The organism is Pseudoxanthomonas spadix, from assembly GCF_003703395.1.
Lineage (GTDB): Bacteria > Pseudomonadota > Gammaproteobacteria > Xanthomonadales > Xanthomonadaceae > Pseudoxanthomonas_A > Pseudoxanthomonas_A spadix.
Window position 1 is genome coordinate 1 of record NZ_RDQN01000008.1, and the last position, 55,063, is coordinate 55,063.

Below are 55,063 nucleotides of genomic sequence, written 5' to 3' on the forward strand. Positions count from 1 at the left end.
GTACCTCGCGCATCACAACACCAAACCCAAGCCGTTCATCTGGACCAGAAGCGCCCGCGACATCCTGCAGAAGGTGATCCGCGCCAATCAGCGCTTAAGTTCCAAACAGAATGGAACACTACACTAGCGGCTGTCCGCGCGACCCTGCAACAGCAACGCCCTGAGCACCGGCGCCTTCCAAGCCATGGTTCAAGCCATGGTTCAAGCCAAGACCCAACGCTTCACCGGCGTCAGACCGCTCATCGGACGCGAAAGACCATCGCCGCCGGCTACAAGTCAACCTGACGCCGTTAGTTCGTTGTTAGTTGAATTTATGATTTATGTCATTTATCGTTGAGAAAGAGTCAGACGACGCCATAGATGTCTGGACAACTATTGGATGACAGGATGTCGCAGCCTTTATTCAGGCAAGAGGTTTTGGAAGCCCAGCGAGGAAGTTGGCTGGGCGCGGTGTTACTCGCCCAACCTCTCAAGCTCTGGGTGCTGACCGTGTTTGCCGCGGTTGCTGCGACGGTCGTTGTGCTGTTCTTCGTGTTGGGGACCTACACCCATCGTTCCACCGTCGCTGGACAATTGGTGCCAACCACTGGGCTGGCAGTAGTTGCTGCGCCGGCGAGCGGTGTGGTCAGTAGTGTCCCGGTGATCGAGGGGAACCAGGTCAAAGCTGGGGAGCGATTGGCTATCGTAGTGGTGCCCCGTGCTACCCCTCTGGGTGGCGATACCCAAGTAGAACTTGGCAAACGGCTGGAGCAACGCCAGGCGGGGATCGAAGGAGCTGGTAAGGCGCAGCAGGCGCAGCTTCTGGCGCAAGAGGCTGGGTTACGCGCCCAATTGCTCACCGCCCAAAATGAACTGTCCCAGATCAAGCACCAAGTGAGTACCCGTCAGAATCAGGTCAAGATCGCCAATGAGACCTTGGACCGACTCACTTCTTTACAAGATGATAAGTACGTCAGCCTGCTGCAGATCAGTCAGCAGAAAACCAGCATGCTGGAATACACCAGCCAGGTCCAAACACTCCAACAACAAGCTGCGGCGGCACGCCGCAACATCGCTCAATTGCAGCAATCCCTCGCTGAACTTCCTAGTCAAAGGATCGCCGCAGAAGCCAATCTTCAGCGCGATTTAGGTCAGATATCTCAAGAACGGGTGGAGACCGAGGTCCAGGGCACCTTGGCTGTTAGCGCACCTGTATCAGGTGTCATCACCACTCAAATGATCAAGCCAGGTCAGGCGGTCCAGACAGGCAATACGTTGATGAGCATCCTGCCAGGCAATGGCATCTTGGAAGCTGATCTGCTTGTCCCGAGCCGCGCCATTGGGTTCATCCAACCAGGCGATAAGGTGCAATTGCGGTATCAGGCGTATCCCTACCAGAAATTCGGACATCAAGAGGGCCGGGTTTCCAAGATCAGCCGGAGCGCACTGAGCTCAGGGGAGCTGGGCGCCCTGATTGGGAAAGCGGATCAGGGAGAGCCCTACTACCGCGTGACGGTGACACTGGCCAAGCAAGACGTGATCGCTTATGGGAAGAGCGAAAAGCTCAAGCCGGGCATGCTGCTGGACGCGGACATCATGGGAGAAAAGAGGCGGCTGATCGAATGGATCTTCGAGCCGATTTACGCGCTTAAGTACAAGGGTTGAGGAAACTAGAAATGAGGGCACGACCAATCGTCCAATCCGAAGCATCCGAGTGCGGCCTGGCGTCGTTGGCGATGGTGGCTGATGCTCACGGCATGCGGATTGGCTTGGCAGAGATGCGTCGGCGCTTCCCTCTATCGCTCAAGGGCGCCAAGCTCAGTCATCTGATCCATATCGCCCAACAGCTGGGGTTCGCGACACGCCCCCTGCGCCTGGACATGGATCATCTGGGGCAACTGAAGCTGCCTTGCGTGGTTCATTGGGACTTGAACCACTTCGTGGTCCTGATCAAGGTTGGCCGATCGAAGATCACCCTGCTGGATCCTGCGTTTGGCGAAAAGATCTTTTCGCCATCAGAGTTCTCGGAGCACTTCACGGGCATTGCGCTGGAGTTGACGCCAACGGCTGAGTTCAAGCCGCAACGAGCGCCTTCACGCATTACGGTCCGTCAACTGACTGGACCGATGCGGGGGCTAGGGTCAATACTGTTCAGATACGCAACACCGGCGTAGGCTGATGCCGCTGGTGAAGCAGTTCGCCGCGATGGCGCACATGGAAGTTGCTCATCTTGCGTTTGACGCCACGCGGGTTGAAGCGCCCGCGACTGCTGACACAGCGCCCGCTCGCGATTTCGCTGAGCAGCGCGTCACGCCACGCAGCCAACCGCTCAGGGGGGAACGGCCGCAGCTTGCGGCATCTTGCGCTTGATCACGCGCACCGCGTGGATGAAGCTCAAGCGATCGGGGTCGAGTCCGCGCGGCCATGCGGCCTGGGTCATCAATTGCCGGATCGCGAAGTGCGCCAGCAGCAACCCCCACAGCTCCTGCAGTACCAGATCCGGGGTCTTGCTGCGCAGCACCGTGCTGTTGGCCCGCAGGTGCGTCTTGAACTCATCGAACACCCCCTCGATCTCCCAGCGCTCGTGGTACAGCGCGGCCAACTCCAGCGCCGGCGCCGCATCGGGCGCGAGGATGTTGGTCACCAGCCGGTAGCTGTCCTGGGGCGGCGTGGCCGAGTCCTGCAGGGTGTAGTCGATGACGCGCACGATCTGGCCCGCACTGCGATGCCTGTCGGCGCTGTCGAAGACGCGGCTCAGGTACGAGCCGTCGGCCAGCAACTGCTCGACCGGCAGCTTGAGGTTGGACTTGACCCGCCAGGCCAGCCTGGCACCACTGGCGCAGGCGATCTGCCAGAGCTTGAAGCTGTAGAAGTTGCGGTCGGCCAGCACCAGCATGTCCGCCGTGAGCTTGGCCGGCAGCAGCTTGGCGGCCATGGCCTGCTCGCTGTGGTTGTAGGGCGCCACCTCGGCGGCCACCACGGCGTGCGTGCCGCACTCCACCAGACCCAGCAGGCGCGCCTGCGGGAAGGCGCTCTGGCCGCGTGAGGCACCGGGGTAGCCGAAGTACCGGGCGTTGGCCGCCTCGTCGGCCACGTCCATGCAACTGCCGTCCAGCGCCATGACACGCAGCCCCCGATACCACGCGCCCGGCGCCCCGGGCACAGCCAGCGGGCGCAGCACGCGCTCGGCCAGTTGACGCATGACCTCGGGCCCCAGGCGGGTGCGCGCCTGGGAGATCGCCGATTTGCTGGCCTGCACCGCTCCAGCCTCGCTCCCGCCGAGCCACTGCAGGCCTTCGCACACCACCCGCAGCACTTCCTCCAGCGGGGCTTCGCGCCACAGGGCGAGCGCCATCACGTAGTACACGACCGCCGGCGCTGGCAGCAGTCGCTCGCGCTGGCTCGCCCGTCCGGTATCGGCCAGCACTTCCTCGATCAGCGTCCTGGGGCAGACGCTGGCCAGCACGCCTGCGCTGATCAGATGCGCGACGTCCGCCCTCGCCGGGAGGGTCTTGCGGGTTCTCGCCATTGTCCATGTCCACCGAAGCTTCGATGGACATGGATTGTCAATGATCTCTTTCTATCTGAACAGTATTGGGGCTAGGGTGGGTGCTCACGCAGATCTTCTTGCTATCCGTGGCGTTGCAGGTTTTTGTGGTGCTCGCACCGTTCTTCCTGCAGTGGACGGTGGATGAAGTCTTGGTATCGGCCGACAAGGACCTGCTGACTATCCTTGGGCTGGGCTTTGGTTTGGCGCTCCTGCTGCAGGTCAGCATCGGGCTGTTGCGCGGATGGTCGGTCGTGCATCTGTCATCCCAGTTGGGGGTGCAGTGGATGGGCAACGTGTTTGCGCATCTGATCAAGCTTCCGCTGGACTTCTTCGAGAAACGTCACCTCGGCGACATCACCTCGCGGCTGGGTTCAGTCCAGACGATCCAAAGGACTCTGACGACCAGTTTTGTCGAGGCCATCATCGATGGAATGATGGCTATCGTCACGGTTGGGCTGATGTTCTATTACAGCTGGAAGCTGGCGTTGGTGTCGGTCCTGGCCATGGCTATTTACCTGGGGATTCGTGCCATTGCATATCGCCCGGTCCGGGTACGCAGCGAGCAGCAGTTGATTGCCTCGGCCAAGCAGCAAAGTCACCTACTTGAGTCGCTGCGCGGGATGCAGAGCGTCAAGGTGGCAGGGGAAGAGTCGAAACGACGCGGTACCTACGACAACCTGATGGTCGATACGGTCAATCAGGAGGTGCGTCTGGCGCGGATGACGCTGGGATTCAGCGTGACAAGCCAGGCCGTGTTCGGAGTCGAACGGATCGCCGTGGTCTGGATCGGTGCGCTGTTGACGTTGGACAACGTGTTCTCTGTCGGCATGCTGATCGCCTACCTTGCTTACCGCGACCAGTTCTCGCAGCGGATCGGAAGTCTGATTGATAAATGGGTCGAGTTCCGGATGCTCAGGCTGCATGGGGAGCGCCTAGCTGATATCGCGCTGACGCCACCCGAAGCACATTTTGACAAGGTCGAAGCGCTGCCCCCGGCGGAGCCTCGGATCGAAGTAAAGGGGCTGTCGTTCCGGTATGGAGAGGCCGAGCCCTGGATAGTCAAGGATTGCAGTTTCGTGGTGGAGCCAGGTGAGTCGGTGGCCATCATCGGTGCTTCTGGATGCGGCAAGACCACGCTTGTCAAGTTGATGTTGGGGCTACTGCTCCCTGCAGAAGGGACCATAACTGTCGGCGGACTAGATCTACAGAAGGTGGGACCACGCAACGTGCGATCAGTCGTCGGCGCAGTGATGCAGGACGATCAGCTCTTCGCTGGCAGCATCGCCGACAACATCAGCTTTTTCGACACAGCCCATGATCAGGTTCGTATTGAGGGCGCTGCGCGGCTGGCCGCCATCCATGAAGAGATTGCTGCCATGCCGATGGGCTATCACAGCCTGATAGGCGATATGGGCAGCTCGCTCTCGGGGGGACAGAAGCAGCGGATCATCTTGGCGCGGGCGCTCTACCGCGAACCCAAGCTACTGTTCCTGGATGAGGCTACGAGCCATCTGGATGTCGTTCGGGAGCGTTTGGTCAATGACGCCGTCAAGCAGTTGAAACTGACCAAGATCATTGTCGCCCATCGGCCAGAGACGATTGTCAGTGCGGATCGCACGTTGGTTATGGAGCGAGGTCGAATAATCCATGAAATAAAGCGTAACAGCTTGACAGAAAATGAATTCGAATGGGCGGATTAAGCCGAGATTTTCTAGATAAGAATATAGGGAAGTATAATACACTAAGGACCATGAAAAATTCAAACATTTGATGCTTGAAAAATTAACTCGGTAAAAATAATTTTAGCTATAAATTAAACTTTCAGAAGTCCATTCTGGAGCCTCGCGCAAGGCGTGCGCAAAAGGAGTTAGAAAATGCAGGAACTGTGCTTTAACGAAGTGGAAATGGTTGATGGCGGCATGAATGCCGTCGACGCATTCTTGCTGGGCGCTGGCGCTGGCGGTTTTGCTGGTGGATTTGTCGGCGCGTTGCCTGGTGCCGCTGCCGGAGCTCTAATTGGCGGTGCAATTGGTGTTGGTCTCTACTATCTCTAATTCAAAAAAGGAATTTTTTATGTACGAGCTTGAAAATAATGAAATAGATATGGTTGATGGTGCTAATGCAAATGCTGTTAATGGCTTTGCCGCCGGAGTAACAGCTGGCGCCGCAATTGGCTTTCTTGTAGGAGGTCCTGTTGGGGCTCTGGCGGGCGCAATCAGCGGAGGCTTGCACGGCGCGATCCTCGGGCAGGCCTGGTAAAATCCATTAGCTACCGGAAATCCCAAGAAACTTATCGCTTGGGATTTCTTAATAAATCTGAGGTTTATATGTACAAATTAGGAAGGCTTCAGTACGGATTGTCTTTGACAACATTATCTATTTTAATAGCTACAGCAAGACCAAGTGGTTGGTGGAAAGTATATGCAGCACTGGCAATACTAATGACAGTTTGGTTTTTATTTTCTATATTATCCAAGAATACTAACTGGAAGAGTTAAGAACGACGCCCCCCGCCATGAGCAGCAGGGGGCAGGACGCCAGGGCCGAGGACTGCGTCAACGCGGTCGGCGTGGACGTCAACACCGTCTCGGCCGCGCTGGTCACGCGCGTGTCGGGGTTGTCTTTGACCGTGGCCGAGAACATCGTGATCTACCGCGACCAGCACGGCCATTGAACTTGGCCGGGTTGTGCGTGGTGCCAAAACCTCAGGGACGGAGGCAATTAAGCCGCCTGCGGCTCCCGCCCTTGCCCAGCGCACGTTCCACCATCGCCTGGAAGCGCGGGTTTCCCATGGAACGCTCCTGTATGAGGTGCTTCCGCACCTCGTCTTCGTCTTTCGGGAGCTGGCCTTGGCGCTTAATTACCTCCGTCCCTGAGGTTCGAGGTTCGAGGTTCGGGGAGTTGTGAAAGAAGCCCTGGCCAAAGCCGGGGCTTCGCCGTTTCAGGTGGTTACGGTGCGCGCTTGCTCAGCAAATCCGCCATCCGGGTTTGCCAGCCTGGGCCGCTTGCCTTCCAGCGTTCCAGTGTCTCGGGCGGCAGCCGCAGGGTGGTCAACGCCTTCGATGGCCGCTTCCCTGGGCCGCGTGTGCGCTTTGGTTTGAGCATCTCTGCAGCGAGTTCAGTCGGGAAAACTTCCCGCAGCACTTCTGCGGCGGGCCGCGCCCTAGCGAAGGTCTCGTTCGTCCATTCGGGGTTGTCGGTGTCGATCATCTCGGGATCAGGGCGTTTGCTCATAGCGGCGAACCTCTCGTTTGTTGGCCTTGCGTAGGCTGATGACCCGGATGCCGCCGGCGATGGGGGCGAACACCAGCATGTACAGGCGGTCGGCCAGCAGGCCCAGCGCCTGGAAGCGGCGCTCCGGGTAGTTCTGGCGCGTGTCTTCCACGATGCGCGCCGTGCTGAAATCGAACTGCGAAGCCTGATCGAACGAGATGCCGCGTTCGGCGATGTTCCGTTCGTTCTTTGCTGGGTCGAATTCAATTTCCATATGCAAATTGTAGTAACGAAAAGTGCGGGTGTCCAGGCAAAAGGGGACGCAGGCAAAAGGGGACGGAGGCAATTAAACCGCCTATGGCCCCGCCCTTGGCCGGCCACGTGCACGGCAAGCGGCCGGACGTCCCAGCGCACGTTCCACCATCGCCTGGAAGCGCGGATCTCCCAGGGCACGCTCCTGCATGAGGTGTTGCCGCACCGCGTCTTCGTCTTCCTGGGTCTGGCCCCGGCGTAGCCAGGCGCCGTAAGCCTGAGCACGTGCGGCAGCATCCGCGCCCAGGCGCAGGTAGACCTCGTGCTGCGTGATCAGCGGATCCGCCGCGCGACCCAAGTGGGTGAGGACACTTGACCATCGATACTCCTCTGGAAGCGCCACCATGCGGGCGCGCGTCGGGTTGCGCTCGATGTAGCGCAGCACGGTCAGCGCGTAGTGGTCGGTCTGGACAAGACAGGACTTGAAGCGCCCCTGCCACAACGTCCCACTGCGGCGGTGTCGGGTGTTGAAGGCCTGCACGTAGGACTGCCCGCTCAACCGCATGGCCGCCGAGACCGCACCGCTACGGTCGGCCGAGACAAACAGATGCACGTGATTGTCCATCATCACGAAGGCATGGACCCGCATACCAAAGCGCTCACATGCCTGGCGCAGCAGATGGTGATAGTGATGCCGATCTTCGTCGTCCAGGAAGATCGCGCAGCGGTTCACGCCGCGCTGGACGACGTGCATCGGGATGCCTGGAAGCTCCAGGCGCGGCTGACGCGGCACGGGCTTACCCCCACGATGAGAAAGATCCAAGCCTGCTCGTCGCAGACCGCGCATGCGATCAGACATTGCCGCAACAGCCCGTAGGATTTGCGGCTTACTGTAATTACCTCCGTCCCTTTTGCTGTAATTACCTCCGTCCCTTTTGCTGCAACGCTGCAGTCCTCCGCTCGCCCAACCCCCGCTGGCCTGCGATGATGGCCGCTGCCAACGCCGCTGCCATGACATGACCGACGCCATCACCGCTCCCGCCGTGCGCACCATCGCCGTCAAGGGCGTGGTGATCGGCGAAGGCATGCCCAGGATCATCGTGCCGATCACCGCGGCGACCGCGGCCGGGGCGCTGGCCCAGGCCGGGCGCATCGGGGCCAATGCCGACACCGACCTGGTCGAGTGGCGGATCGATTACCTGGACATCGCCGGCGATGCCCAGGCACTGATCGAACTGGCTCCGCAGGTTGCGGCGGCGGTCAACGGAAAGCCGGTGCTGCTGACCTTGCGCACCCGCAGCGAAGGCGGCGCGGCCGCGATCGACGATGCCGGCTACGGCAGGCTCTACGCGGCGCTGATCCAGGCCGGCGCCGCCGACCTGTACGACGTGGAGATGTGTCGCGATCAAGCGGTGGTCAGGCAGATCGTGGCCGCCGCGCACGCCGCCGGTGCCTGGATCGTGATGTCCAATCATGACTTCCAGGCCACCCCCGACACCGCCGAGATCGTCTCGCGCCTGCGCAGGCAGCAGGCCCTGGGCGCGGACGTGCTGAAGATCGCGGTCATGCCGCACGACCCGGGCGATGTGCTCAAGCTGCTCGCCGCCACCTGGCAGCTGCGCCAGTCCAGCGACCGGCCGCTGCTGACCATGTCGATGGGTCCGCTCGGGGCGGTCTCGCGCCTGGCCGGGGCCACTTTCGGCCAGGCCCTGACCTTCGGCATGCTTGGTGCCGGCTCGGCGCCGGGCCAGATCGAAGTCGGCACGCTGCGCGCGATCCTCACCGCGCTGGGCCATGGCGGCAGCGCGACGCCGTAGGCGAGGCGGTCGTTGCAGCGGCGCGCGCGCCCTCGCGACCGCAACCGCAAGTTTTGACGCCGTGCTTCTCGTTTCCGGCGCAGCATCCCCCAGCGCTTTGCGCCCGCGCCCAGGTGACCCTTCATTCTGTCAGGAGCAACCCAGCATGGCTTTCCTCGACCTGCCCACCCATCGCCTGCACTACCGCATCGACGGCGCCGAAGGTGCGCCCTGGCTGACCTTCTGCAATTCGCTGGGCGCGGACCTGTCGATGTGGGACGGCCAGGTGGCCGAACTGGCCGGTGACCTGCGCATCCTGCGCTACGACCGCCGCGGTCATGGCCGGTCCAGCGCTGCGCAAGGCCCGTACACGATCGACCAGCTCGGCGGCGACGTGCTCGCGTTGTGGCAGGCGCTGCAGATCGAGCGCAGCCATTTCTGCGGGCTGTCGCTGGGCGGCCTCACCGGCCAGTGGCTCGGGCTCAATGCCGCAGATCGCCTGGACAGGCTGGTGGTCTGCGCCACCGCGGCCAGGATCGGCACTGCCGAAAGCTGGGCCGAGCGCATCGCCACGGTGCGCGAAAAGGGCCTGGAGCCGCTGGTCGAAGGCACGGTGGCGCGCTGGTTCACTAAAGGTTTCAGCGACCGCCACCAAGCACAGGTCAAGGCCATCATGGACGTGTTCCTGGCAACCGCGCCGGAAGCCTACATCGGCTGCTGCAATGCGGTGGCCCAGGCCGATTTCCGCGATGCATTGCCCGGGCTCGGCGTGCCGCTGCTGGCCATTGCCGGCGACGATGACCCGACCTGCCCGCCAGCCGACCTGCAGCACATTGCCCAAACCGTTGCCGACGGCCGCTGTGCGCAGGTCCCCGGACGCCACCTGTGCAATGTCGAGTCGGCCGCCGCGTTCACCGCTGTGCTGGGGGATTTCCTGCGCGTCTGAGCCCGTGCCACGGGTCACGGGTTTCAGTCGCGCCTGTCCTGATTGCCGGCGTCGAAAAAGCGAACGGCGCCGCAAGGCGCCGTTCGCGTGCGTAACGCCTTCGCGCTTGCGCGTTACATCTTGTTGGCGACCTTCAGCTTGCTGGCGTCGACCTTCTTGACGCCCTCGATGCCCTTGGCCTCGGTCACGGCCTGATCCTTCTCGGCCTGGGTGGCGACCGTGCCGCTCAACCAGACCACGCCGTTGGTGGTCTCCACGCTGATGTCGGTGCCCGAGGTCTTGCCGCTGGCCAGCAGGTCGGCCTTGACCTTGGTGGTGATCCAGGTGTCGGTACCGGGCTGATCGGACTCGGCATCACGGTCCATGCTGCCATGCTCCATGGTGTCATCGTGCTTCATGCCCTCGGCCGCCATCGCGCTGCTGACCTTGAGCTTGCTGGCATCGACCTTCTTGACGCCTTCGATGCCCTTGGCCTCGGTCACGGCGCGCTCCTTCTGGGCCTGGGTGGCGACCGTGCCGCTCAACCAGACCACGCCGTTCTTGGTCTCGACGCTGATGTCGGTGCCCGGGGTCTTGCCGCTGGCCAGCAGGTCGGCCTTGACCTTGGTGGTGATCCAGGTGTCGGTGCCGGGCTGATCGCTGTCGGCAGTGGCGTTCTGCGAGGTCGAGCGGTCCGCGGACTGGGCCATGGCCGGCGCGGACAGGCCCAGCGTGACCAGGATGGCGAGTGTGAGTGAAGTGCGTGTGTGGTTCATCGTTGGCTCCCTGTAGCTCCCGTTTTTGGGATGGAGTCATCATCCCCGGGGGGCCGTTCAACGACCGTGACTCAGCGGACCAGGCCTCATCGCGGAAGCTGAACAAGGCGAACACGCGTCGCTCACGCATGGCGCCGCCTGTTGTTGTTTTTGCCCTCTCTGCCCCGCAAGCGGGGGCGTTTCAGGCAAGCCCCGGTTCGTCCAGGCGCAGGGTCAGGCACTTGGCCGAACCGCCGGCCTTGAGGAACTCGTCCAGCGGCGTTTCGCGCACCCGGTATCCGGCCGCTTCAAGCTGCGCGCGCAGGGCCGGGGTGGCGCGGTTGAGGATCACCACCTCGTCCAGGTTCACCGCGTTGCAGGCGAAGGCCAGGGCGTCGCGCTCGGAGACGGCGATGCGCTTGTCCTGCGGCACGCGCGCGGCGATGGCGGCCTGCGCGGCCGGGTCGAATGCGGCCGGGAAGTACAGCAGGCGGCCGCCGGAGAGCGGGCACAGGCAGGTGTCCAGGTGATAGAAGCGCGGATCGACCAGCCGCAGCGGCACCACCTCGATGCCCAGCAACGCGCCCAGCGCATCGCCGGCGCGCGCATCGCTGCGATGGCCATGGCCGAACCACAGCCGCGGCGCGGCGCGGTCCAGCAGCGCGTCGCCGGCGCCTTCGAACTCGATTCCCTCCAGTGGGCCCAGCTCGAAACGCTGGGCCGAGAACCACCGGGTGAAGTGCGATTGCTCGCCGGCGCGCTCGGCATGACGGAAGCGGCTGGGCACGGCCAGGTCGCGGTAGACCAGGCCGGCGTTGGCGGTGAACACCATGTCCGGCAGCCCGGGCACCTGTTCGATCAGTGCCACCTCGGCCGCATCGGCCACCAGCTCGCGCAGGGCGTCCCACTGGCGCGCGGCGCGATCGCGGTCGGCCAGGTCGCGGTTGCCGGTCATCCAGGGGTTGATGTCGTAGTCCACCGAAAAGTGGGCGGGCGGGCACATCAGCACGCGCGGACGGGGCGAAGTGGACATGGCGGCAGCTCCGGGGAATGGCGATATGGCATGCTAGGCCGCGCGCCAGAGAGGCGACAGCAGGCAGATCGCCATTGTTTTGCGCAAAGCTGTCAGTTCGATGACAACTGCTGGCAGATCGCCAGGTACCCCACAGCAACGCCCGGACTGCCCATGGCCGATGCACTCGACGCGCTGGATCAGGATCTCATCGCCCTGTTACGGGCTGACAGTCGCACCCCGGCGGCGCTGCTGGCCAAGCAGCTCAAGGTCTCGCGCAGCACCGTGCAGAACCGCATCGCGCGGCTGCAGCGCAGCGGCCTGCTGCTGGGCTTCACCATCAGGCTGGCCAGCGAGACCGGCCTGCACGGGGTGCGCGCCATCACCCAGATCGAAGTGCGCGGCGGGTCCAGCGACAAGGTCATCGCCGCGCTGCGCCGCCTGCCCGAAGTGGTGAGCGTCTATTCCACCAATGGCCGCTGGGACCTGGTGGCCGAGGTCCGCACCGAGGATCTGGCCGGCTTCGACCAGGCCCTGCGCCGGCTGCGCGACATCGAAGGCATCGCCTCATCGGAAACCAGCCTGCTGCTGGCCGAGCAGGGCTGAGCCTTCAGGCCAAGAGGGATCACTCAGCTGCCGTACAACTTCGCCGCCGGCTGGAACAGCACCCAGCTGGTGGCGATGTACTTGTCGCCGCCCTGCGGACGGTTGCCGCGGTGGGTGTGGGTGAAGGCGGCCGGGGCGATCAGCAGGCTGCCGGTGCGCGGGGCGATGCTGCGCCGCTGGTGGAAGAACTCGGTCTGGCCGGCCTGAAAGTCGTCGTTGAGGTACAGCGTCCACAGCAGGTGGCGGTGCAGGGTCTCGGCCTGGCCGTCCTTCGGGTACAACTCGCAGTGCCAGTACGGATAACCGCCTTCGCCGGCGCGGTAGCGCTGCAGGTTGATGCGTCCGGGCCGGAACACGGTCATCAGCAGGTGCGAGAGGGTCGCATCGTCCATCGATTCGAGGTCTTCGTAGACGATGCGTCGCGCGCTGCCGCCGGCGGGCGTGTACTGCAGCATGACCGGCGCGATCAGCGCGAACGGATAGGTCCGCAGGTACTGCTTGAGACCGTGGAAGACCGCCTGGTTGAGCATCTGCTCGACGTCGGACCAGCCTGCGCGGCCGCTGATGGCGATGTCGCTGGAGCGCTTGAGGTCGGGAAAGTGGCCGCCGCCGACCCGGCCCGGGGCCTCCTGGCCGCTGGCTTCGAAGCGCTTGATGATCGCCGCGCAGGCCGCCGGGTCGAGCGCCTCGGGGATCACGGCGATGAAGTCCTGCTGGTGCGCATGCATGGCCGCCACGATACCAGTGGCCCCGCACCATCGGCGTCAGACCGGCCTGGCCTGGCCCGGAAGCGTCAGCTTGGCACCCCGGGCGACGCCAATAGGGACGCGTCGGCGGGCTGGAAGTAGCGCTCGGCCGCCTGGACCTCGCCGCGCGAGCCCAGGAACACCGGCACGCGCTGGTGCAGCCCCTGCGGCGCGATGTCCAGGATGCGCGCGCGGCCGGTGCTGGCCAGGCCGCCGGCCTGTTCGACCAGCAGCCCCATCGGGTTGGCCTCGTACATCAGGCGCAGCTTGCCGGCCTTGGCCGGGTCCTTGTTGTCCCACGGATACATGAAGATGCCGCCGCGGGTCAGGATGCGGTGCACGTCGGCCACCATCGAGGCGATCCAGCGCATGTTGAAGTCCTTGCCGCGCGGGCCGTCCCGGCCGGCCAGCAGGTCGGCCACGTAGGTCTGCATCTGCGGTTCCCAGTGGCGCTGGTTGGACATGTTGACCGCAAATTCGGCGGTTTCCGCCGGGATCTGCATGTTGGCCTGGGTCAGCACGAACAGGCCCTGCTCGCGGTCCAGGGTGAAGGCGTGGGTGCCATGGCCGGTGGTCAGCACCAGCATGGTCTGCGGCCCGTAGATGCAGTAGCCGGCCGCCACCTGGGCATGGCCCGGCTGCAGGAAGTGTTCGTCGCGCGGGTCCTGCACGCCCTGCGGCGGGCAGCGCAGCACCGAGAAGATGGTGCCGACCGAGACGTTGACGTCGATGTTGGAGCTGCCATCGAGCGGATCGAACAGCAGCAGGAAATCGCCCTTGGGGTATTCGGCCGGAACCGGCTGGCAGTGGTCCATTTCCTCCGAGGCGCACGCGGCCAGGTGGCCGCCCCAGGCATTGGCTTCCAGCAGGATGTCGTTGCTGATCACGTCCAGCTTCTTCTGCACCTCGCCCTGGATGTTGCCGGTGCCGGCCTCGCCCAGGACCCCGCCCAGTGCACCCTTGCCCACGGCAATGGAGATGGTGGTGCAGGCGCGCACGACCACCGAGATGAGCTGGCGCAGCTCGGCGCTGATGCGCCCGTGGCGCTGTTCTTCAACCAGGTAACGGGTCAGGGTGACAGGCTGCATCGGCGACGGTGCCTCGTGACGGGGGGAGGCCCGCATTGTCGCCGCAATCGCATGACCAGGCGATGTGCGGCCCATGAAGGGGGCCAGGCACCGCTGCTGGCTTTGCCATCGCGCCAACCAGGGCGTGTGCCGGGCCATGCCGGCAAGGTCGGCACGCACGGCCATGGACCAAAGTTGCTTTGCCAAAACCGGCGCACCGGGCGTGCAATGGGCGCCTGCACGCCCTGGCGCTGGCCGCGTAGCGCATCGGCGCGTTGCCCCTGCCGCCTGCGCGCGCCGGATGAAGACCAGGCCTGGCACCTGGCTGCTCGGTGCCTTCCCACCGCCGTTGAGACGCCATGATCATTTCCGCCTCCACCGATTACCGCGCCGCCGCGCAACGCCGGCTGCCGCCGTTCCTGTTCCACTACATCGATGGCGGCGCCTACGCCGAGCACACCCTGCGCCACAACGTCTCGGACCTGGCGGACATCGCCCTGCGCCAGCGCGTGCTCACCGACATGTCGGCGCTGGACCTGCGCACGCAGCTGTTCGGTGAAACGCTGTCGATGCCGGTGGTGCTGGCGCCGGTGGGCCTGACCGGGATGTACGCCCGGCGCGGCGAGGTGCAGGCCGCGCGCGCGGCGGCCTCGCGCGGGATCCCCTTCACCCTGTCGACCGTGTCGGTGTGCCCGATCGAGGAAGTGGCTCCGGCCATCGAGAGGCCGATGTGGTTCCAGCTGTACGTGCTCAAGGATCGCGGCTTCATGCGCCATGCGCTGGAGCGCGCACAGGCCGCCGGCGTGACCACCCTGGTGTTCACCGTGGACATGCCCACGCCGGGGGCGCGCTATCGCGACGCGCACTCGGGCATGAGTGGGCCCAACGCGGCGCTGCGCCGGCTGTGGCAGACCGCGACCCATCCGCGCTGGGCCTGGGAGGTGGGCCTGCACGGCCGCCCGCACGACCTGGGCAACGTCTCGGCCTACCTGGGCAAACCGACCGGGCTGGCCGACTACATCGGCTGGCTGGGGGCGAACTTCGACCCGTCCATTTCGTGGAAGGACCTGGAGTGGATCCGCGCGTTCTGGAAGGGTCCGATGCTCATCAAGGGCATCCTGGACCCGGACGATGCGCGCGATGCGGTGCGCCTGGGCGCCGACGGGATCGTGGTCTCCAACCACGGCGGCCGCCAGCTGGACGGCGTGCTGTCCACCGCACGCGCGCTGCCGGCCATCGTCGATGCGGTCAAGGGCCAGATCAGGATTCTGGCCGACTCGGGCATCCGCAGCGGCCTGGACGTGGTGCGCATGCTCGCCCTGGGCGCCGATGCGGTGCTGCTGGGCCGGGCCTGGGTCTATGCGCTGGCCATCGCCGGCCAGGCCGGCGTGGCCCATCTGCTGGACCTGATCGAAAAGGAAATGCGGGTGGCGATGGTCCTGACCGGCTCGCGGACCATCGCCGATATCGGCCCGCACACGCTGGTGCCGCGCGGCGCAGTCTGAGCCCGGGCGTGGGAGCCGCCACGGCGGCGATCAAGCCTTCCCAGGCCCCCATCGCCGCCGTGGCGGCTCCCACGCAGCGGCGGGCGGCAGCCTCTCAGCCCTTGACCACCGCGGCGATCGCCTTGGCCACCCGCTCCAGGTTGCCCGCGTTGAGCGCGGCCACGCAGATGCGGCCGGAGGTGATGGCGTAGATGGCGTGCTCTTCGCGCAGGCGCTCCACCTGCGGCTTGGTCAGGCCCGAGTAGCTGAACATGCCCGCCTGCCGGGCGATGAAGCTGAAATCGCCGGCGCCGGCGTCGGCCAATTTCTGCACCAGGCCGGCGCGCAGCGCATGGATGCGCTCGCGCATGGCGGTCAGTTCGGTTTCCCAGTCGGCGCGCAGCTCGGCGTTGTTGAGCACGCCGGCCACCAGCGCCGCACCGTGGCTGGACGGGCTGGAGTAGATGGTGCGGATGATGCGCTTGACGTGCGACTGCACGGCCTTGGCCTGCGCGGCGGTGGCGGCCACGATCGACAGCGCGCCCACCCGCTCGCCATACAGCGAGAACGACTTGGAGTAGGAGCTGGCGACGATGAAGTCGCTGATGCCGGCATCGACCATGACCTGGATTGCGGCCGCGTCTTCACGGATGCCCCTGTCGAACCCCTGGTAGGCCATGTCGATGAACGGGAACAGCTCGCCGTCCTTCAACACCTGCGCCACCTGCTTCCACTGGGCCACGGTCAGGTCGGCCCCGGTCGGGTTGTGGCAGCACGCGTGCAGCAGCACGGTGGTCCTGGGCTTGAGCGCCTTCAGGTCGGCCAGCATGCCGGCAAAATCCACGCCGTGGGTGCCGGCATCGAAGTAGCTGTACTCGCCGACCTCGAAACCGGCGGCCTCGAACACGGCGCGGTGGTTTTCCCACGAAGGCTTGCTCAGGGCCAGGGTGGCGTGCGGCAGCAGCTTGCGCAGCAGCTCGGCGCCCACCCGCAGCGCACCGCTGCCGCCCACGGTCTGGGTGGTGGCCACGCGGCCGGCGGCCAGCAGGGCCGAATCCTTGCCGAACAGCAGTTCGCCGGTGGCCTGGGTGTAGGCGGGCAGCCCGTCGATCGGCAGGTAGCCGCGCGGCCTGGCTTCCAGGGCCAGCGCTTGTTCGACCTTGGCCACCGCCCTGAGCAGCGGGATGCGGCCGGACTCGTCGTAATAGATGCCCACGCCCAGGTTGACCTTGCCCGGGCGGGTGTCGTGGTTGTAAGCCTCGGTCAGGCCCAGGATGGGATCGCCCGGAACCTGTTCAACGGATGCAAAGGAAGACACGGCGTGACTCGATGAGGGAGATAAGGAAGGGCGCGCCCCGGGCCGCTGGCGCGCGGCGAAAGGCGGCCGGGAAAAATGGGCCGCAATCTTAACAGGCGCAGGCGCTGGAGACCCGGCGTTGGCGGGGCCTTCGGCGCTCGGCAGATGGTTGCAGGCGACAACGTTCAGCCCGCCGCCACTGGCGCGGGCCGATGCTGTTGTTGCATGGCGGCAGCCCCCAGACTGCCGCTTCCACCGTGGCCACAAGGGGAACACCGATGGACACCGCCAACCTGATCTGGGGCATGTTGTTTGGCGCCATCGGCGGCGGCTATCTGGTCTATGGCCTGCGCCAGAAGCTGCTGGTGCCGGCGCTGTGCGGATTGGCGCTGGGGCTGTTGGGCTGGTGGGTGGACGCGGCGTGGCTGACGCTGAGCATCGGGATCGTGCTGATGGCAGTGCCGTATTTTTTCCGGTTTTGATGGGGCCGGCCGGCGCTGACCCAGGCCCGGCGCACACGCGCCGCTACACCTTGCCCTGCGCCTGCAACGCCGCGAACTCCTCGTCGGTGAACAGCCGCGAGCGCACCAGGAAGCGCACCCCTTCGCCGTTTTCCAGCGAAAACATCCCGCCCCGCCCCGGCACCACGTCGATGATCAGCTGGGTGTGCTTCCAGTATTCGAACTGCGGGGCGCTGATGTAGACCGGCGCCCCGCCGATTTCGCCCAGCTGCACGTCGCGGTCGCCGACGATGAAGTCATCGGTGGGGAAGCACATCGGCGAGGAGCCGTCGCAACAGCCGCCGGATTGATGGAACAGGACCGGTCCGTGGCGTGCGCGCAGCTTCTCGATCAGCTGCAGGGCGGGCAGGGTGGCGATGACCTGACGGGTGTCCATGTGATCTCCTGGTTCGATGGATTGCACAATCGGGCTCAGCCGCCGTCGCCGCCCCAGGTCCAGCGGGCACCGGCCATCACTCCGCGGCCCGGGCCGGGTTCGTAATAGCGGCCATTGCCTTCGTTGACGATGACCGAACCGATGTACTCCTGGTCCAGCAGGTTGTCCACGCGCACAAAGCCGGTGAGTGCGCCGTGGGGGAAGTCCCAGCGGTGGCCGGCCTCCAGGTTGGCCAGGAAGTAGCCCGGCGAGGATGCGCTGCCCTGGTCGTTGACCGTGACATCGCCCACGCCTGCGCCTTCCAGGCGGGCGTTCCAGGCGCCGTGGCGCCAGCCCAGGGTGGCGCTGAGCTGGTTGCGCGCGGTACCGGGGATGCGGGTGCCGGCGGCCACCAGGGTGGCGGGGTCGGTGCAGCCGCTGCCGGTGCAGATCGGGAAGCTGTCGCGGAAGACCGCGTCCAGATAGGTGTAGGCCAGCTCCAGCGACCAGTCCTGGGCCAGTGCCAGGCCGGCGCCCAGTTCCACCCCCTGGCGACGGGCGCGGCCGACGTTGCGGTAGCTGCTGCGGCCGCCGACGTTGCGGGCCACGGCCAGTTCGTCGTCGGTGTTGGCCTGGAACAGCGCCAGCTCGGCATGTGCGCCGGACCGGGCGCGCCACTTGGCGCCCAGCTCGTCGTTGCGGCTGACCGAGGGCTTGAGATCGAAGGCCAGCCCGGCGCCGCCGTCGGCGCGGTAGCCGATTTCGTTGAAGGTCGGCGTCTCGAAGCCACGCCCGGCCGACAGGTACAGGCGCAGGTCGTCGCCGGCGGCAAACACCAGCCCGGCCACCGGCGTGGTCTGCGAATACTCCCTGGCGCCGCTGTCGTCGGGGTTGGCGCCGACGATGTACAGGTCATGCGAGTAAAAGCGCACCTGGCTGTGGCGCGCGCCCAGCAGCAGCGACCAGCGCGGCACCAATTGCCAATAGGCCTGCGCGTACTGGTCGAAGTTTTCCACCGTGTCGCGCTGGTTGCGGCGCAGCCGGCCGCGCACGCCCAGCACATCGCCGACGAAGTTCTCATGGCCGGTGCGGTGCTGACGCTGGCGCTCGAAGTTGCTGCCGGCGGTGAATTCCAGCGGCCGGCCGGCCAGTTCCCCGTCCCACGACCAGCGTCCGTCGGCGCCGCCATAGTCGCTGTCCAGGTCGATCACCGCGCCATTCTGCAGCGGGTTGCCTTGCGCGGCGATCGGAATGGACAGGTACTGCACGACCTTGCGATTGCCGCCCCAGGCGCTGACATGCAGCTTCTGGTGCGCGCCGAAGGCAAGCGTGTACAGCGCCCCCAGCTGGTTCTGCTGGACCGACTTGCGGGTGTTGTACTCGGTGGCCTGCGCCGTGGCCTGGGTGCGGTCTTCCTGCACCTGCGCCCAGGTCAGGCCCAGCGGATCCTGCGCATCGGACTGAAAGCCGTTGCCGACCAGAGCCAGGATGCCGGCGCTTCCCAGGTCGAAGGTGAACCTGGCATTGGCCGAGTTGCGGTCGGCCGCGCTGTGGTCGCGGTAACCGTCGGTCATGAAGCGCTGCACCGCCACGTTGTAGCCCGCCGGCCCGGAGCTGCCACGCACACGCGCCCCGGCGGTCCAGCTGTCATCGCGGCCATAGGTGCTCTGCACGGTCAGTTCCGGGTCCTGCGTTGGCGCGGCGCTCCACAGCTGGATCACCCCGCCGGCGGAGTTGCCGTACAGCGCCGAGAACGGCCCGCGCAGCACTTCCACCCGCGCCCCGCCGAGCAGGTTGAAGTGCGAGAGCTGGCCCTGGCCGTCGGGCATGGTCGCCGGGATGCCATCGGAATACAGGCGGATGCCGCGCACCCCGAAGGTCGCGCGCGCACCGGCGCCGCGGATGGAGATCTGCGTGTCCTGGGCGTAGTTCTGGCGGTCGCGCGCAAGCAGGCCGGGCACACCGCCCAGCTCATCGGACAGGTTGACCTGGTTGTGGCCACTTTCGCCCAGGTCCACGGTGGTGACCGAGGCCGGCACATCGAAGGCGGGCACGCGCTCGAGCCGGGTGGTCACCAGCACCCGCTCCAGGGTGAGCGGATCGGCCGAGGGCGGGACTTCATCGGCCCGGGCCGGCGCGCTGGTCAGCAGGACGGCCAGGCAGGCCGCCTGCAGCAAGGGGATACGCGGGGAATTCATGGAGGGACGGGCTTCGTCTGCGGGGGTTGCGGCTGGAGCGCCAACGCGCGTGACCAGTGCGGACGGAACAAGCGCCGGCCGCGCGCCCAGATGCTACGACTTTGCTCGCGCCGCTGATGTCAGCGCAGCCCCGCAAAGATGCACATGCATCCACTGGCGCTGCAATGCATTGCGTTGACCGGAGGTGGAATGCTGGAACAAGGCGATCCGCCGACCGAACTCCAGCGTCCATGTCCACGCTGATGCCGCCCAAGGCTTCCGAACGCGTCCGGCTGCCTTCCAGCGCCAGCCTGACGGACTTGGTGATTTGCCGGTACGCACCGAGGGTGAGCTTGGCGTTGGACTTCAGGTCGCCGGTGGCCAGGATGTCCTCACGGTTGCCGCTGATGCCGTCGTTGGCGCCAGTTTCACTTTTCCAGTGATGCCCAAGGCAGGTCGCACCCCGACGAGAAGGTGCGACCGCCGGCAACAACCCGATCAGAAGAACCCGAGCTTCTTCGGCGAGTAGCTCACCAGCAGGTTCTTGGTCTGCTGATAGTGGTCGAGCATCATCTTGTGGTTCTCGCGGCCGATGCCCGACTGCTTGTAGCCACCGAAGGCGGCATGCGCCGGATAGGCGTGGTAGCAGTTGGTCCACACCCGCCCGGCCTGGATCGCGCGGCCCATGCGGTACAGGCGCGAGGCATCGCGGCTCCACACCCCGGCGCCCAGGCCATAGAGCGTGTCGTTGGCGATGGCCACCGCCTCGGCCTCGTCCTTGAAGGTGGTCACCGAGACCACCGGGCCGAAGATCTCCTCCTGGAACACGCGCATCTTGTTGTGGCCCTTGAACACGGTCGGCTTGACGTAGAAGCCGCCGGCCAGATCGCCCTCGAGCTTGTTCTGCTCACCGCCGATCAGCACCTGGGCGCCTTCCTGCTTGCCGATGTCGATGTAGGACAGGATCTTTTCCAGCTGCTCGCCGGAGGCCTGCGCGCCGACCATGGTGTTGGGGTCCAGCGGGTTGCCCTGCTTGATCGCCGCCACCCGGGCCAGCGCCTTCTCCATGAACCTGTCGTAGATCGACTCCTGGATCAATGCACGCGAGGGGCAGGTGCAGACCTCACCCTGGTTGAAGGCGAACAGCACGAAGCCTTCCACCGCCTTGTCCAGGAAATCGTCATCCTCGGCCATCACGTCGGCGAAGAAGACGTTGGGCGACTTGCCGCCCAGCTCCAGGGTCACCGGGATCAGGTTCTGGCTGGCGTACTGCATGATCAGCCGGCCGGTGGTGGTCTCGCCGGTGAAGGCGATCTTGGCGATGCGCGGGTTGCTGGCCAGCGGCTTGCCGGCTTCCAGGCCGAAGCCGTTGACGATGTTGAGCACGCCGGCCGGGAGCAGGTCGCCGATGACTTCCATCAGCACCAGGATCGAGGCCGGGGTCTGCTCGGCCGGCTTCATCACCACGCAGTTGCCGGCAGCCAGCGCCGGGGCCAGCTTCCAGCACGCCATCAGCAGCGGGAAGTTCCACGGGATGATCTGGCCGACCACGCCCAGCGGCTCGTGGAAGTGGTAGGCCACCGTGTCCTTGTCGATCTGCGAGATGCCGCCTTCCTGGGCGCGGATCGCGCCGGCGAAGTAGCGGAAATGATCGGCGCACAGCGGCACGTCGGCGTTGAGGGTCTCGCGGATCGGCTTGCCGTTGTCCCAGGTCTCGGCGTAGGCCAGCAGCTCCAGGTTCTGTTCGATGCGGTCGGCGATCCTGAGCAGGATGTTGCTGCGCTCGGTGGCCGAGGTTTCGCCCCAGGCGGTCTTGGCGGCATGGGCGGCATCCAGCGCCGCCTCGATGTCGTCCTTGCCCGAGCGCGGGATCTGGGTGAAGACCTTGCCGGTGATCGGGGTGATGTTGTCGAAATATTCACCGCCCTTGGGCTCGACCCACTTGCCGCCAATGAAGTTGGCGTAGCGCTGCTTGAAGATGGAGCGCGGGTCGGTGGACAGCGGCTTGGTACTGGTGACGGCATTCATTGCTTGTCTCCTGGTGCGGATGTGTTGGTGCACATTTGAGTCTGCGGTACTGCGCACGGCCCGTGCCAGAAAATCCATGCTGCATCGCGTCACCTGCCGATCGCAGGCCCTCGCGCGTTTTCCGACTGAAACCTGTTGCGGCGCATCACCGCTTCCCATTGCCAAGCGCCTCACGCTGTGATGTTTATTGACACAGCACACTGTTGCGCTGTCGCAGGTTGCGACACCTGGAGGGCACATGGCACAGCAGCAAACCCTGTCGGACCGGCATCTGGGCCTGGCCCGACGCGCATTCTTCGAACACGGCGGCGCGCCGGTGGGCAAGGTGCCCGAGACCATCCTGCGCTCGTGGGTGCGCTGCCAGCGCCAGGGCCTGGCCGCCGAGCAAGCCCCGCACATCGAGCCGGTTCCGGCCGCGCGCCTGCAGGAAATGCGCGAGCGCCACGAGAAACTCTGGCGCCTGGCGCGCGCCGAACTGGAACTGCTGTCTTCGGACGCGGCCGCCACCGGCAGCATCGTCATCCTCACCGACGAGGACGGCTGGATCCTGGATGCCGAGGGCAGCGCCAGTTTCCTGGACCGCGCCGGCCGGGTGGCGCTGATGCCGGGCGCGTGCTGGAGCGAGGCGCAGGTCGGCACCAATGCCATCGGCACCGCGATCGTGGAAGGCCGCTCGGTGGTAGTCCATGGCGGCGAGCATTACCTGACCCCGCACGGGATCCTGAGCTGTTCGGCCTGCCCGATCTTCGATCCGTACGGGCTGCCGGTGGGCGTGCTGGACATTTCCGGCGATTCCAACGTGCAGCACATGCACGCGTTGGGATTGGCGCGGCTGGCGGTGGCCAACATCGAGCATCGTTACTTCGACGAGGGTATTCCCGACGCGGAGCTGCTGCGCCTGCACCGCGATCCGGCGCTGCTGGGCACCGCGCGTGAAGGGCTGCTGGCCTTCCGCAGCGGCCGCCTGGTCGCGGCCAACCAGGCCGGGCTGCAGTTGTTCGGCCTGGACCGCAGCGAGCTGGGACGCGCCCCGTACGCGGCCCTGTTCGAAGATGCACTGGGCAAGTTGCGCGACGACGGCGTGCTGCTGGACCGCCAGGGCCGGGCGCTGCATGGCCGGGTGGAGGACGGCCAGGCACGCCCCAGGCGCCCGGCCGCCCGGCCGCCGATCACCGTCTCGGCCGCGCTCACCCCGCAGCCGGCCGACGCGCCGCTGTTCGACCCGCTCCAGGAAGCCGACCTGGTCCGCGCCTGCCGGGTGCTCGATGCCGGCCTGTCGGTGCTGGTGCAGGGCCAGACCGGGACCGGCAAGGAAGTGTTCGCCCGCGAACTGCACCGACGCTGCGCGCGCGCCGGCAAGCCGTTCGTGGCGGTCAACTGCGCGGCCCTGCCCGAAGGCCTGATCGAAGCCGAACTGTTCGGCTATGAGGACGGCGCCTTCACCGGTGCGCGCAAGAACGGCAACCCGGGCCTGCTGCGCCAGGCCGATGGCGGGGTGCTGTTCCTGGACGAGATCGGCGACATGCCGCTGGCCCTGCAGCCGCGCCTGCTGCGGGTGCTGCAGGAGCGCGAGCTGTCACCGTTGGGCGGCGGCAAGCCGATCAAGCTGGATTTCGCCTTGGTCTGCGCGACCCACCGCGAGATGCAACAGGCCATGGGCGAGGGCCGCTTCCGCCCCGACCTGTACTACCGCATTGCCCACCACACCGTGCACATCGCCCCGCTCAGCGCCAATGCCGATCGTGCTGCCGTGGTGGATGCGCTGTGGCAGCGCTTGGGCCAGGGCCGCAGGCTCACCGAGCAGGCCAGGCAGCAGCTGGCCGACTACAGCTGGCCGGGCAACCTGCGCCAGCTCGGTGCCTGCCTGCGCACCCTGGTGGCGTTGAGCGAACCCGGCGCGCTGGTCGGCGTCGAACTGCTGCCGGCCTACCTGCACGACCTGCGCCCGGCAGCCAGCCGCGCGCAAACGCCGGCCAATCCCATGCTGGCCAGTCCCGCAACGTCGGCTTCACCGCTGGAGGCGCTGGCCGAGGCGGCCATGCGCCAGGCCCTGGCCGAATGCGATGGCAACGTCAGCCGCGCCGCACGTAAGCTGGGCATCAGCCGCAGCACCCTGTACCGCCGCCTGGGCCAGGACCTGCACGGCAAGCCGCATTAGCCTGACCGCTTGCGCCTGGCCGCCTGCGTGCAGTGTGCATGCCCCCTCTCCCCCGCAAGCGGGGGAGAGGGCTGGGGTGAGGGGGAGGCGCACGGCGCCGGGAACGCCACGCAGCCGATGGGCCAGCCGCCATTGGACCTGCCCCGGCCACCGTGGCCGGGCAGGCACTCCCAGCCAGCCGTCAACGCCCAGGCAGCGTCGATCGCATCCTTTGACTCAGGCCGCGCTCGCCTGCGCCGCCTGGCGGCGGAACATCGCATCGAGCAGTGCGCGCATGCGGGCCAGATCACGCATCGCAGCGGCACAGGTGGCGGCGTCGCGGGTTTCCAGCACGCGCTGGGCGGCATCGGACAGGTCGTGCAGGACCTGCGCCGCATCGATGTCCAGGAAGATCCGCAGGCAGCGCACGTGCCGCTGCAGGGACTGCTGCAGGGGCAGGTCGGCGCTGCCGGGCTGGGCGGCGATGGCGTTCAAGGTCAGGTCGAGCTGGGCGAGTTCGTCGAACAACTCATCGGTATCTGGACGCATCTGGTGATATCCCGTGGGTGGCCCCGTCGGTCAAGCGAACGGGGGTTGCGCGATCCTCGGGTCAGCCACGTGAACGGGCGGTTACGGCGGCGGTGGGGAGACCATCGCGATGCGTCCGGCCTTCAGCCTGGCACGCCGGCCGCGGTGCCATCCAGTTGCCATCTCCGGCCAGCACGGCGTGCCCGATTCAGGTCGCTGCGCGGCGCACCTGCGCATGCCGGCACTCATCCCGGGCGGCGTCGCTCGCGTTGCTGGCCCGATGTCGGCGGCCCGGGCCCCTGCCAGGCCCGGTCCTACACGTCGCCAGCGTCGGCCCAGCCCGCGCCGGTGCCGCGGTGCAGGATGCGATCGTGGTCCTGCACGCGCCCGGCCGGCAGCGCCTGGGCCTGTTGCAGCTGCGCGTAGAGCGCGGTGAAGTCCGCTGCGGTGGCCTGGATCAACGCATCGAAGCTGTCGATCACGAAGTAGGTCTTCTGGAAATCGTCGATGCGGTAGCGCGTGCGCATGACCCGCATGAGGTCGAAGCCGATCCGGTTGGGCGCGTCCGATTCGAGCGCATGAAGCGATTCGCCGCGCGAGGAGACGATGCCGCTGCCGTAGATGCGCAGCCCCTGCGGCGTATTGATCAGGCCGAACTCCACCGTGTACCAGTACAGCCGGGTCAGGTTGACCAGCGCGTCGGGGCCGATGCGGTGCGCCTTGACCCCGCCGCGGCCGTAGGCCTGCATGTAGTCGGCAAAGCGCCGGTCCATCAGCAGCGGCACGTGGCCGAACAGGTCATGGAACAGGTCCGGCTCGGCAAGGTAGTCGAGCTGCTCGGGCCGGCGGATCCACCAGGTCACCGGGAAGCGCCGGTTGGCCAGGTGCTCGAAGAAGGTCAGCTCCGGCAGCAGGCCCTCCACGCCCACCAGCTGCCAGCCGGTGGCCGCACCCAGCACCACGTTGAGGTCGTCAAAGCGCGGGATCTGCTGGGCGATCATGCCCATCGCATCCTGCGCCACCAGGAACTCCTCGCAGGCCCGGCCTTGCAGCACGCTGCGCTGGCGCTCGAACAGGCGGCCCCAGGTGGCGTGCTCCTGCGGCGTGTAGCGGTCCCACCGCTGGTCCACCACGGCGGTGGTGTAGACCGGCACGTAGCCCTTGTCGGTGAGCGGGTTCGCGGCGCGGCGCGGGGGCGTGTTCATGCGCGTTTCCAGGCAGCCAGGCAGGCCTGTCACGCTACCGGCAAGGCGGCGCAACGGGCTTGCGAAAGTTGCGCTGCGCAGCCGTGCGGGCGCAATCTTGTTGCGTCACTGCATGTTGCAACGCGAGAAATGGACGCCAATCCCCTGCTGGACCGCACGGATCTTCGCCTGCTGGCGCTGCTGCAGACCCAGGGCCGGGCCAGCAATGCCGAGCTGGCCGCGCAGATCAACCTGTCACCCTCGGCCTGCCTGCGTCGCACCCAGCGGCTGGAAGCGGCCGGGGTGATCAGCGGCTACGGTGCCCGGCTGGAGGCGCGCGCGCTGGGCCTGGGCCTACAGGCCTTCGTGCGCGTGCAGCTCGAACACCACGACCAGCCGGCCATCGACCGCTTCGCCGCGGCGGTGACCTGCTGGGACGAAGTGGTCGCTTGCCATGCGCTGGCCGGCGACATGGACTACCTGCTGCAGGTGCTGGTGCGCGACCTGGATCATTTCTCGCGGTTCCTGCTGGACAAGCTGCTTGCGTCGTCGGGTGTGGCCGACGTCAATTCCAGCTTCGTCCTGCGCACGGTCAAGGACGCCGTCGGCATTCCGCTGCCAAACCACTGAGGGAACCGATGCAGGCGCTGGTTCCCGGCGCGCCGGCGCCTGGGCTGCTGGCGACCCCGTACGGTGCCAGTCCAGCACGATCTGCCGCTCCCTGGCTGCGCGCGCAGCGTCACGACCTGCTGCCAGCCGATCCGCTGGCGCTTGCGCGGACCGGACAGTGGCTGGCAGGCCACCGGCCGCAGCTGCGGTGAAATGAAAACCGGCCCGCTTCCTCGCAGGAACGGGCCGGTCGGATCACACCTGGCGCGGGTTACTTGCCCAGCAGCGCCAGGGTGTCGTTGAAGGTCTTGCTCGGGCGCATGGCGCGGGCGCACTTGGCCAGGTCCGGGTGGTAGTAGCCGCCGATGTCCTGCGGCTTGCCCTGGGCACCGTTGAGCTCGCCGACGATGGTGGCTTCGTGCTCGGCCAAGGCCTTGGCCAGGGCGGTGAACTTGGCCTTCAGCTCGGCGTGTTCGTCCTGCGCGGCCAAGGCCTGCGCCCAGTACAGGGCCAGGTAGAAGTGGCTGCCGCGGTTGTCGATCTGCCCGACCTTGCGCGCCGGCGACTTGTCGTTGTCCAGGAACTGGCCGGTGGCCGCGTCCAGCGTCTTGGCCAGGGTCAGGGCGGCCGGATTGTCGTAGGTCTGGCCCAGGTGTTCCAGCGAGGCGGCCAGGGCCAGGAATTCGCCCAGCGAGTCCCAGCGCAGATAGCCCTCCTGGATGAACTGCTGGACGTGCTTGGGCGCGCTGCCGCCGGCGCCGGTCTCGAACAGGCCGCCGCCGGCCATCAGCGGCACCACCGAGAGCATCTTGGCGCTGGTGCCCAGCTCCAGGATCGGGAACAGGTCGGTCAGATAGTCGCGCAGCACATTGCCGGTCACCGAGATGGTGTCCTGGCCCTTGCGGATGCGTTCCAGCGAGAACTTCGTGGCTTCCTGCGGCGGCAGGATGCGGATGTCCAGGCCGCTGGTGTCGTGATCCTTCAGGTATTTTTCGACCTTGGCGATCACCTGCGCGTCGTGGGCGCGGGCCGGGTCCAGCCAGAACACCGCCGGGGTGTTGCTCAGGCGCGCGCGGGTCACCGCCAGCTTGACCCAGTCCTGGATCGGCGCGTCCTTGGCCTGGCACATCCGCCACAGGTCGCCGGCTTCCACGGCGTGCTCGAACACGGTTGCGCCCGACCCATTGGTCACCACCACCTTGCCGTCACCGGCGATCTGGAAGGTCTTGTCGTGGCTGCCGTATTCCTCGGCCTGCTGCGCCATCAGGCCCACGTTGGGCACGCTGCCCATGGTGGCCGGGTCGAACGCGCCGTGTTCGCGGCAATCGTCGATGGTGGCCTGGTACACGCCGGCGTAGCAGCGGTCCGGGATCACCGCCTTGGTGTCCTGCAGCTCGCCCTTGGCGTTCCACATCTTGCCGCTGTCGCGGATCATCGCCGGCATCGAGGCGTCGATGATCACATCGCTGGGCACGTGCAGGTTGGTGATGCCCTTGTCCGAATCGACCATCGCCAGCGCCGGGCGCGTGGCGTACTGGGCCTCCAGGTCGGCCTTGATCGCCGCGGCCTGGTCGGCGGGCAGCCTGGCGAGCACCGTGTACAGGTCGCCGATGCCGTTGTTGGGGTTGAAGCCGACCGACTTGAGCGCTTCGCCATGTTTGGCCAGCACGTCCTTGTAGAACTCACCCACCACGATGCCGAACATCACCGGATCGGAGACCTTCATCATCGTGGCCTTCAGGTGCACCGAGAACAGCACGCCCTGGGCCTTGGCATCCTCGATCTGGGCGTCGATGAAGCTGGCCAGCGCCTTCTTGCTCATCACCGCGGCATCGACGATCTCGCCGGCCTTGACCGGCACCGAGTCCTTGAGCACGGTGGTAGTGCCGTCATTGCCGACGAAGCTGATCTTCAGGGTGTCGGCCCCCGCCAAGGTGACCGACTTTTCGCTGCCGAAGAAATCGCCCGATTCCATGTGCGCCACGTGGGTCTTCGAATCGGCCGACCACTTGCCCATGCGGTGCGGATGCTTGCGCGCGTAATTCTTCACCGACAGCGGCGCGCGGCGGTCGGAGTTGCCTTCGCGCAGCACCGGGTTGACCGCGCTGCCCTTGGTCCGGTCGTAGCGCGCCTTGATGTCTTTTTCGGCCTCGGTCCTGGGTTCGTCCGGGTAGTCCGGCAGCGGATAGCCCTGGTCCTGCAGCTCCTTGATGGCGGCCTTGAGCTGCGGCATCGAGGCGGAGATGTTGGGCAGCTTGATGATGTTGGCTTCCGGCCTGGTGGCCAGTTCGCCCAGCTCGGCCAGGTCATCGGCGACCCTCTGCTCGGCGCCGAGCAGGTCCGGGAACTGGGCCAGGATGCGCCCGGCCAGCGAGATGTCCCGGGTCTCCACCACGATGCCGACCGTGTCGGTGTAGGCATCGATGATGGGCAGCAGCGACTGGGTGGCAAGGAAGGGAGCTTCGTCGGTCAGCGTGTAGATGATCTTGGGTGTGCTGGACATTGCGGGTCTGTCTCTCTTGCGGATGCGGGAATGTGCGGATAAAAGCCGGGAGCGCGCAGCACGCCGGCGCGGATCGCACCGATGCGCGTGACGGGCGTGCCGCTGGACTTGGCAGGTGCCTTGCCAAGGGGCGGCCGTGAGCGGCCAAGCACGCCATTGTCGCCGCTGGCGGGTGACAGGGCAAAGCGGCGCCGCCGTATGGCGTGGGCTGCTGTGTTGCAGCGGTTCTGCGCGAACAGTTGGTTGCCGGCGAAAACATCGCGTCCCCCGACGACCGTGGGAGCCGCTTCAGCGGCGAAAGGCTTTCCCGGTAAGGCGCCTTCGCCGCTGAAGCGGCTCCCACGACCGCAATGGCATGCCCGTGCGCAGCTCCAGGCTTGGCGACGGCTCGGAAAACCACGCGCGCCTTCTACAATGGCCCGATGAATCCGCCCAACCCCGCCATCCGCCTGAAGAACGCCTGGCGTTCCAGCCATCCCTGGATCTTCCAGAAACTGGTGGACAAGCCGCCGCAGAAGCCCAAGCCCGGCACCATCGTGGATGTGTTCGGCGTGGACAACGCCTGGGTCGGCCGCGGCTTCTACAACGGCCATTCGCGCATCGCCGTGCGCATCCTGGAAACCGACCCGGACGTGGCGGTGGACCAGGCCTGGTTCCACGACAAGATTGCCCAGGCCGTGGCGCTGCGCCGCGAGTTCCTCAAGCTGGATGAGGTGTCCGATGCCTGGCGGGTGGTCCACAGCGAGGGCGATGGCCTGTCCGGGCTGGTGGTGGACCGCTACGGTGAGCTGATCGTGGTCGAGTTCTTCGCTGCGGGCATGTTTCGCCATCGCGAATGGATATTCGAAGCCCTGCGCGCGCAGTTTCCCGGTTGCCGCTTCCATGCCTTTGCCGAGGAGCACGTGCAGAAGCAGGAAAGCTTCGATTTCCACAGTACTTCGGGCACCGAGGCGGAAATCATCACCGAGTACGGGGTGAAGTTCCGCGCCGACCCGGCCGGCGCGCACAAGACCGGTTTCTTCGCCGACCAGCGCGAGAACCGCCAGTGGCTGAGCCAGCTGGCAGCCGGCAAGACCGTGCTGGACCTGTGCTGCAACACCGGCGGCTTTGCCGTGTATGCGGCCGCGCGCGGCGCCAGCGAAGTGATCGGCGTGGACATCGACCAGGACGTGATCGCCATCGCCAAGGGCAACGCCAGGCTCAACGGCGTGCGGCCCAAGTTCGTCCAGGCCGACATTTTCCCCTACCTGCGCGATGCCGCCGCCCGTGGCGAGGCCCACGACATCGTGATCCTGGACCCGGCCAAGATGACCCGCGACCGCGAGCAGGTGATCCCGGCGCTGAAGAAATACCTGGACATGAACAAGCTGGCCCTGGGCGTGGTCAAGCCCGGCGGCCTGCTGGCCACCTTCTCCTGCACCGGCCTAGTGGCCGAACACGAATTCCTGGACATGCTGCGCCGCGCGGCCTATTTCTCCGGCCGCACCATCCAGATCCTGAAAGTCTCCGGCGCCGGCCCGGACCATCCGTTCATGGCCCACGTGCAGGAGTCACGCTACCTCAAGGCGGTGTTCTGCCGGGTGCTGGACTGAGCGCGCGCGGGCGCGTGGCGGCATGGTCAGCGATCCAGTGGACTGACCACGCCACGCGCGCCGCGGTTCAGGACGTGGGTATAGATCTGGGTGGTGGCCACGTCCTTGTGGCCGAGCAGTTCCTGCACCGTGCGGATGTCGTAGCCGGCTTCGATCAGATGGGTCGCAAAGCTGTGCCGGAAGGTATGGGCGGTCACCGGCTTGAGCAGCTGCGCGCGCGTGCGTGCAGTCTTCAGTGCCCGTGACAGCACCGCCTCGCCGAAGTGGTGCCGCCGCTGCACCCCGCTGCGCGGGTCGACAGCCAGATGGTGCGAAGGAAACACGTACTGCCAGCCCGGTTCGCGATTGGCGTTTGGGTACTTGCGTTCCAGCGCATGCGGCAGCCATGCATGGCCATGGCCTTGGGCCACATCGCGCCGATGCAGCAGCAGTGCCCGTTCCACCTCGCGCTGCAGCGGCTCGGCCAGCGACCTGGGCAGCACCGTGCGGCGATCCTTGCCGCCCTTGCCGTCGCGCACGGTGATCTCCCCGCGGGTGAAATCCACGTCCTTGATCCGCAGCCGCAGGCATTCCATCAGGCGCATGCCGGTGCCATACAACAGGCTGGCGACCAGCCAGGCACGGCCGTCCATGCAGGCCAGCAACGTGCGGGTTTCCTCGACCGACAGCACCACCGGCAGCCGCTGCGGGCGCTTGGCGCGGGTCAGGTTCTCCAGCCAGGGCAACTCATCTCCAAGCACTTCCCGGTACAGGAACAGCAGCGCGGCCAGTGCCTGGTTCTGGGTGCCAGCAGCCACCGCGTGCTCGTTGGCCAAAGCGGACAGGAAGGTTTCCACCTCGGCCGCGCCAAGCTGGCGCGGATGGCGCTTGCCATTGGCCAGGATGAACCGCCGGATCCAGCCCACGTAGGCCTGCTCGGTGCGCACGCTGCAATGCTTGGCCCGCAGACGCCGGCGAACCTGCTCCAGCAACCGCGGCTTCTGCCCGTCCGCCGCCGGCACCATTACACCCATCTCCCGTTGCCCGTAACTCATACATCCCCGCTTCCCGTCCATGGCGCGGACAGCGTGGATCCACGCGAGCGCGCCCACCATCAGCAAAGTGGCTGGTGCGGAGTAGGAAAATGCCTTGACTTGCAGGACCGGTCGCCTGAACAATCCGTGCAACACCCCGGTTTCGGGGTCGAATAGGTGTTAGGCCGCAGGCGACAGAGCACACACCTTCAATTCTAGGGAGAGCAAAATAGATGCAACGAGCACAGCAGTTCCTCTTGCTTTACTCAGGCGTTTTAACCGCGGCCTTCGTAGCCACTGTATTGTTCGCATTCGGGCCATGGAGAACCGAAAGTTTTCGGGAACTCACTGTGGAGCGGCTTAATGTCGTCGAGCCCGACGGAACTCTCCGGATGGTCATCTCCAACCACGACATGCTTCCGGGCATCATTGTTCGCGGCCAAGAGCGAGCGCTTGATCGGCCCCAGGGAGGTATGCTGTTCTACAACGACGAAGGCTCGGAGATCGGTGGCCTCATCTTTGGCGGGCATCGAAATGACAAGGGTGCAATCGTCGATTCAGGTGTCAGCCTATCATTCGACAAGTACGAGTCTAACCAGATCGTTTCTCTCTATGGAGTCGAAGACAGCGAGAATCGATTCGCGGGCTTGTCTGTCGCAGACAGCCCCAGCGGCTCTGAGGTAAATCGCAGGATTTGGCTGGGGCGTGGTGAAGACGGCATCGCGACGCTCGCTCTAATGGATGCGAAAGGCAATAAACGCCTGTTGATGCAAGTCGAAGCGGACGGTCAAGCGCAATTCAGCATCTTGGATGAAAAGGGCAACGTCATTCAAAACCTTTTACCGCCGGCCGCTAGTGAATAGCTAATCAGCGGCTGCTAACGGTTGTTCGTGCATTAGATGGTGCGAGCATCCGGGTTGCGGCCTAACAATTCGTTCAAGCCGAACTTGCTTCGTTACACCAAAGCCATGGCAGGAAAAGCTTGCCATGGCTTTGGCTCCACTACGCAAGTCGGCTTAACTCAGGCGTTAGGCTGCAGGAGAGATTCATGGGGAAGCATGATTTTTCGCAATTGTTCGCTCTGTATCCAAAGTTCATTGCGGACATGCCCGACGTGTTCTCCAGTCACGAGTTCATCATTAGACTGGTACAACAGAACCAGACCGCCTACGTTGAAGCACTAAGCTCGTACAAGGATTCAGGGGAGCCCTTCATGGTTGTTCACCAGCAGCTCTCGGCCCAACTCAAGAAGTTTCCTGATCTGGTTGAACCTCATGGGAGAGCGTCCAGCCGTGACATATTTGGCAACTCCAACAGCTGTAGCCAGTGGCGTAAGCGGGCTGCAGCCTAACAATTCATTCAAGCCGAAGCCGCTTCGCGGTTCGGCTTAATTCAGGCGTTAGGTGGTGATGCGGATGGATTCGCATGGCTTCTGCTTCGGGCAGATCGCCACGTCGGCCAGGGTCGGCGCCGGTGACGGCGTTGACCTGGCTGCGAGCGGGTCGTCCACCTCGGTCTCGGGGCGTCGGGCCTGCTGCACTCGGCATGTCATCACTTCGGTGGCATCGCGCGCCATGGCATCCCGGGCAAGCTCCAAGCTGCGGCGTTGTGGCATGCTTGGCTCAAGCGGTGACGGTGCTCCGGCATCACCACCTAACAGTTCATTCAAGCCGAACTGGCTTCGCCAGTCGGCTTAATTTAGGCGTTAGAGGGCACTGATGGCACAGTACGTAGCTGAAACGATCTGGATTCGCGGTGACCAAGACTTTCTTGGAAACCGTTACAGCCGCCGGCACACCTTACGGTTTGATGCGGGCTTTGATATAGCGGGATCTTCGTCGCCGCACGTGGTGCCTATCCCTTACTCGGATACGGCTGCTGTAGACCCGGAGGAGATGTTCGTATCCTCATTGTCCAGTTGCCACATGCTGTGGTTTCTATCTATAGCTGCAAAACGCAAATTCGTAGTGGAATCCTACAAGGACGTTGCTGTTGGCGTCATGGAGAAGAATTCGCAAGGAAGAGTGGTTATGAGCGTGGTTACACTCCGCCCTGACGTTCAATTTTCGGGTGGCAAGCTACCGACTCGCGCAGAGCTTGATCAGATGCACCACGAAGCACACGAGGAGTGCTTCATTGCTAACTCTGTCAAGAGCGAAGTCCGTTGTGAGCCCGTGTATGGTGCCCTCTAACAATTCATTCAAGCCGAACTGGCTTCGCCAGTCGGCTTAATTCCGGCGTTAGGTGGTGATGCGGATGGATTCGCATGGTTCCTGCTTCTGACGGTTTGATGCTTCGGCTAGGGTCGGCTCCGGGGGACGGCGTTGACTTCGCTGCGGGCGGATCGTCGGCCTCGGTCTTGGGCGTTGGAGCTGCTGCACTCGGCTTGTCATCACTTCGGTTGCATCGCGCGCCATGGCACTCCGGGCAAGCCAAAGGCTGCGGCGTTGTGGCATTGTTGGCTCAAGCGGTGATGGTGCTCCGGCATCACCACCTAACAGTTCATTCAAGCCGAACTGGCTTCGCCAGTCGGCTTAATTCAGGCGTTAGGCAAGGGGTCGAGGTATGGGTGCGACTGGGCATGCAACAGGAATGGCGGGCGAGTTCCATGCAATGGAAATATTGCATCGTTTAGGGCATCAGCCCGCTTTGACGTTAGGAAATGCCAAGACAATTGACATCCTGTCAAAGGCGCCATCTGGGAAGATATACGAAGTATCAGTAAAAGCGATTCGTGGTGGTGGCAAATGGGGGATTGGCAGCGAAAACTACAGTGTCTATGACAAACTGGTATTCATGCTGTTTTGGTATAAAAGCTTCGATGACATAAGCTCACATCCGGAAACATGGATTATTCCTGCCACTGAGGCGGAGAAGATCAAGCTCCCTTGGCATGCGCAGCATGGTTTGTATCTATACAAGAAACACATTCATTTGCTGGATCCATATAAAGATGCCTGGCAGCATCTTGCCTAACAACTCATTCAAGCCGAACCCGCTTCGCGGGTCGGCTTAATTCAGGCGTTAGGCACCATGGAAATATTCCTGTTCTTTCTGGGAGCACTCGTCGGCTTCCTTGTTTCCCGTCACTACTATCAGCGCTCGAAAGATGACAGCGACTCTGCGGAAGCGAGGAGAGAAGCCAAAGACAACTGGCGCCGCTCCAGCAACTATTTCGAGCACATGCTCACGGCAAGCACGTGGAAGCAGAGTTACCTCAATGACACGGTCACTTGGACCTGCCCTAAAGACGTCACGCTTAAGATTGTTGTCCCAGACTCCACGGACGACTTCGTTGAGCCGTGGACCGAGCGCTACCCAGACAAACGTGGGCGTCGCACAGAGGTGCAGCTCAAGGTCAATGACTCAACAATTGCGGAGCTGTCTTTCATCAACCTTGATGGCGGACGTATTCTGGTCCCTATGCCTCGTAGGGTTGTGACTGACGGCGTCCAAACCTTCTTCTGGGAGCGGGACTCTATTGAGTTCAAAGTCGGACAAGTCGTCGGGCACTACTACATTCACAACTCTATTGAGGGCATTGCACAGATCTCGGATATTTCAATACTGAGAGGACCGGCTGGTGCCTAACAATTCATTCAAGCCGAACCCGCTTCGCGGGTCGGCTTAAATCAGGCGTTAGGTGGTGATGCGGATGGATTCGCATGGTTCCTGCTTCGGGCCGTTCGCCGCGTCGGCCAGGGTCGGCTCCGGGGGCCGCGCTGACCTCGCTGCGGGCGGATCGTCCGGCTCGGTCTCGGGGCGTTGGGCCTGCCGCACTTGGTTTGTCATTACTTCGGTGGCATTGCGCGCCATGGCGTTCCGGGCAAGCCCAAGGCTGCGGCGTTGTGGCACTCTTGGCTCAAGCGGTGAGGGTGCTCCGGCATCACCACCTAACAGTTCATTCAAGCCGAACTGGCTTCGCCAGTCGGCTTAATTCAGGCGTTAGGTGGTGATGCGGATGGATTCGCATGGTTCCTGCTTCGGACGGTTTGATGCGTCGGCCAGGGTCGGCTCCGGTGACGGCATTGACCTCGCTGCGAGCGGATCGTCCGCCTTGGCCTCGGGGCGTTGGGCCTGCTGCATTTGGTTTGTCATTACTTCGGTTGCATTGCGCGCCACGGCATCCCGGGCAAGCCCAAGGCTGCGGCGTTGTGGCATTGTTGGCTCAAGCGGTGATGGTGCTCCGGCATCACCACCTAACAGTTCATTCAAGCCGAACTGGCTTCGCCAGTCGGCTTAATTCAGGCGTTAGGTGGTGATGCGGATGGATTCGCATGGTTCCTGCTTCGGGCAGGTCGCCGCGTCGGCCGGGGTCGGCTCCGGTGACGGCATTGACCTCGCTGCGAGCGGATCGTCCGCCTTGGCCTCGGGGCGTTGGGCCTGCTGCATTTGGTTTGTCATTACTTCGGTTGCATTGCGCGCCACGGCATCCCGGGCAAGCCCAAGGCTGCGGCGTTGTGGCATTGTTGGCTCAAGCGGTGAGGGTGCTCCGGCATCACCACCTAACAGTTCATTCAAGCCGAACTGGCTTCGCCAGTCGGCTTAATTCAGGCGTTAGGTGGTGATGCGGATGGATTCGCATGGTTCCTGCTTCGGGCCGTTTGATACGTCGGCCAGGGTCGGCTCCGGTGACCGCGCTGACCTCGCTGCGAGCGGATCGTCCGCTTCGGCCTCGGGGCGTTGGGCCTGCCGCACTCGGCTTGTCATCACTTCGGTTGCACTGCGCGCCATGGCGTTCCGGGCAAGCCCAAGCCTGCGGTGTTGTGGCACTCTTGGCTCAAGCGGTGATGGTGCTCCGGCATCACCACCTAACAGTTCATTCAAGCCGAACTGGCTTCGCCAGTCGGCTTAATTCAGGCGTTAGGTGGTGATGCGGATGGACTCGCACAGTTCCTGCTTCGGGCAGTTCGCCGTGTCGGCCAGAGTCGGCTTCGGTGACGGCGTTGATTTCGCTGCGAGCGGATCGTCCGCGTCGGTCTCGGGGCGTTGGGGCTGCTGCATTTGGTTTGTCATTACTTCGGTTGCATTGCGCGCCGCGGCGTCCGGGCAGGCCCAAGACTGCGGCGTTGTGGCATCCTTGGCTCAAGCGGTGACGGTGCTCCGGCATCACCACCTAACAGTTCATTCAAGCCGAAGTCGCTTCGCGGCTCGGCTTAACTCAGGCGTTAGGTGGTGATGCGGATGGATTCGCATGGTTCCTGCTTCGGAGAGTTCGCCGCGTCGGGCTGGGTCGGCTCCGGTGACGTCGTTGACGTCGCTGCGAGCGGATCTTCTGCCTCGGCCTCGGTGCGTTGGGGCTGCTGCACTCGGCTTGTCATCACTTCGGTTGCATCGCGCGCCATGGCGTTCCGGGCAAGCCCAAGGCTGCGGCGTTGTGGCACTGTTGGCTCAAGCGGTGACGGTGCTCCGGCATCACCACCTAACAGTTCATTCAAGCCGAACTGGCTTCGCCAGTCGGCTTAATTCAGGCGTTAGGCCTTTCTTGGGGAGTCCAATGGATCGTCGCAAATTCTTGAAAAGCACAGGCGTGTCGTTACTGGCAACATCTCTCCCTGCACCAATTCTAGCTGCGTCGCTTGATGAGTCACTGGAGTCCGCTCTTTCCCGCATTGCCGATCAATCCATCAAAGAAATGGTCACGCCTGGAATCCAAATTTCCGTATGGCAGAACGGTATTCCCGCAACGGAAGCAGTACGTGGATTAAGCAACCTTGAGACGGCCACTACTGTTACGCCATCCACGATCTTTCGCGCGGGCTCTATAACAAAACAATTCACAGCAGCTCTAATTGCCAAGCTTCAGGACGAAGGCCGACTTTCGATAAACGACGGTCTAGAAGAACATCTTGTCTTCTTCAAGGGGAAGGAAACACCGACCCTGCTTGAGCTTATTCATCAAACGGCGGGAGTTCATGAAGAGAATGAAGATTGCTTCTCCCAATCACCCACCACACAATTAGAGCTTGCCAAGAATATTGCGGATCAGAAGCCCCTCTTTGACTTCCACCCCGGAGCCGCGTGGCTCTATAGCAACGCGAACTACATTTTGCTCGGTGCCGTCGTAGAGTCGGTCACAAAGCAATCGTTACCCAAAACCGCGCGTGAACTTATATTTGAACCATTAGGGCTAAAGCATACCGAATTTGACGATCACTCCGAAGTCGTTAAAAACCGAGCCTCCGGCTACATGGGGACTGGAAGTAGCGAAACACCATTTGTAAACGCTGACTTTATTCCTGTTGAACAGACCGGTGGCGCCGGTGCAATCAGAACAAACGCAGATGATCTATGTCGGTGGCATCACTCTCTCTTCTACGGAACTTTTTTGTCCGCTGGGGCACGCAAAGCTCTCCTCGAGCCGGCCAAGCTCAGAGATGGTCGCCCTATAACAAAGGGCAGATTCGATCCAAACGACAACAACATGGGGGAAACTAGTTATGGCTATGGACTCATGTTGGATCGCTCAACAAGGAATCACGGAGTTATTGCTATGCACAATGGTTTCGTGAGCGGATTTTCTGCGTATCTAGCCACTCATGTGCCATCCAAGCTTACTGTGGCTTGCATGTGCAATACGGATCCAAGCCAAAAACTACCATTTCGGCTACTGCGAAAAGCAGTTTTCTCTAGCTACTTATGAGAAAGGCCTAACAATTCATTCAAGCCGAACCCGCTTCGCGGGTCGGCTTAATTCAGGCGTTAGATTGCCATGACGGTTTCGATCCGCCCGTTCCAAGAAGCCGACTGGCCCAGCCTTTGGCCAATCTTGCAGGGCACATTCGCCAAAGGTGATACCTACACCTTCGCGCCCGACTCCACAGAGGCGGAGATCCTCGCTGTGTGGACCAAGATTCCGAAGGCAACCTATGTCGCCTGCGACGACACTGGGCACATCCTCGGCTCGTATTACATCAAGGCCAATCAGCCTGGCCATGGAAACCACGTCAGCAACTGCGGCTACGTAGTCTCGGAGCTCGCCCGCGGCAAGGGCGTCGCTTCGCTCATGTGTGAGCACTCACAGGCTGTCGCGGTTCAGCTTGGCTTTCTCGCCATGCAGTTCAATTTCGTTGTCTCCGCTAACGCCGGCGCCGTGCGTTTGTGGCAGAAACTGGGCTTTGATATTGTCGGCACACTGCCGCGAGCGTTCCGCCACCCCGAGCTGGGGCTGGTAGACGCGTTCGTGATGTACAAGTGGCTGGCAATCTAACAATTCGTCCAAGCCGACGCCGCTTCGCGGCGCGGCTTAACTCAGGCGTTAGGTGGTGATGCGGATGGATTCGTATGGTTCCTGCTTCGGACCGTTCGCCGCGTCGGCCGGGGTCGGCTCCGGTGACGGCGTTGACCTCGCTGCGAGCGGATCGTCCGCGTCGGTCTCGGGGCGTTGGGGCTGCTGCACTCGGCTTGTCATCACTTCGGTGGCATTGCGCGCCACTGCATCCCGGGCAGGCCCAAGGCTGCGGCGTTGTGGCACTCTTGGCTCAAGCGGTGACGGTGCTCCGGCATCACCACCTAACAGTTCATTCAAGCCGAACTGGCTTCGCCAGTCGGCTTAATTCAGGCGTTAGGTGCTGAGGGATAGTCCATGGAGTCTTGGGGGCCAGCAATTAGTGGAGTCATCGGCGGCACGTTAGCGACACTACTTTGCAGTGCCTGGGCAAAGTGGGTTCCTACCGTCTGCAACCGCAAGAGTGCTGAAACCCTCCTGCGCCAAAACCGCACGGCAATCTTCTTGGCCAATTCAATGTTCTTTGCCGGGCTTGCAATCGCGATTACGGTATATGTGTTGGGCTACTTCCCTAGCAACGACTGGCGTGGATTCGGCCTTGGCGCTGGCTTCGCATTCACAGCCCCTTTGGTTGTGTTGCCAATTTCCGCCATCTTGGCTAGGCGCGACCCACGTGAGACGCTTGTCGCCTTCGCAATATCACAAAAAACTCCTATGCTTGCCCTGTACTTACTTCTAGTAGCTGGTGCTGTTCTGTTTATCACGTCCGTGGCTAGCGTGCTCAGCACCTAACAATTCATTCAAGCCGAACCCGCTTTGCGGGTCGGCTTAATTCAGGCGTTAGGTGGTGATGCGGATGGATTCGCATGGTTCCTGCTTCGGGCAGCTCGCCACGTCGGTCAGGGTCGGCTCCGGTGACGGCATTGACCGCGCTGCGAGCGGATCGTCCGCGTCGGTCTCGGGGCGTTGGGGCTGCTGCACTCGGCTTGTCATCACTTCGGTTGCATCGCGCGCCACGGCATCCCGGGCAAGCCCAAGGCTGCGGCGTTGTGGCACTCTTGGCCCAAGCGGTGGAGGTGCTCCGGCATCACCACCTAACAGTTCATTCAAGCCGAACTGGCTTCGCCAGTCGGCTTAATTTAGGCGTTAGGTGGTGATGCGGATGGATTCGTATGGTTCCTGCTTCGGACAGTTCGCCGCGTCGGCCAGGGTCGGCTCCGGTGACGGCGCTGACCTTGCTGCGAGCGGATCGTCGGGCTCGGTCTCGGGGCGTTGGGCCTGCCGCACTTGGTTTGTCATCACTTCGGTTGCATCGCGCGCCACGGCATCCCGCGCAAGCCCACGGCTGCGGCGTTGTGGGATCCTTGGCTCAAGCAGTGACGGAGCTGCGGCACCCGCACGGTATGCTTGTCGCATGAAAGTCAGTGAAATCCTGCGACTATTGCAAGATGATGGTTGGTTCCTCGCAGCAACCCGCGGGAGCCATCGCCAGTACAAGCACCCGTCCAAGCCCGGCCGGGTCACCGTTCCGGGCAAGCCCGCTGATGATTTGGCCCCCGGCACGCTCAGCAGTATCCTCAAGCAAGCCGGCCTCAAGAGGTAAGTCCCATGCGCTACGCAATCGTCATTGAGCAAGCTGCGGCTAATTACTCTGCCTATGTTCCCGATCTTCCTGGCTGTGTCGCCACTGGCAGCACCATCGAAGAAGTCGAAGAGCAAATCCGTGAAGCTATCGCCTTTCATCTGGCGGGGCTTCGCGAGGATGGGTCGCCGGTGCCTCCTCCACGCAGTCACGTTGAGTACGTGGACATTGCCGCCTAACAATTCGCTCAAGCCGACGCCGCTTTGCGGCTCGGCTGAACTCAGGGTTTAGGCCTTGAGAAGAAGGGTATTGCGGCGTGAAGAATTTTTTAGTGCTCGTAATCATCGGTGCCATCGCCTGGTACGGCTACGGCAAGTACAAGGCTATGAGCGCTCGGGAGGCAGCCGCTCACTATCCTGCAGCGGCTACCCACGCATCGCCTTCCGCTGCATCAGAGACAAAACAGTTCAGCTGTGATGGTCGCACGCACTGTTCACAGATGCGCTCTTGTGCGGAGGCCACGTATTTTGTGCAGCACTGCCCTAACACCGAGATGGACGGAAATAGTGACGGCGTGCCTTGCGAGCGGCAGTGGTGCCAGTGAGCGGCGCAATGCCTAGTTCATCCAAGCCGAGCCCGCTTCGGGGGTCGGCTTACAGTAATTCAGGCGTTAGACGTAAGAGGGAAGCAGCAATGTACTTGAAGGACTCAAAGCTCTGGGTTGCCGTCGCGGCGGCATTGGCGGGGTATCTCAACGTCCGGCTCGTCGAGACGTTCTGGGTATTCTGGCTGCCCATCAATCCGATCGCGGACATGCTCTTTGGGCACCGACCTGTGTCGCCCTATTACGGGTGGGTGCTCTATCCCACCGACGCGCTCGCGTCTGTGCTGGTCAGCCTGCCGCTCGGTGTGTTCATAGCTTGGCTGGGCACTCGGCACTATCGCTGGGCAGTTGCGTTCGCCACGCTGCCCTATCTGAGTTCAGTTTATTGGTTCGGCCTTCTCGAGATCGTCCCGGCCGCACGCCTTGAGGCTGCGGCCATTGCCGTCATCTCTGTCGTCGTGACTCCGCTGGCCTGTTGGAGCGGGCGTTTGTTGCTCAATCGCTTCACGCCCAACACCTCGTCCAAGCCGAATCCGCGTCACCAGTCGCCTTAATTCAGGCCTTTGGCGACAAGCGGCGACACATGCAGGCTTGATATCTTGGCGATGGTCTGGAAGCTTGCCCAGCCTTCATCAGCACCCACCCGCCGGGCCGGGTGCTGGATTCGCTGGTTGCTCCGCATCTTCCGTTTCTTTCCCACCGAGCTGTGCTGGCTTGCAGCGTTGGTGGCCTACTACTGGAAAAACGCTGCGGCGCGTCCATCCTGCAACATGCATTAACCTTTGTCGCGCTGGCGTTCTGGTTCATTTTCATCGCCGGTTGGATTGTCAAAAACGGTACGTTGCAAAAATGGTTGAGCGGGTAGGTGCAAGCACGCAGTTGAGACACCGCTGTGATGCTGCCTGAATTCATTCAATCCGAATTGGGTTCGCCAGTCGGCTTACAGTAACTCAGACGTTGGGGGCCACATCATGCATCCGGTGATCCACTTCCAGTCACGGCTCTTCGATGTGTCTGTTGAGCCTGAGAATCCCAATAACCCGGTCGCGGGCACTTCATTATTGGAGTGGCTTCGCGTACGCGTTCCGGCTGACGTTGCCATGTCTGCACCCCAATCCGAGGATTGGGGCTGGTATTGCGACGTCACTTGGCGGGGCCGTCATTACATGATCGGTGCGAGCGCAAGCCAGAGCACAGACGGGAATCACGAGTGGGTCTTGCAGGTCGTCAAGTTCAGATCATTCAAAGAGCGGCTCCTTGGCAAAGCCAGGATGTTGCCTGATGATCCATGCTTCGCTTACCTCAATGGCCTCATCCTGCAAGAGCCGGCGTTCACTGACGTATCGGTCGCACGTTGACACGTAGGGGGCCCTAACAATTCAGGCCGCCGCCCCTTCGCGGGTGGGCTTAATCCAGGTGCCAGTCCTCTGTCTGGTCTGCTCGGCTTGTGGAGTTCCAGAACACTGAAAAGCATCACGAAAGGTCAGGGGCGTATTGCGAGTCTCGCGGCGCTTCCTTGGCACCTGATGACGGTCCTGTTGCAGGCTGCAGGGCCCTCCACGGGTTTGCGGCCGCTCAGAGTTCGATCACGTCGAACTTCACCTCGGGGTTGACCTCGGCGTCGTAGTCCACATCGTCGCGTTCGAAGCCGAACAGCCTGAGGAACTCGTGCTTGTAGTTGGCGTAGTCGGTCAGCGCAAACAGGTTCTCGGTGGTGACCTGGGGCCAGATCGCCTTGGCCGCGGCCTGCACCTCGGGCTTGAGCTCCCAGTCGTCCAGGCGCAGGCGGTTTTCCTCGTCGACCTGTGCCGGGGCACCGTCGCTGCGGTACATGCGCGCGCGGAACAGGCGGTTGAGCTGTTCGATGGCGTCCTCGTGCAGGCCCTGCTGCTTCATCACCTTGAAGATGATGGAGATGTACAGCGGCATCACCGGGATCGCCGAACTGGCCTGGGTGACCACCGACTTGAGCACCGCGACGTTGGCGCTGCCGCCGTTGGCCGAGAGCCTGGCGTTGAGCCGCCGGGCGGTGGCGTCCAGGTCGGCCTTGGCCTTGCCCAGCGCGCCGTGCCAGTAGATCGGCCAGGTGATCTCGGTGCCGATGTAGCTGAAGGCCACCGTCCTGGCCGCCGGTGCCAGCACGCCGGCTTCGCCCAGCGCGTTGATCCACAGCTCCCAGTCCTGGCCCCCCATCACGGCCACCGTGTCCTGGATCTCCTGCTCGCTGGCCGGCTCGATCGAGGCGTGGATGATCGTGTCCTTGTTGGTGTCGATGGCGGTGGACTGGTAGGTGCTGCCGATCGGCTTGAGTGCCGATCGCTTGAGCTCGCCGGTGGCCGGCAGCCTGCGTACCGGGGAGGCCAGCGAATACACCACCAGGTCCACCTGGCCGCCCATTTCGGCCTTGATCAGTTCGATCACCTTGGCCCGCGTCTGGTCGGAGAAGGCATCGGCGTTGATCGAGCGGCTGTACAGGCCCTGGGCCTTGGCGAACTTGTCGAAGGCCGCCGCGTTGTACCAGCCGGCGGTGCCGGGCTTGCTCGGGCTGCCGGGCTTTTCGAAGAACACGCCCAGGGTGTCGGCGCCGAAGCCGAATGCGGCGGTGATGCGTGCAGCCAGGCCGTAGCCGCTGGAGGCGCCGATCACCAGCACCTTCTTCGGGCCATCGCTGCGCACGCCCTGCGCGCGCGTGGCGGCGATCTGGTCGCGCACGTTGAGTTCGCAACCGAGCGGATGGGCGGTGGTGCAGATGAAGCCGCGGACCTTGGGATGGATGATCAAGACGAATGCCTCAGCTGGAATGTCGTGCGCGCGGCATCTTAATCCCCGGGGCGTCAGACGGCCACGTGCGCGGGCGTATGGGTTGGGTGTGTGCGGGCAGGAAACAACCCGCTTCCATGCGGGTGTGCGAGCGCATGGAGCAAGGCGGGAGCCGCTTCAGCGCCGATGTGGCCTTGCCGGGGAACCGCTTCGCCGCTGAAGCGGCTCCCACGCAGGCGCTTGTGCCTGCCCCGGTGCTGGCCAGTGGCCAGCGGCTGACAAGACCCCGTCGCGATGATCTGCTAGTTTCGCCGGTCCCGCCTGCTCTTGTGATGTGCGATGTCCCAGCCGCGCCGTGTCCTGTGCTGTCTCCTCCTCGCCGTATCGCTGGGCAGTTGCGCCAGCCAGGCGCCCAGGCCGGCCCTGGCCGATGGCGCCACCGCGCGGGTGGCGATCCTGGAAACCACCGATGTGCATTCCAGCATCCTCAGCTACGACTACTACAAGCAAAAGGAGGACCCCTCGCTGGGCTACGAGCGGGTGGCCACGCTGATCGGCCAGGCGCGCGGCGAGTTTCCCAACAGCCTGCTGTTCGACAGCGGCGACACCATCCAGGGCACGGTACTGGCCGATTTTCAGGCCAAGGTGCAGCCGCTTGCCTGCGATGAGGAACTGGGCATCTACCAGGCCTTCGACGCAATGGGCTACGACGGCGGCACCGCCGGCAACCACGAGTTCAACTACGGCCTGGGCTACCTGTCGCAGGTCAGCGGCACGCCGATGAACGTCGAGGGCGGCACCACGCACAAGTGCAAGGGCCCGAACTATCCGCTGGTGCTGTCCAACGTGTTCAGCGCCCGCGATGGCCAGCCGATCTTCAAGCCCTGGACCATCGTCACCAAGACCATCACCGTGACCGCGGCCGACGGCAGGACGCAGACCGTGCCGCTGCGGGTGGGCATCATCGGCTTCACCCCGCCGCCGATCATGGCCTGGGACAAGCAGAACCTGGAAGGCAAGGTCACCGTCACCGGCGTGGTCGAAGCCGCCCGGCGCTACCTGCCGCAGCTGCAGGCCCAGCATCCGGATCTGGTGGTCGGCATCCTGCATGGCGGGCTCAATGCCGCGCCGTACACGCCGGACATGGAAAACGGTGGCTGGCACCTGGCCGGGGTGGACGGTATCGACGTGCTGCTGCTGGGCCACTCGCATGCCCAGTTCCCCGGCCCGCGCTACAAGGATCTGCCCGACACCGACGCCACGCGCGGTTTCGTGCGCGGCAAGCCGGCGGTGATGGGCGGCTTCTTCGGCAAGGACCTGGGCGTGATCGATCTGGTGCTGGTGCGCAGGGACGGCCGCTGGGTGATCGACCCGGCCACCAGCCACAGCGAAGTGCGCCCGATCTGCAAGGCCAAGGGCGACTGCGTGCCGGCCGATCCGGCGATCGCCCCGCTGGTGGCCCGCGCCCACGCCGCCGCGCAGGCCTATGTCAACACGCCGATCGGCACCAGCCAGGTGCGCTTCACCAGCTACTTCACCGACCAGGGCAACAGCAGCGCGCTGGCGGTGGTCAACGCGGCCCAGCGCGACTACGTGCGGCGCGAACTGCCGCGCCTGCATCCGGAGCTGGCCGAGGTGCCGGTGCTGTCGGCCGCCGCGCCGTTCCGCAGCGGCTTTGGCGGACCGGACGACTACACCGACGTGCCGGCCGGCACCCTGACCCTGCGCAGTGCGGCCGACCTGTACTTCTTCCCCAACACGCTGGCGGCGGTGAAGGTGGACGGGGCCGGGGTCAAGGCCTGGCTGGAAAGATCGGCCGGGCGCTACAACCGGATCGACCCGGCCAAGGCCGGCGCGCAGGCGCTGATCAATCCGCGCCATGAGAGCTACAACGCCGACCAGCTGCAGGGCGGCATCGCCTACGTGGTCGATGTCACCAAGCCGGTTGGTGCGCGTATCACCACGCTCACCTGGCAGGGCAGGCCGGTCAGGCCCGAGCAACCCTTCATCGTGGTGAGCAACAACTACCGCGCCAGCGGCGGCGGCAACTTCCCCGGCCTGGATGGCCGCAACGTGGTGCTGGCCGCGCCCGAGGGCAGCCGCGAGATCCTGGCCGCCTGGCTCAAGGACAAGGGCACGGTGACCGCTGCGGACATCGAGCCGACCTCATGGCGCTTCGCCCCGATCAAGGCCGCCGGCCCGCTGACCTTTGCCTGCCCGCCGGGCAAGCTGGACGTGGCCAGGGCGCAGAAGCTGCCGCCGATCCGCGAACTGCAGGACAACGGCGACGGCACCGCGCAGTGCGTGATCGATCTGTCGGGGAAGTGAGCCATCGGCGCGCCAGGTGAAGTCGCGCGTGCGTGGTTGCTGTCGGATACGCGTCTGCTCGAAGCCGTCATTCCCGCGCAGAGCCTGCCTGCAGTTGATCACGCCGGCGGCGACGATTTCCCCAGCACCGCATTGCGCCGCCCATACGCCACATACGCCACCAGCCCGACCGCGTTCCAGAGCGCAAAGTAGAGCTGGGTGCGGCTGGGCAGGCTGAAGAACAGATACAGGCAGCCGGCGATCGCCAGCGGGCCGACGAACCACGCCAGCGGCGTGCGGAAGCTGCGGGGGCGGTCGGGCTCGCGCCGGCGCAGGACCAGCATGCAGGCGGCCACGGCGGTGAAGGCGGCCAGGGTGCCGGCGTTGGCCAGCGCGGCGATCTCGTCCAGGCGCGCCACGCCGGCCAGCGCGGCCACCAGCACGGCGGTGAACGCCGTGGTGGCAATCGGCGTGCCGGTGCGTGCGCTGACCCTGGACAGGCCGCGCGGCAGCAGGCCATCGCGCGACATCACAAAGAAGATCCGGCTCTGTCCGTACAGGAAGGCCAGCAGCACCGTCGGCAGCGCGATCACCGCGGCCGCGCCGATCACCCTGGCCGCACCTGGCGCACCGAGCTGGCGCAGGATCATCGCCAGCGGTTCGGCGCTGTGGCCGAACACGGTGTAGGACATCGCCCCCACCGCAGCCAGCGCCACCAGCACGTAGATCAGGGTGCAGCCCACCATCGCGCCGATGATGCCGATGGCCAGGTCGCGCTCGGGGTTTTTGGTTTCCTCGGCGGCGGTGGAGATCGCATCGAAGCCGTAGAAGGCGAAGAAGATGATCGCCGCGGCGGCCATCACCCCGTGTTCGACACCGTCGGCGCCGACCGACTTGGCAAACCCGTACGGCATGAACGGCTGCATGTGGCTGGCATCGAAGTGCGGCAGCGCGATCGCCACGAAGATGCCCAGCGCGATGATCTTGACCACCACCAGGATCGCGTTGAGGGTCGCGCTTTCCCTGGTGCCGGCCATCAGCAGCCCGGCCACGGCGAAAGTGATCAACACCGCCGGCAGGTTGAGCAGGCCGCCGGCATGCGGGCCGGCGCTCAGCGCCAGCGGCAGGTCGACGCCAAGGCCTTTCAAAAAGCCCACCGCATAGCCCGACCAGCCCACCGCGACGGTGCTCACCACCAGCGAGTACTCCAGGATCAGGCTCCAGCCCACCACCCAGGCGATGGTCTCGCCCAGCACGGTGTAGCTGTAGGTGTAGGCGCTGCCGGCGGCGGGCATCATCGTGGCCATCTCGGCATAGGCCAGCGCCGCACACGCACAGACGATGCCGGCGGCCAGGAACGAAATCAGCACCGCCGGCCCGGCCAGGTTGGCGCCCACCCCGATCAGGGTGTAGATGCCGGTGCCGACGATCGCGCCGATGCCCAGCGCGATCAGGTGCGGCCAGCCCAGCGTGGGCACCAGCTGGCGCCCGGCCTCGTGCACGGTGACGGTGTTGATGTCCTTGCGGCGCAGCCAGCTCGACATGCGGGGTGCCTGATGCGATGAACAGGCCGCAAGTGTGGCCGATGCCAGGCCTGCGTTGCACGCCGGGGTGCGGCGCCGGCGCGACCTGGCCCGCGCGTGTCCGGGCGGGCGCCGTGCGCGGACAGGCCGTGGTCGGCGCCTGCCGGCCCTGGCCGCCCGGTTCGTCCCCGGTGTGCCCGGCGCAGTACGATGCGCGTTCGCATCGCAGGAACGCCCATGAAGTCCAAGCCCTCGCTCAAGGCCGACACCGACGACGACCAGCAGCGCCTGGCGGTGCTGATCGATGCGGACAACGCGCAGCCGTCGGTGATCGAAGGCCTGCTGGCCGAGGTGGCCAAGTATGGCGTGGCCAGCGTCAAGCGCATCTATGGCGACTTCACCAGCACCCGCATGACCCAGTGGAAGGCCGCGCTGCTCAAGCATTCGATCGCGCCGGTGCAGCAGTTCGCCTATACCAGCGGCAAGAACGCCACCGACAGCTCGCTGATCATCGATGCGATGGACCTGCTGTACACCGGTCGCTTCGACGGCTTCTGCCTGGTCTCCAGCGACAGCGATTTCACCCGCCTGGCGCAACGGCTGCGCGAGGAAGGGCTGGTGGTCTATGGCTTCGGTGAGGGCAAGACGCCCGATCCCTTCGTCCAGGCCTGCGACAAGTTCATCTACAACGACGTGCTGCGCGCAGACGCGGCCAGCGCCCCGGTCGAGACACCCAAGCCGGCCGTGCCGACCAGGCGCTCTGGCAGGAAACCGGCGGCCAACGCCCCGGCCACAGCCGCCGCGCCGGCCACGCCCGAGCCGCCGGCGGCCAAGGGCAACACCCCGCCGCTGGCCCTGCTGCGCCAGGCGATCGAGGAAGCCTCCGACGAGGAAGGCTGGGCCCCGCTGGGTGCGGTCGGCAGCTATCTCACCAAGATTCGCCCGGATTTCGACCCACGCCTGTACGGCCATCGCAAGCTCAGCGACCTGTTCCGCAAGCAGCCCAGGCACTTTGCCTTGCAGGAGCGGCCCGGCGGTGGCAGCGGCGGCGCACGCCTGTTCGTGCGTGCGCTGCCGTGACCTGAGCGCGCGGGTGACAACGCGGCCCGCTCACGCCACACATGCATGCGCTACCCACTAGACTCACGGACCGCCGCCTACGGTGGCGGCGTGCCGATCCGTCGCACGCTTTCATGAGCTTAAGGAGTACTTTCATGTCCAAACTGATTCCCCAGGGCACTCTGGTCGTGGTCGCCGATGGCGGCTCGGCACGCGTGTTCACCAACGTCGGCACCGATTACAAGCTTGCCTTGAAGCAGGAGGCATGGCTGGAAGGCCAGAACCTGGACGACGAAGGCCCGTCCGGGTCCATGCCCAGGGATTCGAGCCAGGCACAGCTGGATGAGGCGACCTTTGCCAAGCAGCTGGCCGGTGCGCTCAATGCCGGCGCCCTGAACAACCGCTACAGCCACCTGGTGCTGGTGGCCGACCCCAGGACCCTGGGCCACGTGCGCCCGTTGCTGCACAAGGCCACCCTCGATCGGCTGCTGGCCGATGTGGCCAAGGACCTCACCAACATGCCGCTGGAAGACATCCAGCACGCCCTGTCCTGAGGCCATGGCCTTCACCGGCCGCTACGCGCAGCAGGAGCCCAGCCTGGCGCAGGTGGAGGCCATGGCCGGCGTCGTCGCGCTGGAGTTCGGCACGGCTTGGTGCCCGCACTGCATGTCCGCGCAGCCGGCGCTGGAGCAGGCGCTCGGCGCGCGCCAGGACATCATCCACCTGAAGGTGGAGGACGGGCGCGGCCGTGCACTGGGCCGTGCATTCGGGGTCAAGCTGTGGCCCACGGTGGTGCTGCTGAAGGATGGACGGGAAGTGGCGCGGCTGATCCGTCCGCGTTCGGCACAGGACGTGCAGCAGGCGCTGGCGCAGGTGCCCGGGCAGGCGGTCTAGCAGCGCGGCCCCAGCCTGGGCCGGCGCAGGCCCAGGCGCCCGGCCCCAGCCTTCAGCGCCTGGGTGGCGGCGTGGCCGGCTGGACGATGTCCATGGCGAATTCCCAGATCCGGTCGGCCAGCGCCATGCGCTGTCCCAGCGGCGCGGCGCCGGCACCGAACAGCGGCAGCAGCAGCAGGATGTCGCCCGGCCCCAGGTCGGGGCGACAGCGGCCTTCGGCCACCGCGCGCCTGACCAGCGGTTCGAAGATCGACAGCAGCCGCAGCACGGCCGCCTCGATCTGCGGCTGGCCGCGGCCGACGGTCTGCCAGTACTCCACCAGCGGGGCGCGCACCATCACCCGCTCCAGCACGTGGTGCAGCAGGTGCACCAAGGCATCGGGCGTGCCCTCCAGACGCGCGGCTTCGGCGGCGACGCTGTCCAGGCCGCGTTCGAGCAGCGCGATCACCAGCGACTGGCGATCGGGGAAGTTGCGGAACAGGGTGGCCCGGCCGACGCCGGCCTGGCGCGAGACCGCTTCCAGCGGCGCCTGCACGCCGTGTTCGGTGAATACCTTTTCGGCCGCCTGCAGCAACAGCATGCGGTTCTGCGTGGCATCGGCGCGGCGTCGGGGCAGGAGCGGGCGGACAGGCATCGGGGCAACGGGCGGCGTGACCGCTGCACCTTACCGGCAAACACCGCGCCGGTGTGCGTCGCAGGCCTCACAGGCCGCGCAGCGCCGACCATGTCGCCACTTGCGTGGTGGCTGGCCTGGCCGGCGGAGCGGTCACGGTGACTGCGGCTTCAGCCAATCACCCGTGCAAAGGGCGGCAGGGCGTCGATGATCTGGCGGCCGTAGCGGCGGCTGAGCAGGCGCGAGTCGAGGATGATCACCCGGCCGCTGTCGGTGGAGGTGCGGATCAGGCGGCCGGCGAACTGGGTCAGCATGCGCAGCGCATGCGGGATCGCGATCAGGTTGAAGGCGTTGTGGCCGCGGCCTTCCAGCCATTCGCTCAGGGTCGCGGTCTGTGGATCGGTCGGCACCGCGAACGGCACCTGGGTGATGACCACCGTGGTGCAGGCCTCGCCGGGCAGGTCCAGGCCTTCGCCAAAGGAATTCAGGCCAAACAGCACCGAGCCTTCGCCGGCGCCGATGCGGCGCAGGTGTTCGGCGATGATCTGCGACTTGTTGCCTTCGCCCTGGACCAGGACCCGGTTGCGCTGGGTGACCGGCAGCAGGTCGGCGACCTTTTCCATCTTCCAGCGCGAGGTGAACAGCACCATCGAGCCCTTGCCCCAGTCCAGCTCGCGCACCAGGTACCTGGCCACTTCCTGCGGATGGCCTTCGCGGTCGTCCGGCGCGGCCGGAAACCTGGGCACCACCAGCTGCGCCTGGCGGGCCAGGTCGAACGGCGAGCTCAGGCTGACGGCCTCGGCGTGCTCGGGCAGGCCGGTATCGATGGCCAGCGCGGTGAAGCCGTTGCCACCGGTCAGCGTGGCCGAGGTCATCACCACCGAATCGACCTGCTTCCACAGCAGCTGGCCCAGCACCTGCGCGGCCGACACCGGCGAGCAATGACAGACCAGCTCGCCATCGCGCTCGCGGGTCATCCAGCGCGCCATCGGCGGGACGCCCTCGGGGTCCTGGCGCTTCCAGCCGGCCCACAGCGCGTGCTGGGACTGGATCATCTCCAGGGCGATCCCCAGGTTGCGCTGCACGCGCTCCTTGCTGGCATCGTCCTGCTTGGACTTGCCGACCAGCGGGGCGGCGGCGCTCACCCAGTTGAGCAGGTTGCGGGTGTCGTCGGCCAGCGCCTCGATCGCCGGCGACCAGTCCGGCGGCAGGCGGCCGTTGGGCGCGCGCCACTGCGGCTGGCGTTCTGAAGGATCCGGCGTCCAGGCCGCATCCAGCGCCTCACGGAAGGCCTTGAGCTGGCGGCTGACGTTGGCCGCCAGTTCGATCGCCTCGTTGGGATGCAGCTGGCTGATGGTGTCCTTGTCGACCATCCGGTAGGTGGCCGCGATCAAGGTCTGCAGGCGGCTGGTGCGCCGGCTCATGTCGTCCATCGGCAGGCGCGCCGCGCCCTGGCCGATGGCCACCCCGGCCACGTGGTGGCCTTCGTCCAGGACCAGCAGCATCTGGTCGGGCGGGGCGATCAGCGGCTGGCCGTTTTCGCCCTCGCCCAGCGACAGCGTCGACAGCAACAGCGCGTGATTGGTGACCACGATCTGCGCCTCGCGCACGTGGTTGCGCGCCTTGAGCACCGGGCACTGGCCGGCGTAGGAACACCGGCGGCCCGCGCAGCCGGCGGCATTGGTGGTGATGCGCGCACGCAGGGTCGGGCTGACCGGCTCGGGCGAGGCATCCAGGTCGCCGTTCCACTGGCTGTCGGTGAACAGGGCTGCCAGGCGGTTGGCCAGGGCGGTGTCGGCCGGGGTCAGCGGACGGTCGTAGAGCGCGCCTTCATCGCCGAACATCGATTCCTGGCCGCCCACCTCGCCCTGCAGCTCGGCCACGTTGCGGGTGCACAGGTAACGGGTGCGGCCCTTGGCCAGGGCGACGCTGGCCTGGATGCCGGTGGCCTTGAGGAAAGCGGGAATGTCGCGTTCCACCAGCTGCGCCTGCAGCGCCACCGTGCCGGTGCTGATGACCAGTTTCTTGCCGGCGGCCAGCGCGATCGGCACCCCGGCGGTGAGGTAACCCAGGCTCTTGCCCACGCCGGTCGGTGCCTCGATCACGCCGACCCCGCCGCTGGTGCCCAGCGCGCGCGCCACCACGCCGATCATCTGGCTCTGCGCGCGGCGGGTGGTGAACCCGGGGGTGGCATCGCGCAGGGCGGCGTAGGCATCGCGGATGCGGGTTTTCAGGGCCTCGTCGAGGCTGCGCCCGGTGCTGGCCGTGTCGTGGTCTGCCGCTGGGCCGGTGCGGTCACTCATGGGGGGTATGTTCGCATGGGGTGTGGCGGGGGCGGAGATATGGGGTGCGAATTTTGGCTGTTCAGCGATTTTGCGACTGCCCGATACCGCTTCGCTGCTTTTTTTCCAGAAGGCAAAGGCTTTCATGCCGCTTTGCGGCGCGAGCTACTTTTGTGCTTGGCAAAAGTAGCCAAAACCGCCTGCGCCTGACGTTCGCCGATGCTGCGCATCGGTGCCCTGCGCTCCTCGCCGGAAACGGCACGGCGCGGGAACTCGCTGCGCTCAGACACCCGCGCCTCTTCGGCCGTTTCCAGCTGCGGTGCTCGGCTCCCTTTGAAGGCGCTGAAGATCAAGAGCAGAGCAACAGTAAAAACCAAAGCCGCCGAGCAAGCTCGGCGCTGGACGCGCATATTTGATCAAACGTCGAACAGGACAGACTTTCTCGCTTTTCGCTTTTCGCTTTTCGCTTTTCGCTTTTCGCTTTTCGCTTTTGCTTTGGTCTGTGCTCTCAATCCTCCGTGAGGCACGGCGAAGGGACGAGGTGAAGACCCGCAGGGCGACGTGCATGGATGCACGTCGTTTTTGGACGGGACAGGATGTCCCATCCAAAAATCCCTCGTCCCGTAGCGGACCTGCGCCAGGCGCAGGCGTGCCGCCCGGAGTGTGTTTCTTTGCCTAGCTTTCTTTGCACAAGCAAAGAAAGTAGGTCGGGCGGCGAAGCCGCACGAAAGCTTTTCTTGGGGCGTGAAACCGCCAAGGTTTAATAGGCAAGCGCCCGAAACCCTCAAGCCGCCTTCGGTTCCGGCGTTGCCTGCCGCAGCAGTGCATACACCGCATCGGTGTCCGGCCGCACCCCGTGCCACAGTTGGAAACTCTCCGCCGCCTGTTCGACCAGCATGCCCAGGCCGTCGATGATGGTGCGCAGGCCGGCGCTGCGCGCCCAGGCCAGGAAGGCGATGGCGACATCGCCGTAGTTCAGGTCGACCGCGGCGGTCATGTCATTGCACAGGGCCAAGGGCAGCATCAGCGCCGAGCCGTCATGGCGTCCGGCCGAGGTGGCGTTGATGATCAGTTCGAAGTCGCCGATGGTGGCCAGGTCTTCCCAGTAGCGGGTATGGGCGCGGGCTGGTTCGCCGAGCATGTCGGCCAGGGCGTCGGCGCGCTCGGGGTGGCGGTTGACGATGACCAGCTCGCCCACGCCGGCCTCCAGCAGCGCCGGGGCCACCCCGCGCGCGGCGCCGCCGGCGCCCAGCAGCAGGGTGCGGCGACCACGCAGGTCCAGGCCGTGGCGGTCGGTGAGGTCGCGCACCAGGCCGGCGCCATCGGTGTTGTCGCCGTACCACTGCCCCTGGTCCAGGCGCAGGGTGTTGACCGCCCCGGCCTGGCGCGCGCGGTCGCTGAGCCGGGCGCAGCGGGCGAAGGCGGCTTCCTTGTGCGGGACGGTGATGTTGGCGCCGCGACCGCCGCCGGCGACGAAGGCCTCCAGCGCCGCGCCCAGGGCCTGCGGTTCGACATCGATGGCGGTGTACTCCATCGCGATGCCGGTCTGGCGGGCAAAGGCGGCGTGGATCCTCGGCGAAGGCGAGGAGGAGACGGAGCGGCCGAACAGGGCGTAGCGACTCATGCAGGAACTCATGTGGACCAAAGTGGCTAGTGTCCCACACGCCTCGCCTCGGGCGGCCGGCACACGCTGGCGCGCGTTAGCTGATCCCGTCGGCGGCGGCCCTGGCAGTGCGCAGGAAGCCGGCCGCCAGCAGGCAGATGCCCGCCACCGCCACCACCCCCAGGCCCAGGTGGATCACGCCGAGCAGCAGCTGCGCCTGGCGCATGCCGGCGCCGCTGGACAGGCTGTGCTGGAGCAGCGTCATCTGGCCCACGCTCACCGTCAGCGCGCCCAACTGGCTGACCAGCATCAGCGCTGCGCCCCAGCGGGCCATGCCGCGGCCTGGCACCTGCGGGGCGATCAGCGCCAGCACCAGCGCGAACCCCGTGGCGCAGACCATCGGCAGGCCCAGCAGCGCCTGCAGGGCCATGGCGGTGTTCATCGGCCGTGGATCTGGCGCAGCTGCCTGGCCGCGTCCAGGGCGAAGTAGGTCAGGATGCCGTCGGCACCGGCACGCTTGAACGCGGTCAGCGCTTCCATCACGCACCTGTCCTGGTCCAGCCAGCCGTTCTGGAAGGCGGCCATGAGCATCGCGTACTCGCCGCTGACCTGGTAGGCGTAGGTCGGTACGCCGAACTCGTCCTTGACCCGGCGCACCACGTCCAGGTAAGGCATGCCCGGCTTGACCATGACCATGTCGGCACCTTCGTCCAGGTCGGCGGCCACTTCGTGCAGGGCTTCATTGGTGTTGGCCGGGTCCATCTGGTAGGTGGCCTTGTCGGCCTTGCCCAATGCGCCGGCGCTGCCGACCGCATCGCGGAACGGGCCGTAGAAGGCCGAGGCGTACTTGGCCGAATAGGCCATGATCCTGGTGTGGATGTGGGCGTCTTCTTCCAGGGCGGCGCGGATCGCGCCGATGCGGCCGTCCATCATGTCGCTGGGGGCGACGATGTCCACGCCGGCGCGCGCATGCGAGAGCGCCTGCTGGACCAGCACCTGGATGGTGACATCGTTGATGACATAGCCGGTGTCGTCGATGATCCCGTCCTGGCCGTGGCTGGTGTAGGGGTCCAGGGCCACGTCGGTCATCACCCCCAGCTGCGGGAAGCGCTGCTTGACCGCACGCACCGCGCGCTGGCACAGGCCGTCATCGTCGCAGGCGGCGGCGGCATCGAGCGACTTGGCCTGCGGGGCGGTCACCGGGAACAGCGCCAGCACCGGGATGCGCAGCTCGGCGGCCTGTTCGGCCACTTTCAGCAGCTCCTCGATCGACAGCCGT

Annotated in this window: 54 protein-coding genes and 3 pseudogenes (1 of these 57 cut by a window edge); 30 read left to right on the top strand and 27 right to left on the bottom strand. The window is 65.0% G+C overall.

The window, feature by feature from the left end; genetic code table 11:
- The first annotated feature begins 387 nt into the window (after window positions 1-387).
- Both D9R12_RS12290 and D9R12_RS12295 read left to right on the top strand, forming a co-directional pair.
- Entirely contained in the window at window positions 388-1,644 is a 1,257-nt protein-coding gene (locus D9R12_RS12290; RefSeq protein WP_122231070.1) for an HlyD family secretion protein, read from the top strand.
- A gap of 11 nt (window positions 1,645-1,655) precedes the next feature.
- Window positions 1,656-2,141 (top strand): annotated as a pseudogene (locus tag D9R12_RS12295) (cysteine peptidase family C39 domain-containing protein); the annotation flags it as partial.
- 167 nt (window positions 2,142-2,308) lie between these two features.
- On the opposite strand, the gene D9R12_RS12300 reads toward D9R12_RS12295, so the two are convergent.
- Window positions 2,309-3,508 (bottom strand): IS4 family transposase, encoded by a 1,200-nt coding sequence (locus D9R12_RS12300; protein ID WP_122230884.1) that lies wholly within the window; start codon window positions 3,506-3,508, stop codon window positions 2,309-2,311.
- 80 nt (window positions 3,509-3,588) lie between these two features.
- Between D9R12_RS12300 and D9R12_RS12305 the strand changes: the two genes are divergently transcribed.
- From D9R12_RS12305 to D9R12_RS12320, 4 genes and pseudogenes are all read left to right on the top strand, one after another.
- Window positions 3,589-5,229, top strand: a complete 1,641-nt coding sequence (locus tag D9R12_RS12305) for a peptidase domain-containing ABC transporter (protein WP_425479104.1) — start codon at window positions 3,589-3,591, stop codon at window positions 5,227-5,229.
- Between the two features lie 174 nt (window positions 5,230-5,403).
- A complete protein-coding gene (locus D9R12_RS12310; RefSeq protein ID WP_122230888.1) occupies window positions 5,404-5,583 on the top strand; it encodes a hypothetical protein in 180 nt (59 codons plus the stop codon).
- Window positions 5,584-5,602: 19 nt separating this feature from the next.
- A complete protein-coding gene (locus tag D9R12_RS12315; protein ID WP_122230890.1) occupies window positions 5,603-5,788 on the top strand; it encodes a Blp family class II bacteriocin in 186 nt (61 codons plus the stop codon).
- A 262-nt stretch (window positions 5,789-6,050) separates the two neighbouring features.
- Window positions 6,051-6,197, top strand: a pseudogene (locus D9R12_RS12320) (helix-hairpin-helix domain-containing protein); the annotation flags it as partial.
- A gap of 281 nt (window positions 6,198-6,478) precedes the next feature.
- Here the strand turns inward: D9R12_RS12320 and D9R12_RS12325 are convergent.
- From D9R12_RS12325 to D9R12_RS12335, 3 genes are all read right to left on the bottom strand, one after another.
- Window positions 6,479-6,763, bottom strand: coding sequence for a BrnA antitoxin family protein (locus D9R12_RS12325; RefSeq protein WP_014159140.1), 285 nt, complete (start codon window positions 6,761-6,763; stop codon window positions 6,479-6,481).
- A complete protein-coding gene (locus tag D9R12_RS12330) occupies window positions 6,747-7,016 on the bottom strand; it encodes a BrnT family toxin (protein ID WP_122230892.1) in 270 nt (89 codons plus the stop codon). The genes D9R12_RS12325 and D9R12_RS12330 overlap by 17 nt, the downstream gene beginning before the upstream one ends.
- 81 nt (window positions 7,017-7,097) lie before the next feature.
- Window positions 7,098-7,787: a transposase gene (locus tag D9R12_RS12335; RefSeq protein ID WP_122230894.1), complete on the bottom strand. Its 690-nt coding sequence runs from the start codon at window positions 7,785-7,787 to the stop codon at window positions 7,098-7,100.
- A 223-nt stretch (window positions 7,788-8,010) separates the two neighbouring features.
- On the opposite strand from D9R12_RS12335, the gene aroD reads away from it, so the two are divergent.
- Together aroD and pcaD are read left to right on the top strand one after the other, a co-directional pair.
- Window positions 8,011-8,811 (top strand): type I 3-dehydroquinate dehydratase, encoded by an 801-nt coding sequence (gene aroD / locus D9R12_RS12340; protein WP_122230896.1) that lies wholly within the window; start codon window positions 8,011-8,013, stop codon window positions 8,809-8,811.
- A gap of 145 nt (window positions 8,812-8,956) precedes the next feature.
- Window positions 8,957-9,736: a 3-oxoadipate enol-lactonase gene (gene pcaD, locus D9R12_RS12345; protein WP_122230898.1), complete on the top strand. Its 780-nt coding sequence runs from the start codon at window positions 8,957-8,959 to the stop codon at window positions 9,734-9,736.
- 113 nt (window positions 9,737-9,849) lie between these two features.
- On the opposite strand, the gene D9R12_RS12350 is transcribed toward pcaD, so the two are convergent.
- The 3 genes and pseudogenes from D9R12_RS12350 to D9R12_RS12360 all read right to left on the bottom strand — a co-directional run bounded on the left by D9R12_RS12350 (window position 9,850) and on the right by D9R12_RS12360 (window position 11,503).
- On the bottom strand, window positions 9,850-10,149 hold the full coding sequence (locus tag D9R12_RS12350) for a BON domain-containing protein (protein WP_122231072.1): 300 nt from the start codon (window positions 10,147-10,149) through the stop codon (window positions 9,850-9,852).
- A pseudogene (locus D9R12_RS12355) lies at window positions 10,150-10,491 on the bottom strand (BON domain-containing protein); the annotation flags it as partial.
- 181 nt (window positions 10,492-10,672) lie between these two features.
- Window positions 10,673-11,503 (bottom strand): dimethylarginine dimethylaminohydrolase family protein, encoded by an 831-nt coding sequence (locus D9R12_RS12360; RefSeq protein WP_122230900.1) that lies wholly within the window; start codon window positions 11,501-11,503, stop codon window positions 10,673-10,675.
- Between the two features lie 153 nt (window positions 11,504-11,656).
- Between D9R12_RS12360 and D9R12_RS12365 the strand changes: the two genes are divergently transcribed.
- On the top strand, window positions 11,657-12,088 hold the full coding sequence (locus D9R12_RS12365) for an Lrp/AsnC family transcriptional regulator (protein WP_014159148.1): 432 nt from the start codon (window positions 11,657-11,659) through the stop codon (window positions 12,086-12,088).
- Window positions 12,089-12,111: 23 nt separating this feature from the next.
- Here D9R12_RS12365 and D9R12_RS12370 read toward each other — a convergent pair whose 3' ends face one another.
- Window positions 12,112-12,816 (bottom strand): 2OG-Fe(II) oxygenase, encoded by a 705-nt coding sequence (locus tag D9R12_RS12370; protein ID WP_122230902.1) that lies wholly within the window; start codon window positions 12,814-12,816, stop codon window positions 12,112-12,114.
- A 65-nt stretch (window positions 12,817-12,881) separates the two neighbouring features.
- Window positions 12,882-13,922, bottom strand: coding sequence for a class 1 fructose-bisphosphatase (locus tag D9R12_RS12375; protein WP_122230904.1), 1,041 nt, complete (start codon window positions 13,920-13,922; stop codon window positions 12,882-12,884).
- Window positions 13,923-14,260: 338 nt separating this feature from the next.
- On the opposite strand from D9R12_RS12375, the gene lldD reads away from it, so the two are divergent.
- The gene (gene lldD / locus D9R12_RS12380) at window positions 14,261-15,406 is read left to right on the top strand and encodes an FMN-dependent L-lactate dehydrogenase LldD (RefSeq protein ID WP_122230906.1); all 1,146 of its coding nucleotides are present in this window, start codon (window positions 14,261-14,263) and stop codon (window positions 15,404-15,406) included.
- A gap of 94 nt (window positions 15,407-15,500) precedes the next feature.
- On the opposite strand, the gene D9R12_RS12385 is transcribed toward lldD, so the two are convergent.
- On the bottom strand, window positions 15,501-16,703 hold the full coding sequence (locus D9R12_RS12385; protein ID WP_122230908.1) for an amino acid aminotransferase: 1,203 nt from the start codon (window positions 16,701-16,703) through the stop codon (window positions 15,501-15,503).
- 257 nt (window positions 16,704-16,960) lie between these two features.
- On the opposite strand from D9R12_RS12385, the gene D9R12_RS12390 reads away from it, so the two are divergent.
- On the top strand, window positions 16,961-17,164 hold the full coding sequence (locus tag D9R12_RS12390) for a hypothetical protein (RefSeq protein WP_014159156.1): 204 nt from the start codon (window positions 16,961-16,963) through the stop codon (window positions 17,162-17,164).
- 43 nt (window positions 17,165-17,207) lie between these two features.
- Here the strand turns inward: D9R12_RS12390 and D9R12_RS12395 are convergent, their stop codons facing one another.
- From D9R12_RS12395 to adh, 3 genes are all read right to left on the bottom strand, one after another.
- Window positions 17,208-17,579, bottom strand: a complete 372-nt coding sequence (locus D9R12_RS12395) for a DUF779 domain-containing protein (protein WP_122230910.1) — start codon at window positions 17,577-17,579, stop codon at window positions 17,208-17,210.
- Between the two features lie 35 nt (window positions 17,580-17,614).
- The gene (locus tag D9R12_RS12400) at window positions 17,615-19,756 is read right to left on the bottom strand and encodes a TonB-dependent receptor family protein (RefSeq protein ID WP_122230912.1); all 2,142 of its coding nucleotides are present in this window, start codon (window positions 19,754-19,756) and stop codon (window positions 17,615-17,617) included.
- Between the two features lie 477 nt (window positions 19,757-20,233).
- Window positions 20,234-21,763, bottom strand: coding sequence for an aldehyde dehydrogenase (adh, locus tag D9R12_RS12410; protein WP_122230916.1), 1,530 nt, complete (start codon window positions 21,761-21,763; stop codon window positions 20,234-20,236).
- Between the two features lie 238 nt (window positions 21,764-22,001).
- On the opposite strand from adh, the gene D9R12_RS12415 reads away from it, so the two are divergent.
- Entirely contained in the window at window positions 22,002-23,921 is a 1,920-nt protein-coding gene (locus D9R12_RS12415) for a sigma-54-dependent Fis family transcriptional regulator (protein WP_122230918.1), read from the top strand.
- Window positions 23,922-24,137: 216 nt separating this feature from the next.
- Here D9R12_RS12415 and D9R12_RS12420 read toward each other — a convergent pair whose 3' ends face one another.
- Complete coding sequence (locus tag D9R12_RS12420) at window positions 24,138-24,449, bottom strand: hypothetical protein (RefSeq protein ID WP_014159161.1); 312 nt, start codon at window positions 24,447-24,449, stop codon at window positions 24,138-24,140.
- Window positions 24,450-24,742: 293 nt separating this feature from the next.
- On the bottom strand, window positions 24,743-25,633 hold the full coding sequence (gene phhA, locus D9R12_RS12425; protein WP_122231074.1) for a phenylalanine 4-monooxygenase: 891 nt from the start codon (window positions 25,631-25,633) through the stop codon (window positions 24,743-24,745).
- Window positions 25,634-25,762: 129 nt separating this feature from the next.
- Here phhA and D9R12_RS12430 point away from each other — a divergent pair, with 129 nt between their 5' ends.
- Window positions 25,763-26,242, top strand: a complete 480-nt coding sequence (locus tag D9R12_RS12430) for an Lrp/AsnC family transcriptional regulator (RefSeq protein ID WP_014159163.1) — start codon at window positions 25,763-25,765, stop codon at window positions 26,240-26,242.
- A gap of 250 nt (window positions 26,243-26,492) precedes the next feature.
- Here D9R12_RS12430 and D9R12_RS12440 read toward each other — a convergent pair whose 3' ends face one another.
- Window positions 26,493-28,724 (bottom strand): NADP-dependent isocitrate dehydrogenase, encoded by a 2,232-nt coding sequence (locus D9R12_RS12440; protein ID WP_122230922.1) that lies wholly within the window; start codon window positions 28,722-28,724, stop codon window positions 26,493-26,495.
- A gap of 422 nt (window positions 28,725-29,146) precedes the next feature.
- On the opposite strand from D9R12_RS12440, the gene D9R12_RS12445 reads away from it, so the two are divergent.
- Window positions 29,147-30,316 (top strand): class I SAM-dependent rRNA methyltransferase, encoded by a 1,170-nt coding sequence (locus D9R12_RS12445; RefSeq protein WP_122230924.1) that lies wholly within the window; start codon window positions 29,147-29,149, stop codon window positions 30,314-30,316.
- A 26-nt stretch (window positions 30,317-30,342) separates the two neighbouring features.
- Here the strand turns inward: D9R12_RS12445 and D9R12_RS12450 are convergent, their stop codons facing one another.
- Window positions 30,343-31,350 (bottom strand): integron integrase, encoded by a 1,008-nt coding sequence (locus tag D9R12_RS12450; RefSeq protein ID WP_170159253.1) that lies wholly within the window; start codon window positions 31,348-31,350, stop codon window positions 30,343-30,345.
- Window positions 31,351-31,562: 212 nt separating this feature from the next.
- Between D9R12_RS12450 and D9R12_RS12455 the strand changes: the two genes are divergently transcribed.
- The gene (locus D9R12_RS12455) at window positions 31,563-32,192 is read left to right on the top strand and encodes a hypothetical protein (protein WP_122230928.1); all 630 of its coding nucleotides are present in this window, start codon (window positions 31,563-31,565) and stop codon (window positions 32,190-32,192) included.
- A 536-nt stretch (window positions 32,193-32,728) separates the two neighbouring features.
- Here the strand turns inward: D9R12_RS12455 and D9R12_RS15625 are convergent.
- On the bottom strand, window positions 32,729-32,944 hold the full coding sequence (locus D9R12_RS15625) for a hypothetical protein (RefSeq protein WP_147475091.1): 216 nt from the start codon (window positions 32,942-32,944) through the stop codon (window positions 32,729-32,731).
- A gap of 103 nt (window positions 32,945-33,047) precedes the next feature.
- On the opposite strand from D9R12_RS15625, the gene D9R12_RS12465 reads away from it, so the two are divergent.
- From D9R12_RS12465 to D9R12_RS12470, 3 genes are all read left to right on the top strand, one after another.
- Window positions 33,048-33,521 (top strand): OsmC family protein, encoded by a 474-nt coding sequence (locus tag D9R12_RS12465; protein ID WP_014159168.1) that lies wholly within the window; start codon window positions 33,048-33,050, stop codon window positions 33,519-33,521.
- A gap of 373 nt (window positions 33,522-33,894) precedes the next feature.
- The gene (locus D9R12_RS15635) at window positions 33,895-34,305 is read left to right on the top strand and encodes a hypothetical protein (protein WP_147475093.1); all 411 of its coding nucleotides are present in this window, start codon (window positions 33,895-33,897) and stop codon (window positions 34,303-34,305) included.
- 57 nt (window positions 34,306-34,362) lie between these two features.
- The gene (locus D9R12_RS12470) at window positions 34,363-34,920 is read left to right on the top strand and encodes a hypothetical protein (protein WP_122230932.1); all 558 of its coding nucleotides are present in this window, start codon (window positions 34,363-34,365) and stop codon (window positions 34,918-34,920) included.
- A 1,272-nt stretch (window positions 34,921-36,192) separates the two neighbouring features.
- On the opposite strand, the gene D9R12_RS15825 is transcribed toward D9R12_RS12470, so the two are convergent.
- Window positions 36,193-36,333: a hypothetical protein gene (locus tag D9R12_RS15825; RefSeq protein ID WP_170159252.1), complete on the bottom strand. Its 141-nt coding sequence runs from the start codon at window positions 36,331-36,333 to the stop codon at window positions 36,193-36,195.
- A 493-nt stretch (window positions 36,334-36,826) separates the two neighbouring features.
- Here D9R12_RS15825 and D9R12_RS12485 point away from each other — a divergent pair, with 493 nt between their 5' ends.
- From D9R12_RS12485 to D9R12_RS12515, 8 genes are all read left to right on the top strand, one after another.
- Window positions 36,827-37,972: a serine hydrolase domain-containing protein gene (locus D9R12_RS12485; protein ID WP_122230937.1), complete on the top strand. Its 1,146-nt coding sequence runs from the start codon at window positions 36,827-36,829 to the stop codon at window positions 37,970-37,972.
- A 69-nt stretch (window positions 37,973-38,041) separates the two neighbouring features.
- Window positions 38,042-38,539 (top strand): GNAT family N-acetyltransferase, encoded by a 498-nt coding sequence (locus D9R12_RS12490; RefSeq protein WP_122230939.1) that lies wholly within the window; start codon window positions 38,042-38,044, stop codon window positions 38,537-38,539.
- A gap of 1,432 nt (window positions 38,540-39,971) precedes the next feature.
- Complete coding sequence (locus tag D9R12_RS12495) at window positions 39,972-40,160, top strand: type II toxin-antitoxin system HicA family toxin (protein ID WP_122230941.1); 189 nt, start codon at window positions 39,972-39,974, stop codon at window positions 40,158-40,160.
- Window positions 40,161-40,165: 5 nt separating this feature from the next.
- A complete protein-coding gene (locus D9R12_RS12500; protein ID WP_122230943.1) occupies window positions 40,166-40,378 on the top strand; it encodes a type II toxin-antitoxin system HicB family antitoxin in 213 nt (70 codons plus the stop codon).
- A 146-nt stretch (window positions 40,379-40,524) separates the two neighbouring features.
- Window positions 40,525-40,743 (top strand): excalibur calcium-binding domain-containing protein, encoded by a 219-nt coding sequence (locus tag D9R12_RS16140; RefSeq protein ID WP_280518425.1) that lies wholly within the window; start codon window positions 40,525-40,527, stop codon window positions 40,741-40,743.
- An 89-nt stretch (window positions 40,744-40,832) separates the two neighbouring features.
- Window positions 40,833-41,297 (top strand): hypothetical protein, encoded by a 465-nt coding sequence (locus D9R12_RS12510; RefSeq protein ID WP_122230947.1) that lies wholly within the window; start codon window positions 40,833-40,835, stop codon window positions 41,295-41,297.
- A gap of 101 nt (window positions 41,298-41,398) precedes the next feature.
- A complete protein-coding gene (locus D9R12_RS15650; RefSeq protein ID WP_147475096.1) occupies window positions 41,399-41,608 on the top strand; it encodes a hypothetical protein in 210 nt (69 codons plus the stop codon).
- A gap of 106 nt (window positions 41,609-41,714) precedes the next feature.
- The gene (locus D9R12_RS12515) at window positions 41,715-42,101 is read left to right on the top strand and encodes a hypothetical protein (protein WP_122230949.1); all 387 of its coding nucleotides are present in this window, start codon (window positions 41,715-41,717) and stop codon (window positions 42,099-42,101) included.
- Window positions 42,102-42,318: 217 nt separating this feature from the next.
- Here D9R12_RS12515 and fabV read toward each other — a convergent pair whose 3' ends face one another.
- Window positions 42,319-43,524 (bottom strand): enoyl-ACP reductase FabV, encoded by a 1,206-nt coding sequence (gene fabV, locus D9R12_RS12520; protein WP_122230951.1) that lies wholly within the window; start codon window positions 43,522-43,524, stop codon window positions 42,319-42,321.
- A 318-nt stretch (window positions 43,525-43,842) separates the two neighbouring features.
- Between fabV and D9R12_RS12525 the strand changes: the two genes are divergently transcribed.
- Window positions 43,843-45,831 carry a bifunctional 2',3'-cyclic-nucleotide 2'-phosphodiesterase/3'-nucleotidase gene (locus tag D9R12_RS12525; protein WP_122230953.1) on the top strand — a complete coding sequence of 663 codons (1,989 nt, stop codon included), beginning with the start codon at window positions 43,843-43,845 and terminating at the stop codon, window positions 45,829-45,831.
- Between the two features lie 98 nt (window positions 45,832-45,929).
- On the opposite strand, the gene D9R12_RS12530 is transcribed toward D9R12_RS12525, so the two are convergent.
- Window positions 45,930-47,354 (bottom strand): amino acid permease, encoded by a 1,425-nt coding sequence (locus D9R12_RS12530; RefSeq protein WP_122230955.1) that lies wholly within the window; start codon window positions 47,352-47,354, stop codon window positions 45,930-45,932.
- Window positions 47,355-47,570: 216 nt separating this feature from the next.
- Here D9R12_RS12530 and D9R12_RS12535 point away from each other — a divergent pair, with 216 nt between their 5' ends.
- The 3 genes from D9R12_RS12535 (at window position 47,571) to D9R12_RS12545 (ending at window position 49,286) form a co-directional block, all read left to right on the top strand.
- On the top strand, window positions 47,571-48,413 hold the full coding sequence (locus D9R12_RS12535; RefSeq protein ID WP_014159188.1) for an NYN domain-containing protein: 843 nt from the start codon (window positions 47,571-47,573) through the stop codon (window positions 48,411-48,413).
- A 134-nt stretch (window positions 48,414-48,547) separates the two neighbouring features.
- Entirely contained in the window at window positions 48,548-48,946 is a 399-nt protein-coding gene (locus tag D9R12_RS12540) for a host attachment family protein (RefSeq protein WP_014159189.1), read from the top strand.
- Between the two features lie 4 nt (window positions 48,947-48,950).
- Window positions 48,951-49,286 (top strand): thioredoxin family protein, encoded by a 336-nt coding sequence (locus D9R12_RS12545; protein WP_014159190.1) that lies wholly within the window; start codon window positions 48,951-48,953, stop codon window positions 49,284-49,286.
- 52 nt (window positions 49,287-49,338) lie between these two features.
- On the opposite strand, the gene D9R12_RS12550 is transcribed toward D9R12_RS12545, so the two are convergent.
- From D9R12_RS12550 to hemB, 6 genes are all read right to left on the bottom strand, one after another.
- A complete protein-coding gene (locus tag D9R12_RS12550; protein ID WP_170159255.1) occupies window positions 49,339-49,866 on the bottom strand; it encodes a TetR/AcrR family transcriptional regulator in 528 nt (175 codons plus the stop codon).
- Between the two features lie 203 nt (window positions 49,867-50,069).
- Window positions 50,070-52,202 carry an ATP-dependent DNA helicase DinG gene (gene dinG / locus D9R12_RS12555; RefSeq protein WP_122230959.1) on the bottom strand — a complete coding sequence of 711 codons (2,133 nt, stop codon included), beginning with the start codon at window positions 52,200-52,202 and terminating at the stop codon, window positions 50,070-50,072.
- Window positions 52,203-52,324: 122 nt separating this feature from the next.
- Window positions 52,325-52,591 (bottom strand): hypothetical protein, encoded by a 267-nt coding sequence (locus D9R12_RS15655; protein ID WP_147475097.1) that lies wholly within the window; start codon window positions 52,589-52,591, stop codon window positions 52,325-52,327.
- Window positions 52,592-52,965: 374 nt separating this feature from the next.
- On the bottom strand, window positions 52,966-53,805 hold the full coding sequence (aroE, locus tag D9R12_RS12565; protein ID WP_014159193.1) for a shikimate dehydrogenase: 840 nt from the start codon (window positions 53,803-53,805) through the stop codon (window positions 52,966-52,968).
- Between the two features lie 76 nt (window positions 53,806-53,881).
- Window positions 53,882-54,226: a hypothetical protein gene (locus D9R12_RS12570; protein WP_122230963.1), complete on the bottom strand. Its 345-nt coding sequence runs from the start codon at window positions 54,224-54,226 to the stop codon at window positions 53,882-53,884.
- Window positions 54,223-55,063, bottom strand: the 3' portion of a protein-coding gene (hemB, locus tag D9R12_RS12575) for a porphobilinogen synthase (protein WP_122230965.1). It continues 158 nt past the right edge of the window; 841 of the gene's 999 nt are visible here — the last part of the coding sequence; its start codon lies beyond the right edge, outside the window; its stop codon occupies window positions 54,223-54,225. Before hemB ends, D9R12_RS12570 begins: the two co-directional genes overlap by 4 nt.

Coding starts and splice junctions, on each gene's coding strand:
- D9R12_RS12485 (WP_122230937.1), top strand. CDS start 36,827: ATGGATCGTCGCAAATTCTTGAAAAGCACAGGCGTGTCGTTACTGGCA.
- D9R12_RS12370 (WP_122230902.1), bottom strand. CDS start 12,816: ATGCATGCGCACCAGCAGGACTTCATCGCCGTGATCCCCGAGGCGCTC.
- D9R12_RS12500 (WP_122230943.1), top strand. CDS start 40,166: ATGCGCTACGCAATCGTCATTGAGCAAGCTGCGGCTAATTACTCTGCC.
- dinG (WP_122230959.1), bottom strand. CDS start 52,202: ATGAGTGACCGCACCGGCCCAGCGGCAGACCACGACACGGCCAGCACC.
- aroE (WP_014159193.1), bottom strand. CDS start 53,805: ATGAGTCGCTACGCCCTGTTCGGCCGCTCCGTCTCCTCCTCGCCTTCG.
- D9R12_RS12395 (WP_122230910.1), bottom strand. CDS start 17,579: ATGGACACCCGTCAGGTCATCGCCACCCTGCCCGCCCTGCAGCTGATC.
- D9R12_RS12330 (WP_122230892.1), bottom strand. CDS start 7,016: ATGGAAATTGAATTCGACCCAGCAAAGAACGAACGGAACATCGCCGAA.
- D9R12_RS12535 (WP_014159188.1), top strand. CDS start 47,571: ATGAAGTCCAAGCCCTCGCTCAAGGCCGACACCGACGACGACCAGCAG.
- D9R12_RS12440 (WP_122230922.1), bottom strand. CDS start 28,724: ATGTCCAGCACACCCAAGATCATCTACACGCTGACCGACGAAGCTCCC.
- D9R12_RS15625 (WP_147475091.1), bottom strand. CDS start 32,944: ATGCCACAACGCCGCAGCTTGGAGCTTGCCCGGGATGCCATGGCGCGC.
- D9R12_RS12490 (WP_122230939.1), top strand. CDS start 38,042: ATGACGGTTTCGATCCGCCCGTTCCAAGAAGCCGACTGGCCCAGCCTT.
- D9R12_RS12510 (WP_122230947.1), top strand. CDS start 40,833: ATGTACTTGAAGGACTCAAAGCTCTGGGTTGCCGTCGCGGCGGCATTG.
- D9R12_RS12315 (WP_122230890.1), top strand. CDS start 5,603: ATGTACGAGCTTGAAAATAATGAAATAGATATGGTTGATGGTGCTAAT.
- D9R12_RS12415 (WP_122230918.1), top strand. CDS start 22,002: ATGGCACAGCAGCAAACCCTGTCGGACCGGCATCTGGGCCTGGCCCGA.
- D9R12_RS12350 (WP_122231072.1), bottom strand. CDS start 10,149: ATGGCGGCCGAGGGCATGAAGCACGATGACACCATGGAGCATGGCAGC.
- D9R12_RS12310 (WP_122230888.1), top strand. CDS start 5,404: ATGCAGGAACTGTGCTTTAACGAAGTGGAAATGGTTGATGGCGGCATG.
- phhA (WP_122231074.1), bottom strand. CDS start 25,633: ATGAACACGCCCCCGCGCCGCGCCGCGAACCCGCTCACCGACAAGGGC.
- D9R12_RS12400 (WP_122230912.1), bottom strand. CDS start 19,756: ATGAATTCCCCGCGTATCCCCTTGCTGCAGGCGGCCTGCCTGGCCGTC.
- D9R12_RS12365 (WP_014159148.1), top strand. CDS start 11,657: ATGGCCGATGCACTCGACGCGCTGGATCAGGATCTCATCGCCCTGTTA.
- D9R12_RS15825 (WP_170159252.1), bottom strand. CDS start 36,333: ATGCAGCAGCCCCAACGCCCCGAGACCGACGCGGACGATCCGCTCGCA.
- adh (WP_122230916.1), bottom strand. CDS start 21,763: ATGAATGCCGTCACCAGTACCAAGCCGCTGTCCACCGACCCGCGCTCC.
- D9R12_RS15655 (WP_147475097.1), bottom strand. CDS start 52,591: ATGCGCGTCCAGCGCCGAGCTTGCTCGGCGGCTTTGGTTTTTACTGTT.
- D9R12_RS12390 (WP_014159156.1), top strand. CDS start 16,961: ATGGACACCGCCAACCTGATCTGGGGCATGTTGTTTGGCGCCATCGGC.
- D9R12_RS12430 (WP_014159163.1), top strand. CDS start 25,763: ATGGACGCCAATCCCCTGCTGGACCGCACGGATCTTCGCCTGCTGGCG.
- D9R12_RS12300 (WP_122230884.1), bottom strand. CDS start 3,508: ATGGCGAGAACCCGCAAGACCCTCCCGGCGAGGGCGGACGTCGCGCAT.
- D9R12_RS12495 (WP_122230941.1), top strand. CDS start 39,972: ATGAAAGTCAGTGAAATCCTGCGACTATTGCAAGATGATGGTTGGTTC.
- D9R12_RS12290 (WP_122231070.1), top strand. CDS start 388: ATGTCGCAGCCTTTATTCAGGCAAGAGGTTTTGGAAGCCCAGCGAGGA.
- D9R12_RS12550 (WP_170159255.1), bottom strand. CDS start 49,866: ATGCTGTTGCTGCAGGCGGCCGAAAAGGTATTCACCGAACACGGCGTG.
- D9R12_RS12545 (WP_014159190.1), top strand. CDS start 48,951: ATGGCCTTCACCGGCCGCTACGCGCAGCAGGAGCCCAGCCTGGCGCAG.
- D9R12_RS12420 (WP_014159161.1), bottom strand. CDS start 24,449: ATGCGTCCAGATACCGATGAGTTGTTCGACGAACTCGCCCAGCTCGAC.
- aroD (WP_122230896.1), top strand. CDS start 8,011: ATGACCGACGCCATCACCGCTCCCGCCGTGCGCACCATCGCCGTCAAG.
- D9R12_RS12525 (WP_122230953.1), top strand. CDS start 43,843: ATGTCCCAGCCGCGCCGTGTCCTGTGCTGTCTCCTCCTCGCCGTATCG.
- D9R12_RS15635 (WP_147475093.1), top strand. CDS start 33,895: ATGGGTGCGACTGGGCATGCAACAGGAATGGCGGGCGAGTTCCATGCA.
- D9R12_RS12470 (WP_122230932.1), top strand. CDS start 34,363: ATGGAAATATTCCTGTTCTTTCTGGGAGCACTCGTCGGCTTCCTTGTT.
- D9R12_RS12570 (WP_122230963.1), bottom strand. CDS start 54,226: ATGAACACCGCCATGGCCCTGCAGGCGCTGCTGGGCCTGCCGATGGTC.
- D9R12_RS12455 (WP_122230928.1), top strand. CDS start 31,563: ATGCAACGAGCACAGCAGTTCCTCTTGCTTTACTCAGGCGTTTTAACC.
- pcaD (WP_122230898.1), top strand. CDS start 8,957: ATGGCTTTCCTCGACCTGCCCACCCATCGCCTGCACTACCGCATCGAC.
- D9R12_RS12450 (WP_170159253.1), bottom strand. CDS start 31,350: ATGAGTTACGGGCAACGGGAGATGGGTGTAATGGTGCCGGCGGCGGAC.
- D9R12_RS12445 (WP_122230924.1), top strand. CDS start 29,147: ATGAATCCGCCCAACCCCGCCATCCGCCTGAAGAACGCCTGGCGTTCC.
- lldD (WP_122230906.1), top strand. CDS start 14,261: ATGATCATTTCCGCCTCCACCGATTACCGCGCCGCCGCGCAACGCCGG.
- D9R12_RS16140 (WP_280518425.1), top strand. CDS start 40,525: ATGAGCGCTCGGGAGGCAGCCGCTCACTATCCTGCAGCGGCTACCCAC.
- D9R12_RS12360 (WP_122230900.1), bottom strand. CDS start 11,503: ATGTCCACTTCGCCCCGTCCGCGCGTGCTGATGTGCCCGCCCGCCCAC.
- D9R12_RS12465 (WP_014159168.1), top strand. CDS start 33,048: ATGGCACAGTACGTAGCTGAAACGATCTGGATTCGCGGTGACCAAGAC.
- D9R12_RS12540 (WP_014159189.1), top strand. CDS start 48,548: ATGTCCAAACTGATTCCCCAGGGCACTCTGGTCGTGGTCGCCGATGGC.
- D9R12_RS12530 (WP_122230955.1), bottom strand. CDS start 47,354: ATGTCGAGCTGGCTGCGCCGCAAGGACATCAACACCGTCACCGTGCAC.
- D9R12_RS12375 (WP_122230904.1), bottom strand. CDS start 13,922: ATGCAGCCTGTCACCCTGACCCGTTACCTGGTTGAAGAACAGCGCCAC.
- D9R12_RS12515 (WP_122230949.1), top strand. CDS start 41,715: ATGCATCCGGTGATCCACTTCCAGTCACGGCTCTTCGATGTGTCTGTT.
- D9R12_RS12325 (WP_014159140.1), bottom strand. CDS start 6,763: ATGAGCAAACGCCCTGATCCCGAGATGATCGACACCGACAACCCCGAA.